This is a genomic window from Mariprofundus sp. NF (assembly GCF_013387455.1).
Lineage (GTDB): Bacteria > Pseudomonadota > Zetaproteobacteria > Mariprofundales > Mariprofundaceae > Mariprofundus.
Genome location: NZ_VWNC01000008.1, coordinates 1 through 57,671, shown reverse-complemented (window position 1 = coordinate 57,671; position 57,671 = coordinate 1). Strand labels below are relative to the sequence as shown.

The 57,671-nt window shown below is 51.3% G+C and carries 54 protein-coding genes and 1 tRNA gene; 17 read left to right on the top strand and 38 right to left on the bottom strand.

The features are described 5' to 3' along the window. Nucleotides 1-21 precede the first annotated feature (21 nt). The 5 genes from F3F96_RS11035 to F3F96_RS11015 form a co-directional block, all read right to left on the bottom strand. Nucleotides 22-732, bottom strand: a complete 711-nt coding sequence (locus tag F3F96_RS11035) for an ion channel (protein WP_176963331.1) — start codon at nucleotides 730-732, stop codon at nucleotides 22-24. Nucleotides 733-739: 7 nt separating this feature from the next. Continuing rightward, nucleotides 740-1,261, bottom strand: coding sequence for a YqhA family protein (locus tag F3F96_RS11030; protein WP_176963330.1), 522 nt, complete (start codon nucleotides 1,259-1,261; stop codon nucleotides 740-742). Nucleotides 1,262-1,346: 85 nt separating this feature from the next. Continuing rightward, on the bottom strand, nucleotides 1,347-1,964 hold the full coding sequence (locus F3F96_RS11025) for an L-threonylcarbamoyladenylate synthase (protein WP_176963329.1): 618 nt from the start codon (nucleotides 1,962-1,964) through the stop codon (nucleotides 1,347-1,349). 58 nt (nucleotides 1,965-2,022) lie between these two features. Next, the gene (locus tag F3F96_RS11020) at nucleotides 2,023-4,326 is read right to left on the bottom strand and encodes an AsmA family protein (protein ID WP_176963328.1); all 2,304 of its coding nucleotides are present in this window, start codon (nucleotides 4,324-4,326) and stop codon (nucleotides 2,023-2,025) included. A gap of 90 nt (nucleotides 4,327-4,416) precedes the next feature. After that, entirely contained in the window at nucleotides 4,417-5,109 is a 693-nt protein-coding gene (locus F3F96_RS11015; protein WP_370465541.1) for an HAD-IIIA family hydrolase, read from the bottom strand. A 122-nt stretch (nucleotides 5,110-5,231) separates the two neighbouring features. Here F3F96_RS11015 and F3F96_RS11010 point away from each other — a divergent pair. Together F3F96_RS11010 and F3F96_RS11005 are read left to right on the top strand one after the other, a co-directional pair. Further along, nucleotides 5,232-5,306: transfer RNA gene (locus F3F96_RS11010), tRNA-Met, on the top strand. Nucleotides 5,307-5,398: 92 nt separating this feature from the next. Beyond that, nucleotides 5,399-5,908, top strand: a complete 510-nt coding sequence (locus tag F3F96_RS11005; RefSeq protein WP_176963327.1) for a peptidylprolyl isomerase — start codon at nucleotides 5,399-5,401, stop codon at nucleotides 5,906-5,908. Nucleotides 5,909-6,007: 99 nt separating this feature from the next. Here F3F96_RS11005 and F3F96_RS11000 read toward each other — a convergent pair whose 3' ends face one another. From F3F96_RS11000 to hypA, 10 genes are all read right to left on the bottom strand, one after another. After that, complete coding sequence (locus tag F3F96_RS11000) at nucleotides 6,008-7,546, bottom strand: FTR1 family protein (protein WP_176963326.1); 1,539 nt, start codon at nucleotides 7,544-7,546, stop codon at nucleotides 6,008-6,010. A 13-nt stretch (nucleotides 7,547-7,559) separates the two neighbouring features. Continuing rightward, the gene (locus F3F96_RS10995) at nucleotides 7,560-7,922 is read right to left on the bottom strand and encodes a cupredoxin domain-containing protein (protein ID WP_206675332.1); all 363 of its coding nucleotides are present in this window, start codon (nucleotides 7,920-7,922) and stop codon (nucleotides 7,560-7,562) included. Nucleotides 7,923-8,047: 125 nt separating this feature from the next. Continuing rightward, nucleotides 8,048-8,422: a Fur family transcriptional regulator gene (locus F3F96_RS10990; protein ID WP_176963325.1), complete on the bottom strand. Its 375-nt coding sequence runs from the start codon at nucleotides 8,420-8,422 to the stop codon at nucleotides 8,048-8,050. A gap of 188 nt (nucleotides 8,423-8,610) precedes the next feature. Next, entirely contained in the window at nucleotides 8,611-9,210 is a 600-nt protein-coding gene (locus F3F96_RS10985; RefSeq protein ID WP_176963324.1) for a BON domain-containing protein, read from the bottom strand. Between the two features lie 110 nt (nucleotides 9,211-9,320). Further along, nucleotides 9,321-10,487, bottom strand: coding sequence for a carbamoyltransferase HypF (locus F3F96_RS10980; RefSeq protein ID WP_176963323.1), 1,167 nt, complete (start codon nucleotides 10,485-10,487; stop codon nucleotides 9,321-9,323). 2 nt (nucleotides 10,488-10,489) lie between these two features. Then, nucleotides 10,490-11,515: a hydrogenase expression/formation protein HypE gene (gene hypE / locus F3F96_RS10975; protein ID WP_176963322.1), complete on the bottom strand. Its 1,026-nt coding sequence runs from the start codon at nucleotides 11,513-11,515 to the stop codon at nucleotides 10,490-10,492. Continuing rightward, nucleotides 11,512-12,627: a hydrogenase formation protein HypD gene (gene hypD, locus F3F96_RS10970; RefSeq protein ID WP_176963321.1), complete on the bottom strand. Its 1,116-nt coding sequence runs from the start codon at nucleotides 12,625-12,627 to the stop codon at nucleotides 11,512-11,514. Before hypD ends, hypE begins: the two co-directional genes overlap by 4 nt. After that, nucleotides 12,624-12,851, bottom strand: coding sequence for a HypC/HybG/HupF family hydrogenase formation chaperone (locus F3F96_RS10965; RefSeq protein ID WP_176963320.1), 228 nt, complete (start codon nucleotides 12,849-12,851; stop codon nucleotides 12,624-12,626). Before F3F96_RS10965 ends, hypD begins: the two co-directional genes overlap by 4 nt. Continuing rightward, nucleotides 12,851-13,705, bottom strand: a complete 855-nt coding sequence (hypB, locus tag F3F96_RS10960; RefSeq protein WP_176963352.1) for a hydrogenase nickel incorporation protein HypB — start codon at nucleotides 13,703-13,705, stop codon at nucleotides 12,851-12,853. Before hypB ends, F3F96_RS10965 begins: the two co-directional genes overlap by 1 nt. Next, entirely contained in the window at nucleotides 13,705-14,046 is a 342-nt protein-coding gene (gene hypA, locus F3F96_RS10955; protein ID WP_176963319.1) for a hydrogenase maturation nickel metallochaperone HypA, read from the bottom strand. Before hypA ends, hypB begins: the two co-directional genes overlap by 1 nt. 175 nt (nucleotides 14,047-14,221) lie before the next feature. Between hypA and F3F96_RS10950 the strand changes: the two genes are divergently transcribed. Next, on the top strand, nucleotides 14,222-14,710 hold the full coding sequence (locus F3F96_RS10950; RefSeq protein WP_176963318.1) for a DUF2846 domain-containing protein: 489 nt from the start codon (nucleotides 14,222-14,224) through the stop codon (nucleotides 14,708-14,710). A 290-nt stretch (nucleotides 14,711-15,000) separates the two neighbouring features. Here the strand turns inward: F3F96_RS10950 and F3F96_RS10945 are convergent, their stop codons facing one another. From F3F96_RS10945 to F3F96_RS10910, 8 genes are all read right to left on the bottom strand, one after another. Beyond that, nucleotides 15,001-15,369: a cytochrome c family protein gene (locus F3F96_RS10945; protein WP_176963317.1), complete on the bottom strand. Its 369-nt coding sequence runs from the start codon at nucleotides 15,367-15,369 to the stop codon at nucleotides 15,001-15,003. Nucleotides 15,370-15,528: 159 nt separating this feature from the next. Beyond that, on the bottom strand, nucleotides 15,529-18,126 hold the full coding sequence (clpB, locus tag F3F96_RS10940) for an ATP-dependent chaperone ClpB (RefSeq protein ID WP_176963316.1): 2,598 nt from the start codon (nucleotides 18,124-18,126) through the stop codon (nucleotides 15,529-15,531). A gap of 76 nt (nucleotides 18,127-18,202) precedes the next feature. Then, nucleotides 18,203-20,854, bottom strand: a complete 2,652-nt coding sequence (locus tag F3F96_RS10935) for an ABC transporter substrate-binding protein (RefSeq protein WP_176963315.1) — start codon at nucleotides 20,852-20,854, stop codon at nucleotides 18,203-18,205. 69 nt (nucleotides 20,855-20,923) lie between these two features. Then, a complete protein-coding gene (locus F3F96_RS10930) occupies nucleotides 20,924-21,331 on the bottom strand; it encodes a hypothetical protein (RefSeq protein WP_176963314.1) in 408 nt (135 codons plus the stop codon). Continuing rightward, nucleotides 21,328-22,740 carry a sigma-54 dependent transcriptional regulator gene (locus F3F96_RS10925; protein WP_176963313.1) on the bottom strand — a complete coding sequence of 471 codons (1,413 nt, stop codon included), beginning with the start codon at nucleotides 22,738-22,740 and terminating at the stop codon, nucleotides 21,328-21,330. Before F3F96_RS10925 ends, F3F96_RS10930 begins: the two co-directional genes overlap by 4 nt. 36 nt (nucleotides 22,741-22,776) lie before the next feature. Beyond that, nucleotides 22,777-24,105: an ATP-binding protein gene (locus tag F3F96_RS10920; RefSeq protein WP_176963312.1), complete on the bottom strand. Its 1,329-nt coding sequence runs from the start codon at nucleotides 24,103-24,105 to the stop codon at nucleotides 22,777-22,779. A gap of 7 nt (nucleotides 24,106-24,112) precedes the next feature. Then, the gene (dapA, locus tag F3F96_RS10915; RefSeq protein ID WP_176963311.1) at nucleotides 24,113-25,012 is read right to left on the bottom strand and encodes a 4-hydroxy-tetrahydrodipicolinate synthase; all 900 of its coding nucleotides are present in this window, start codon (nucleotides 25,010-25,012) and stop codon (nucleotides 24,113-24,115) included. 223 nt (nucleotides 25,013-25,235) lie between these two features. After that, nucleotides 25,236-26,051, bottom strand: a complete 816-nt coding sequence (locus F3F96_RS10910; RefSeq protein ID WP_176963310.1) for a hypothetical protein — start codon at nucleotides 26,049-26,051, stop codon at nucleotides 25,236-25,238. A 181-nt stretch (nucleotides 26,052-26,232) separates the two neighbouring features. Between F3F96_RS10910 and efp the strand changes: the two genes are divergently transcribed. Then, complete coding sequence (efp, locus tag F3F96_RS10905; RefSeq protein ID WP_176963309.1) at nucleotides 26,233-26,793, top strand: elongation factor P; 561 nt, start codon at nucleotides 26,233-26,235, stop codon at nucleotides 26,791-26,793. A 52-nt stretch (nucleotides 26,794-26,845) separates the two neighbouring features. Here efp and F3F96_RS10900 read toward each other — a convergent pair whose 3' ends face one another. After that, entirely contained in the window at nucleotides 26,846-27,313 is a 468-nt protein-coding gene (locus F3F96_RS10900) for a MarR family winged helix-turn-helix transcriptional regulator (protein ID WP_176963308.1), read from the bottom strand. A gap of 113 nt (nucleotides 27,314-27,426) precedes the next feature. Here F3F96_RS10900 and F3F96_RS10895 point away from each other — a divergent pair, with 113 nt between their 5' ends. Further along, on the top strand, nucleotides 27,427-28,914 hold the full coding sequence (locus F3F96_RS10895; protein WP_176963307.1) for a TolC family protein: 1,488 nt from the start codon (nucleotides 27,427-27,429) through the stop codon (nucleotides 28,912-28,914). A gap of 3 nt (nucleotides 28,915-28,917) precedes the next feature. Continuing rightward, a complete protein-coding gene (locus tag F3F96_RS10890) occupies nucleotides 28,918-32,013 on the top strand; it encodes an efflux RND transporter permease subunit (protein ID WP_176963306.1) in 3,096 nt (1,031 codons plus the stop codon). A gap of 421 nt (nucleotides 32,014-32,434) precedes the next feature. Here F3F96_RS10890 and F3F96_RS10885 read toward each other — a convergent pair whose 3' ends face one another. Then, a complete protein-coding gene (locus F3F96_RS10885) occupies nucleotides 32,435-33,823 on the bottom strand; it encodes a sodium:proton antiporter (protein WP_176963305.1) in 1,389 nt (462 codons plus the stop codon). A 145-nt stretch (nucleotides 33,824-33,968) separates the two neighbouring features. On the opposite strand from F3F96_RS10885, the gene F3F96_RS10880 reads away from it, so the two are divergent. Beyond that, a complete protein-coding gene (locus F3F96_RS10880; protein ID WP_255461343.1) occupies nucleotides 33,969-35,198 on the top strand; it encodes a 3-deoxy-D-manno-octulosonic acid transferase in 1,230 nt (409 codons plus the stop codon). Then, nucleotides 35,195-36,187 (top strand): tetraacyldisaccharide 4'-kinase, encoded by a 993-nt coding sequence (gene lpxK / locus F3F96_RS10875; protein WP_176963303.1) that lies wholly within the window; start codon nucleotides 35,195-35,197, stop codon nucleotides 36,185-36,187. Before F3F96_RS10880 ends, lpxK begins: the two co-directional genes overlap by 4 nt. Nucleotides 36,188-36,236: 49 nt before the next feature. Here the strand turns inward: lpxK and F3F96_RS10870 are convergent, their stop codons facing one another. After that, complete coding sequence (locus F3F96_RS10870; RefSeq protein WP_176963302.1) at nucleotides 36,237-38,141, bottom strand: SurA N-terminal domain-containing protein; 1,905 nt, start codon at nucleotides 38,139-38,141, stop codon at nucleotides 36,237-36,239. A 406-nt stretch (nucleotides 38,142-38,547) separates the two neighbouring features. Between F3F96_RS10870 and F3F96_RS10865 the strand changes: the two genes are divergently transcribed. Then, complete coding sequence (locus F3F96_RS10865; protein WP_176963301.1) at nucleotides 38,548-38,976, top strand: hypothetical protein; 429 nt, start codon at nucleotides 38,548-38,550, stop codon at nucleotides 38,974-38,976. Between the two features lie 287 nt (nucleotides 38,977-39,263). On the opposite strand, the gene groL is transcribed toward F3F96_RS10865, so the two are convergent. Together groL and groES are read right to left on the bottom strand one after the other, a co-directional pair. Then, on the bottom strand, nucleotides 39,264-40,904 hold the full coding sequence (gene groL / locus F3F96_RS10860; protein WP_176963300.1) for a chaperonin GroEL: 1,641 nt from the start codon (nucleotides 40,902-40,904) through the stop codon (nucleotides 39,264-39,266). A 93-nt stretch (nucleotides 40,905-40,997) separates the two neighbouring features. Next, nucleotides 40,998-41,294: a co-chaperone GroES gene (groES, locus tag F3F96_RS10855; RefSeq protein ID WP_176963299.1), complete on the bottom strand. Its 297-nt coding sequence runs from the start codon at nucleotides 41,292-41,294 to the stop codon at nucleotides 40,998-41,000. 272 nt (nucleotides 41,295-41,566) lie between these two features. On the opposite strand from groES, the gene F3F96_RS10850 reads away from it, so the two are divergent. Next, nucleotides 41,567-42,103, top strand: a complete 537-nt coding sequence (locus tag F3F96_RS10850) for a hypothetical protein (protein ID WP_176963298.1) — start codon at nucleotides 41,567-41,569, stop codon at nucleotides 42,101-42,103. A 12-nt stretch (nucleotides 42,104-42,115) separates the two neighbouring features. On the opposite strand, the gene dbpA is transcribed toward F3F96_RS10850, so the two are convergent. The 4 genes from dbpA to F3F96_RS10830 all read right to left on the bottom strand — a co-directional run bounded on the left by dbpA (nucleotide 42,116) and on the right by F3F96_RS10830 (nucleotide 45,596). Then, nucleotides 42,116-43,510 (bottom strand): ATP-dependent RNA helicase DbpA, encoded by a 1,395-nt coding sequence (gene dbpA, locus F3F96_RS10845; RefSeq protein WP_176963297.1) that lies wholly within the window; start codon nucleotides 43,508-43,510, stop codon nucleotides 42,116-42,118. A 129-nt stretch (nucleotides 43,511-43,639) separates the two neighbouring features. Next, nucleotides 43,640-44,170 carry a DUF1456 family protein gene (locus F3F96_RS10840; RefSeq protein WP_176963296.1) on the bottom strand — a complete coding sequence of 177 codons (531 nt, stop codon included), beginning with the start codon at nucleotides 44,168-44,170 and terminating at the stop codon, nucleotides 43,640-43,642. Then, a complete protein-coding gene (locus F3F96_RS10835; protein ID WP_176963295.1) occupies nucleotides 44,167-44,874 on the bottom strand; it encodes a hypothetical protein in 708 nt (235 codons plus the stop codon). The genes F3F96_RS10840 and F3F96_RS10835 overlap by 4 nt, the downstream gene beginning before the upstream one ends. 521 nt (nucleotides 44,875-45,395) lie before the next feature. Beyond that, nucleotides 45,396-45,596 (bottom strand): hypothetical protein, encoded by a 201-nt coding sequence (locus tag F3F96_RS10830; RefSeq protein WP_176963294.1) that lies wholly within the window; start codon nucleotides 45,594-45,596, stop codon nucleotides 45,396-45,398. 130 nt (nucleotides 45,597-45,726) lie between these two features. Here F3F96_RS10830 and F3F96_RS10825 point away from each other — a divergent pair, with 130 nt between their 5' ends. Next, on the top strand, nucleotides 45,727-46,350 hold the full coding sequence (locus tag F3F96_RS10825; RefSeq protein ID WP_176963293.1) for a cytochrome b/b6 domain-containing protein: 624 nt from the start codon (nucleotides 45,727-45,729) through the stop codon (nucleotides 46,348-46,350). Here the strand turns inward: F3F96_RS10825 and F3F96_RS10820 are convergent. Then, entirely contained in the window at nucleotides 46,343-46,846 is a 504-nt protein-coding gene (locus F3F96_RS10820; RefSeq protein WP_176963292.1) for an O-acetyl-ADP-ribose deacetylase, read from the bottom strand. The two genes, F3F96_RS10825 and F3F96_RS10820, sit on opposite strands and share 8 nt — an antisense overlap. 119 nt (nucleotides 46,847-46,965) lie before the next feature. On the opposite strand from F3F96_RS10820, the gene F3F96_RS10815 reads away from it, so the two are divergent. Genes F3F96_RS10815 through F3F96_RS10805 form a run of 3 tightly spaced genes read left to right on the top strand, consistent with a single transcriptional unit; the run spans nucleotide 46,966 to nucleotide 48,114 of the window. Continuing rightward, the gene (locus tag F3F96_RS10815; RefSeq protein WP_176963291.1) at nucleotides 46,966-47,721 is read left to right on the top strand and encodes a creatininase family protein; all 756 of its coding nucleotides are present in this window, start codon (nucleotides 46,966-46,968) and stop codon (nucleotides 47,719-47,721) included. After that, a complete protein-coding gene (locus F3F96_RS10810; RefSeq protein ID WP_176963290.1) occupies nucleotides 47,705-47,929 on the top strand; it encodes a hypothetical protein in 225 nt (74 codons plus the stop codon). Before F3F96_RS10815 ends, F3F96_RS10810 begins: the two co-directional genes overlap by 17 nt. Next, nucleotides 47,926-48,114 (top strand): hypothetical protein, encoded by a 189-nt coding sequence (locus tag F3F96_RS10805; protein WP_176963289.1) that lies wholly within the window; start codon nucleotides 47,926-47,928, stop codon nucleotides 48,112-48,114. Before F3F96_RS10810 ends, F3F96_RS10805 begins: the two co-directional genes overlap by 4 nt. An 8-nt stretch (nucleotides 48,115-48,122) precedes the next feature. On the opposite strand, the gene F3F96_RS10800 is transcribed toward F3F96_RS10805, so the two are convergent. Further along, nucleotides 48,123-48,395: a hypothetical protein gene (locus F3F96_RS10800; protein ID WP_176963288.1), complete on the bottom strand. Its 273-nt coding sequence runs from the start codon at nucleotides 48,393-48,395 to the stop codon at nucleotides 48,123-48,125. A gap of 8 nt (nucleotides 48,396-48,403) precedes the next feature. Beyond that, a complete protein-coding gene (thiI, locus tag F3F96_RS10795; protein WP_176963287.1) occupies nucleotides 48,404-49,594 on the bottom strand; it encodes a tRNA uracil 4-sulfurtransferase ThiI in 1,191 nt (396 codons plus the stop codon). A 78-nt stretch (nucleotides 49,595-49,672) separates the two neighbouring features. On the opposite strand from thiI, the gene F3F96_RS10790 reads away from it, so the two are divergent. Next, on the top strand, nucleotides 49,673-52,444 hold the full coding sequence (locus tag F3F96_RS10790) for an MHYT domain-containing protein (protein ID WP_176963286.1): 2,772 nt from the start codon (nucleotides 49,673-49,675) through the stop codon (nucleotides 52,442-52,444). A gap of 12 nt (nucleotides 52,445-52,456) precedes the next feature. On the opposite strand, the gene F3F96_RS10785 is transcribed toward F3F96_RS10790, so the two are convergent. Then, complete coding sequence (locus F3F96_RS10785; protein ID WP_176963351.1) at nucleotides 52,457-54,367, bottom strand: ATP-binding cassette domain-containing protein; 1,911 nt, start codon at nucleotides 54,365-54,367, stop codon at nucleotides 52,457-52,459. A 100-nt stretch (nucleotides 54,368-54,467) separates the two neighbouring features. Continuing rightward, nucleotides 54,468-54,977, bottom strand: a complete 510-nt coding sequence (locus F3F96_RS10780) for a Spy/CpxP family protein refolding chaperone (RefSeq protein WP_176963285.1) — start codon at nucleotides 54,975-54,977, stop codon at nucleotides 54,468-54,470. A gap of 161 nt (nucleotides 54,978-55,138) precedes the next feature. Between F3F96_RS10780 and F3F96_RS10775 the strand changes: the two genes are divergently transcribed. Together F3F96_RS10775 and F3F96_RS10770 are read left to right on the top strand one after the other, a co-directional pair. Beyond that, nucleotides 55,139-55,825, top strand: a complete 687-nt coding sequence (locus F3F96_RS10775) for a response regulator transcription factor (RefSeq protein WP_176963284.1) — start codon at nucleotides 55,139-55,141, stop codon at nucleotides 55,823-55,825. A 10-nt stretch (nucleotides 55,826-55,835) separates the two neighbouring features. Beyond that, nucleotides 55,836-57,194 (top strand): ATP-binding protein, encoded by a 1,359-nt coding sequence (locus tag F3F96_RS10770; RefSeq protein ID WP_176963283.1) that lies wholly within the window; start codon nucleotides 55,836-55,838, stop codon nucleotides 57,192-57,194. Between the two features lie 6 nt (nucleotides 57,195-57,200). Here the strand turns inward: F3F96_RS10770 and F3F96_RS10765 are convergent, their stop codons facing one another. After that, nucleotides 57,201-57,386 carry a hypothetical protein gene (locus F3F96_RS10765; protein ID WP_176963282.1) on the bottom strand — a complete coding sequence of 62 codons (186 nt, stop codon included), beginning with the start codon at nucleotides 57,384-57,386 and terminating at the stop codon, nucleotides 57,201-57,203. Between the last annotated feature and the right edge of the window lie 285 nt (nucleotides 57,387-57,671).

Below are 57,671 nucleotides of genomic sequence, written 5' to 3'. Positions count from 1 at the left end.
ACAAAACTGAGAAGATGCTATTTACTGACCCTTATTATCTGAAGAACCGGACTCAGCTATTTCATCTACTTTCACCGCGACTTTTTCTGCTGCAGTTACTGCAGCGATTTTCTTGCCGTAGTTCTCCAGGAATACAGTCAGATTGGCCACCACAAGCGAATAGACAATCACGCCAAAGATCATCGTCATCACTGCGACTACACGACCAGCCGGGGTCTGCGGCACGATGTCACCATAACCAACGGTGGTCAGTGTTACAAAAGCCCACCAGAGGCCATCCTGAAACTCCCCGAACTGCGCATTACTACCATGCTCAAGGGAGAAGGTGACCGTACCAAAGATAAACACGAGACCAAACAGCGTCGCCATTGCAGCAGGAAGACTATCGCCTGAGAGCACCAGCAGACGCAGCAAGCGATCCTTGTTGGAGCGAATAAGCACACCGAGCCTGAGGGCGGGAAGCAGATGCACAACACGCAGTGCCATCAGCATACGCAGGATTGGGGATGAGAGAAGCACCACCAGCACCAGATCAAACCAGTTGGCTTTCATCCAGGCTTTACGACTCTCAGCAATCCACCAGCGGCCAAAAAACATCACCACAAAAACGACGAGTACAGCCATAATGCTCCACTCCGGAAGATCCTTAATAAATGAAGTAGCGACGGCCGCGATGGTCGTCATAAACAGGCTTACATCGAGGATGCGCTGGAAAAGGAGCCTGTTTGTCACGGCAAACCTACTTAGGTTCCGCCTTGTGGCCCGCTTTGTGACCGAAATAGAGCGCCAGAGAAACAAGGAAAATGCCGCCACCCATATAGAGAATATTCAGAGGGTCATCAAATTTCACATGCAAAACATTCTTGAAGAATGCCACGACAAGAATCATCAGAATCACTTTACCCAAGCGATCTTTCAGATCATCAAGACTCTCGATCTTCAGAAGTTTACCTGCCGCCTGGTTATCACGGGCACAATCGATCTTATCAATATGCAGTTCATACACACCAAGTCCAAAGATCAGCAGTACCATAGCTAGAAGGAAATCATCCACAGCGGTAATCACATGGCTCACTACCTGAGTATGGAAATCGGGGACGTCGTGACCAAGAAAATAAACATCAATAAATTCAAGAAGAAGCTTACCCATATCAATGGCTGAAAGGGTAAACAGCAGTGTCATACCGATAATACATGACCAGACCGCCAGCAGCGTCATATAGCGTGAACCCCACAGAATGTTTTCAAAAAATGATTTCATAACTTCCCTCTCTAATCTTTATTGCGTCAATCTAGTTTATTATTTAAAAATCACCAGCAGGATCGATGCCAAAATCACAATTCTGTCAAATGGGCCACTCCCCTGCCCCCTGCCTGCGCAATTCCGGCTCACCTTCACAGAGGTCAATCACCGTTGTCGGCATCATGCCACCCCAGCCAGCATCCATCACCGCACACGATAGATGTTTCAGCCTCGGCACAAACTCATCCGGATCATATTCAGGTTCTGACTCTCCCGGCAACTGCAAGGTTGTAGCCAGCAGCACTTCACCCATCTCATCCAGCAGCATCTGGCAAACCTGATTATCAGGAATACGGATGCCGACATCGCGTCGTTTACCGAAAATGCGCTTGGGTAGTGATGAGCTGGCAGGAAGAATAAAGGTATAGGCACCGGGCAGGCAACGCTTGAGAATGCGGTGGGCATAATTATCCATACGAACACAGGTTGCTGCTTGCGACAGGTCTTCACAAACTACAGACCACATATGCGAGCTATCCAGCTGTCTGAACTTGGTGATATCAGCTATCGCTCTGGTCGACTGAGGCAGGCATAACAGCACATAGGTGCTGTCGGTTGGCACCGCAATAAACAATCCCTGGCGCAGCAAATCAGCAGCGCGCCGAATCTGGCGAATCTGAGGACGCTCCGGATGTAACCGGAGGTGTTCAAACAGATGCATGTTCCCTCTCCCTTCAGCCACCGTCAGGTGGCGATCTCCCACTCAGTAATAATCTACTTTAAAAACCGAGTGCACCACCCAGCCCTTTGAGCAACTTCTTCTCACGCGATTCAGGTGCTGCCGGCTGCTCCGCAGTCTGATCTGCAGGAGCTGTACCTGCAGCTTTATCACCACCGAGAATCTTACCCAGCGCTCCGCCCACCTTACCTTTTTTCAACAGCGCCGGAGCATTGTCGATAAGGGTGGAGGCACTAATCTCCGGTTTCACACTCGGGGCAGCAAATGGGCCGCTGATATGCAGTGGAACGGTCAGACCTCGACGAACCGGTGATGCATCCCCCTGCCCTTTCAGTGTGCCCACTACGCGCGGTTTAACATGGTAATCCAGCAGCTTCTGCACCAGATCAACTGTGCCACTTCCGGTTACACGCAGTAGTGGTGAAGCCATAAACAGATCCCGGTTATCAGCCACACCATTTTTCACAGTGAAACTTCCCGAGAGCTGTGAGAAATCGGTCTCTTGGGGGCCGGTTGCCGCCATCGGATTGGTGAATTTGCGGATGGCACCGGCCATATCAAAACCTTTGATCTTACCATTGCGCATCAGCACATTGCCGCGACCGTTGAGCGTTTTGACACCTGCCTCTGTCAATCCTGTCGCTTTCATATTGGTATCCATCGACAGACTACCTTCAAGCATATCCATATCAGCCAGTGCTTTAAGCAGTGGCCCGACTTTTACATCTGTAATATGAACCGACTCCTTCCAGCTGGCAGGATAAGTGGCCGCATTCAGGCTCGCCTTTTCAGTTACTGTGCCACCGGAGAGATTAAACCGCAGCGGGTTGAGATTAAAAAGACCGTTGGAACCGCTGATGTTTACATTGAAGTTCTTCATCTCCATACCACGCAGATAGAGCGTGTCTGCCTGCATCTTGGCCGTCACACGCCACGGTGTAAGAAAACGCAGATCCGGCTCTACGGGCGGCTTCTCGGCAGCAGCTGCCCCAGAGCCACTGGAAGCTGGCTGGCTGGAAGCTGGTTTTGACTCCTGCTTGGGCTGCGGTAGCCACGGATCCATATGCAGATCACGCGTGGCAATGCGCAAACGGATATCGGGAACGGCATAAACCACCGCGCCTGAGATCTGAACAAGCTCCTGATCCAGCATCAACTGCATATCGCGGATTTCAACCTGTTTACTGTCACCGGCGAGAAGCGTGCTGAATTTCACCTCTTTCCAGGGCGATGGGTGGCCGGCATAGAGTGTGTTCAGATCAGGCGCGAATGCCGCTAACCAGCTGCGCTCAAGCGGATGGCCGTCCAGACGCAGTTGAAATGAAGGTGTCGTAGTCAGTTGTTTCACACTGCCTTTGGCCTCCAGGATATCCTTGCCGTTAATGGCAAGCGCGGCGCGGCGCACCTCAAGACGATCGGCTTTGGCCATATCAACCTTCCAACCGAGTTTGACATTGATCAGTGAATTGAGAACCAGTTCACCCTCACCCAGACGCAGGCCATCAGGACGCTGTTCAATATTGGCGGAAAAACCGACCGAAGCGTTATCAATCGAACCCAGCTCTGCAGGCCAGCCAGTGATCAATGATTTAAATGCTTTCAACTCCACTTTGCCAGCCGTAACCTGACCCTGCACCGGCAGATTAACCGGATCAATCGTGCTCAGATCACCCAATGGCCCGACAGTGGCATCCATGGCAAATGCATTACCGGAGAGTTTGCCTGAGAGTTTTACGGCAACTGGACGTTCCAACTGCACATCGGTCAGCGCCACATTCAATTCGGAGAGCACAACCGGCGCAGCTTTGCCATCCACCCAGGTCAGCTCGCCACCGGTGAGTATTAATGATTCAGCCTGCAGAGCAGCCAGTGCTGCAGATGGTTCCGATGATGGTTCCGATGATGGTGCGGCTGCAGCTTCGCTTTCAGATTCAGTAGCGCCAGATGCGATGAGATCGCCCCAGTTACTCTGGCCATCGGCATGACGCTCCAGATAGATCTTAGGTGTTGCCACTTCGAAATCTTTGATCTCGATATTTTTGCTCAGCAGTGGCAGCAGCGCCAGTTTCACATTCAGCTTCTGCACACTGACAAAATCCCGTTTGGCAAAACCTTCACGGTTGGCAAGATGCACATCATCCAGTTCGACACCAATCCATGGGAAGAGTGATGCACTCACCTTACCGATAGTCAGCTTGCGTCCGGTTGCATCCTCAACGCTCTGCTCAATCTGCGTTTTATAACTATTCACATCGATAAAGAATGGGACAACAAGCAGCGTAACAATCAGCAACCCTACAACGATAAGCGAATAACGGACGGTTTTGGCAATGGCTGAGGTCATAAGTAAACTCCTTTGATCAAACGCGCTGTCGGACGGCTGCAGCGCATACTAACATGGATTGAAAGAGCTATGGTGGGTATTTTCACCAGCTCATGCAAGAGGCGGAAAGTGATCCAGCAGGGTGATAAACTCATCCACTACAAGCTCGGCTCCAGCTGCAAGCAGTTCATCGCTATCGCCGACACCAAAGGATACACCGATGCAGGGTACCCCCGCCGCCACCGCCATCTGTACATCAAACAGCGCATCACCAACCACAACGGTTCTCTCCACGCCCACACCCATCTCTGCCATACACTCATTGACCATCGCCGGATGAGGCTTGGAGTGGGTGCAATCGGCCGTACGCAGCACATAGAACTGATCAGCCAGTGCAAAGGTATCAAGCACCCGATGCAGCCCCGGCAGAGATTTGCCGGTCACTACACCCAGCCAGTAACCACGCCTGCGCAGCTCGCTCAGCACTTCACGCACATTGGGATAGAGAGTGATATGCTGCTCGGCAGTGCGATAACACTCCCGGTACGCCTGTGTAATCGCCTCAAACAGCTCACTCTGCTGCTCAGGCTCAGGCAGAAGCCTGCGCACCGCCTCATGTAATGAGAGTCCGATCACGGCATTGACCGTATCTGCATCAGGTTGCTGCAGACCATTGTTGAGAAAGGCCTGCTGCATCGCCTCGACAATAGCACCGTGCGAATCGGTCAGAGTGCCGTCGCAATCAAATAGAATCAGTGAAGATTGGGAGTTAATGGTGGTTATCCTTGCCCGCGTTTTATGCACAGCTATGGGCGCTAATCTGTCGCGATTTTATAGCCCGCAAGCAGCCGGTCAACCACACACAGCCAACATGTTTTTAGATGGTTGACAGCGCAAGTTCGGCCCCTATAGTTCGGCCTCCCTAACGCGGGGTGGAGCAGTGGTAGCTCGTCGGGCTCATAACCCGAAGGTCGTCGGTTCAAATCCGGCCCCCGCAACCAAATCTCAAAGAGGGCTCGCAGTTCATCACTGCGGGCCCTTTTTACATTCAGACCTCTTATGAAGTCCTTCGAGCCAAAAACAGGAGATAAACATGCAGATCACTAACCATAAGGTTGTTTCATTCCACTACACCCTGACCAATGATCAGGGCACCATCCTCGACACATCAGCTGGTGGCGAGCCGATGCCTTATCTGCATGGCGAAGAGAATATTGTTCCGGGGCTGGAGCTGGCACTGGAGGGTAAGAGCGTTGGCGATAAGCTGAAAGTCTCACTCGATGCTGCCGATGCATACGGTGAATTTGATCCGACCATGGTTGAGATTGTATCAGCTGATCTGTTTGATGGCGTTGACAACATCGAGGTAGGCATGGAGTTCCAGGCCGAGATCCCTGATGGCGAAGGCGTTCAGATCGTACGTATTTCAGACGTTGATGGTGACAATATTACTGTCGATGGCAATCACCCTCTGGCTGGCCAGAACCTCCATTTCGATGTTGAGATCACTGATATTCGTGATGCCACGGCTGAAGAGCTGGAGCACGGCCACATCCATGGTGATGATGAAGAGTGCTGCGGTGAAGGCGACTGCTGCAGCTGATTTCTCAGCACATTTTAACGATCAAAAAGGGCTCGTAGTTTTTCACTGCGGGCCCTTTTGTCTGACTGGCACATAGAGTGATATCGCTACTGTCGTAACTTATAGCTCATAGCCCAGTACAAACTTCAACATGCCTTTGTCACTGGCAGTGGTGAGTCCGAACAGGTAACCGATCTCATAACTCAGACCAGCAGGAAGTTTACCAAACACTACCGGTCCAATCTGATGCGTCTGGCGGGAGAGTGGACTGCTGTTACCCACTTCACCGATGGCGCCATAGATCTCGACACCCGGCTCAAGAGCCCGGTTCCAGCGCCATTTGCTACGCCATGCGTAACCGGCAGTCGTGTTATTAACGGCATTGGCACCCAGCTCTTTTTTCAAAACCAGATTGGCTGTATGGATCAGTCTGCCACTCTCTTTTTCAAGCAGCAGTTTGAACTCAATCACATCGGGTTTGTTCAGTGAGCTTTGTGGTATGAGATATTCGATATACAGACCTGCATCCAGCCAGCGCTCGCCCTGTTCAAAAAGCTGATAGATGTTTTCCAGCTTCAACCCCTGATAAGCAAAGCTCTGCCCCGGCCTCTTTCTGAAATCACCCACCACGGCCGTCATCCAGCGATCAGTGACGCCATACTCCAGTTCAAACTGATCTCTGGCACTGCCATCTTTGGTCGGGTCACTGTCAAAGCTGAAGTCGAGAATATATTCAAACTCCAATTCTCCCTGCTCAACAATCGGGGAGTAAACTTTTTTGGCATAGCTATCTTGTGGCAATGCGGTCACGGATAACGCACAGAGCATCAGCACTGCCGCAACAATCGCTCCGTTTTTGGGCCTTGCCTGCAGATAGATCACCAACCAGGTCAGTGACAGCACCGATATAAATGTAAGCACCTGCATACCGCTGGGGCGATCATCATAACCCATCAATGCCTGTAGCAGTTGACCGGTGACACTCTGTTCAGCAATCAGCCCTGAGCTGTTCCAGATCATCTGACCCAGCGCAGGTACTGCATCGATGGTGACCAGATATGCCATACCCTGCGAAGCCATTCCGGCAGCCAGCAGCACAATCAGCGTTGTGATGACTGAGAAAACATGGCGCATTGGAATTTTCACCAGCGAGCGATAGAGCAGCAGCGCCACAGCCAGACCAAGCAGCAGACCTGCCACGGCACCGGTTAACATGCCGCTTAGATCAGCCGCACCACTGGCAGCCACACCATGCAGAAAGAGCACCACCTCTGAACCCTCGCGGGCCACAGCCAGAGCGACCACGATTGCCAGCAGCACGACTGAAACACCTTCTCCTTTGATCTCTGAGCAGCGCTGGCGAATACGATCAGAGATCTCTTTGCCCTGCCTGCGCATCCAGATTGCACTCCAGACCATAAGCATCGAGGCCGATAGCAGTATCGCAGCATTAAGCAGCTCCTGCCCCATACCGGCCATGGAGCTGGCAATCAGTTCGGCAAACAGTGCCACGATCACAGCGATGATCAGACCACCGGTAACACCAGCATAGATCCAGCGGGATGAGGATGGGATGCCACGGGAAGCAGCCATGGCAATGCTGATCACCAGAATCGCCTCAAGTGCTTCACGAAATACAATGATAAGTGTTGATAACATAAATGCGCCCCCCCTACTTCACGACAATGAGGCCCTGGGCGGTCTCTTCATTAAATTCACCAAAAAACGGGTAGGAACCGGCTGCCAGCGCTGGCAGAAAAATCACCGCAGTCGATCTGCCGGCGATGATCTTTTCGCGATTAAGTTCATAACTTTCAAACTCTTCAGGTGTGGCATCGTTGTTGATCACATGCAGGCGATGTTTCTCTCCTGCCACCATCTCAATGGTAGCAGGTTCAAAGCGGTGATTCTCAATCACCACCCGGTATTCGGCTGCCCATGCCATGTTGGCTGTAGTGCTGGCCATCAGGGCCACAGCAACACCAGCCAGCAAGGCCGCTTTTCTGATCATTAGTATCTCTGATAAAAACTTCATATCGTTCTCCTATTTCGCGAACGATAATCGTTATCATTTTATATGTAAATAGTAATGATAGTCATTATCAATATACTGCCAGGGTAAAAGCTGCGTTATCTGAATAGAAAAATGTGGGCGGTGTTTTAGCTACAGTTATTGCAGGTACCGAAAATTACCAACTGGTGACCGGTAATGGTAAAACTATTCTCTTCAGCAACCCTATCCTGCTGTTGCTCGATATCATCGTTGAAGAATTCCTGAATCTTGCCACAGCCTGTGCAGACAAGATGATCATGATGCGCTTTGCTGGCCCGCTCATAACGTTTGCGATCAGCCATCTGAAATGCACTGATCAGCCCCTGTGACTCCAGCGCAGCCAGGCCACGATAAACCGTTGCGATGCCCATGCTTGAACCACGCTCAATAAGCGCCCGCGCCAACTCCTCCGCATCCCAGTGATGGTTGGAGTCATTGATAAGATCAAGAATGACCTGACGGTGTTGGGTGAGTTTAGCCATAGAACAAGATGATAATGACTACCATTACTAACACAACATATTTGATTCCCGAATGACCACTACGAGCCAAACCCGCCGGTCTGTAAGAGGAGCGCAACAATTATGTACTATCCTTGGAACTTCCATCGATAACGCGCTACGCTACTGTCTTCCGGCTTGGTGAACTCGTTACACCTGACAAAGCGGCGCTATTTTGATCTAACTTTGACCCTGCTGGTCACCTTTGAGACACCTTTAATACCTTTTACAATCTTGGTCGCTTTGCTGCGTTCGGTTTTGGAGAGGGCCCGGCCAAACAGGAAGACATGACCGCCGACAGAGCGCCAGCGGAAGTTGGTGACATTCACACTCTTGCCCTCCAACAGCAGGGCATTAATCTTTTTCTCAATGACGGTATCATCTACATAACCTGCGACAGCACCTTTATCTTTATCGGTTTTCTTGTGCACAATCACTTCGTTGTAGACCTTTTTAACGCCCTTGATTGATTGCGCGATACTACCAGCCTGCTGCTTCTGCTTACTGGTTTCAACCACGCCTGTAAGCATGACATCCTGTTCATAGACATCGGTGGAGACTGAAACAACGTCTGTACCCATCTTGTCGGTGATCGTTGAAACAATGGAGGCTTTGATTTTGGCGTCCTTGCCGATATCCGATGAACTGCGATCTTCGGCCACCGCTTCCACAGCATCTTTGATATAGCCAAACGGATTGATATCAAAAGCCTGCACAGGCGTTACGTGGCATAAAAGAGCGAATAGAAGAGGATAAAATATTTTCTGCATGTCAGGTCTCCAGAGAAGTCATAAATCGCATCATAACAGCCTGAACCTCCCGGTAAAATGGGGAAAGCTCGGCAATGATGGGAAAAATAAGATCAACACCCGGCAGAGTCTCACACAGATTCAATGCTGCGCACTGCCGCAATCACCGCCTGCCCCAGAGCAATGCCACCATCATGTGCTGGAACCTGCCTGTGCTGTAAGACGTTAAAACCATGCGATTCCAGCATGATGGGCAAATGGGTAGAGATAAGCCGATTCTGAAACACACCACCGGAGAGTGCGATGCTATCAAACTCATGCTGCTCTCTTAGCTCCAGTGCCACCTGGGTCAGGGCATGGATCAGCGTGTGATGAAAACGTGAGGCAATATGGGCCACTGCAACCCCGGCCTGAAGGTCAGAGAGAATCTCCAGCCACATGGGCTGCCAGTTCAGAACACTGCATGAACTCTGCTCAAAATGGATAGAATAGGGTTCACTAACATCGTTAAAACAGCCTGTAGCGAGCTTTTCCAGATTGATGGCTGCCTCTGCCTCAAACGCCACCCTTTCGCGGTTCAGACCAAGTGCAGCGGCGACCGCATCAAACAGGCGACCACAGGATGAAGCCAGTGGTGCATTCACTCCTTTTGCCACCATGCTCTGCAGTGTCCCCACAGGCTTGGATTGCAGGAACTGTACAATATCAACATCAGAAAATTGATCAGATACCCGGCCCCAGAGTGGCAACAGATGCGCCATGGTATTGCGCCACGGCTCATGGATAGCCGCTGCCCCACCAATCATGGCAACCGGTTGAAAGCAGGCTAATCTCTGAAATCCGTGATAATCGGCCAGCAGAATCTCGCCACCCCAGATGCTGCCATCATCGCCAAAACCGAGGCCATCCAACGCAAAACCGAGAACAGGTTTTGTGTTCAGTGGCAGCGCATTGTCGGCCATCACGGCTGCGATATGGGCATAGTGATGCTGAACGGCAATGAGTTTGATTTCATGTTGGAGAGCCAGCTTCTCACCCCACTGTGATGAGAGATAATCCGGGTGCCTGTCGATGACAAGTTGCACAGGTAGAGATGATTTAAACTGACTCTCGACCTGCCCGATGAAATGGCGGTAGATATCTTCCTGTTCCAGATCACCGATTGCCTCTGTGAGCTGGGCTCTGCCGCCACTAAGCAGGCAGACAGTGCTCTTTAACTCTCCACCGAGCGCCAGCGTTCTGGTCGCATCTTCAAAACCATCGGGCAGATCGATTTGTATGGTGAATGGAGCGGTCATCGTCAACAGATGCGTGGTAACTGTTCACCAGCTAACCAGTCGACAACGCGCTGGCCACCAAAGGCAGTTTTCATGGTGACCAGATGACGTGCATCGCTAATCACTTCACCAATAATGGCCGCATCTCTGCCAAGCGGATGCTGCTGCATCAGACTCAGCAGTTCTGCAGCAGATTGAGCCGGGCAGATGCAAACCAGCTTACCTTCATTGGCGATATACAGCGGATCAAGCCCCAGCAGTTCACAGGCACCTCGCACTTCGGCACGCACAGGGATATCGATCTCTCTGATCTGCATACCGACAGCCGACTGTCTGCTAAGCTCATTAAGTGTGGTAGCCAGCCCACCGCGGGTGGGGTCACGCAGACAGTGGATATCAGGAACCGCTGCAACCATTGCCGCCACCAGTCCGTGCAGTGCTGCTGAATCTGATTGAATCGTAGTAGCGAACTCCAACCCCTCACGGCTGGAGAGAATAGCTGTGCCATGATCACCGATATAACCACTGATGATGATCAGATCACCGGCCTCTGCCCTGTCACCTGAGACTTGAACGTTATCAGGAAGAACACCAAAGCCTGTGGTGCTGATAAACACCCCGTCACCTTTGCCACGCTCCACCACTTTGGTGTCGCCTGTAATCACGGGCACCCCTGCATCTCGGCTGGCTGCTGCCATAGAGATAACGATCCTCTCCAGATCAGCCAGAGCAAAACCCTCTTCAAGAATAAAGCTGGCGGAGAGATAGAGTGGTTTGGCGCCGCTCATGGCCACATCATTGACTGTGCCGTGCACGGAGAGTGAACCGATATCACCACCGGGAAAAAACAGAGGGGAAACCACATGCGCATCGGTACTCATCACCATACGTCCGGCAGGTAGTTCAAACACGGCACTATCGTTACCCTGCCTTAACAGTTCATTATCCAGATGACGAATAAACAGCTCATCAATCAGCGTTGCAGAGACCCTGCCCCCACTACCGTGTGCCATCTCGACTACACCGTGTTTGATATCCAGTCTGCTCATGCGCCCGCCTCATCCCGAAAACGGCCATAACTGTAGTGCGCCGCACAGGCGCCTTCAGATGAGACCATGCACGCCCCCTTCGGCTCTTCCGGGGTACAGGCAGTAGCAAACAGCTTGCACTCATCCGGATCATTCAAGCCTCTAAGCACTGCCGGACAGATACAGCCTTTGATATCCGCAGTTGCAATCTCTGCCATGCCGAATCGTTTCTCGGCATCAAAATCTGCATATTTGGCTCTGATCTGAATGGCACTATCTGGCAGTAAACCCAGCCCTCGCCACTCAAACAGTGGCCGCGCCTCAAACACGTCACGCATCAAAGTCTGTGCTTTCAGATTGCCGGTTTGACTCACCGCTCGGCTGTACTGATTCTCCACCTCAAAGCGCTCCTCATTGATCTGACGAACCAGCATTAGTGTCGATTGAATCACATCCAGCGGTTCAAAACCTGCAATCACGATGGGGATCTGATGATGACTGCAGCACGCTGCATAAGCAGAGCTGCCGATAATGGTACTGACATGTGAGGGGCCAAGAATACCGTTGATATGCGCCTCGCCACTGGCCAGCAGATGCTCCATCGCCGGTGGTGTCTGCACATGGTTACAGTAGACACTGAAATTACTCAGCCCTTCTGCCTCAGCGATTTGAATAGCCACTGCCGTGGGCGGCGTTGTAGTCTCAAAACCGATGGCAAAAAAGACCACCTGCTGCTCAGGACTGTCGCGCGCAATCGCCAGTACATCACTAACGGAGTAGACCATGCGAATATCGGCACCACGCGCTTTGGCTTTGTGCAGAGAGTCCCGTTTGCCTGCTGGCACCCGCATCAGATCGGCATAGGTGCAGAGAATAATATCCTCAGACTCGACCAGTTGAATGGCAGCCTCAATACGCCCTGCGGGCAAAACACAGACCGGGCAACCCGGCCCATGCACAAATTTAAGATTTGATGGCATCAATTCATGCACACCAAAGCGGAAAATCGCATGTGTATGCCCGCCACAAAACTCCATCAAACGGTAGTCACGATCCGGCTCTACCTGCCGGTGAATCAACTCTGCGACCCTGCGTGCCTTCTCTCCATCACGAAATTCATCGACGTATTTCATGGTTCCATAGCCTTGAGCTCATCAAACAGCAGCAGCGTCTTCTCCGCCTCATCCGGATCGATGCGCTCCAGTGCATAACCGACATGCACCAGTACATAATCACCAACAGCGACTTCATCAAGCAGACGAGTGGATATCTCTTTGCGAATACCATCGAGATTGACGATAGCAGAAGAGGCCGAGTCATCCAGCGACTCAACCCTGGCCGGGACAGCGAGACACATTAGCGCTCCTTAGCCGGTGAACATACTCCGATCTGCGCAATGGCAAGATTGGCTCTGATCCAGCCTAACCAGTCATCCATCCCCTCACCTGTAGTAGCTGAGAGTTGAATAATCTTGATGCCGGGATTGATGCGGCGCGCATAGTCACAACAGGCCTCCACATCAAAATCGACATAGGGAAGCAGGTCAGTTTTATTCAGGATCATCAAGCTTGCAGCGTGAAACATATCGGGATATTTCAGTGGTTTATCAGCACCTTCTGTCACCGAAAGAATCACCACCTTGGCCGCTTCACCAAGATCAAATGCCGAAGGACAGACCAGATTGCCAACATTTTCGATGAACAGCGCACTACCACGCTGCAACTTCAGATCACCGATAGCGTGTCCAACCATGTGGGCATCCAGATGACACCCCTTGCCTGTATTGATCTGCACAGCTTTCGCACCAGATTCGCGGATACGATCTGCATCGAGTGCTGTCTGCTGATCACCCTCAATCACGGCAACAGGAGTCTGATCAAGCATAGCCCTGACAGTTGCAGTCAGCAGTGTTGTTTTTCCCGACCCCGGACTTGAAACAAGGTTCAGAGCCAGGATGCCATGTTCACTGAAAAAGCGACGGTTGGCATCGGCGTACTGATTGTTTTTACCAAGAATATCCTGCTCAATCTGAACCATGCGCGACTGGCTCAAACCCGGCGCATGCGCATGTGCAGCCCCCTGCCCATAATCATGGTTATGATCACCATGGTCATCTGCATGGGAGTGGCTGTGCCCCTCTTCATGATGATGGTGGTGTTCGTGACCTTCAATGGTGGTTTCGCCTTCACCACAACCGCATACCGTACACATCACACCACCTCCAACTCTTTAATTCGCATCTCTTCACCACCAGAAATCTGCAACTTGTAATCGCCACAGTATGGGCAGGCATCATAACGCTGTTTAATCTCTACATCTTTTAAGCAGATCTGGCACCAGACTCTGGCAGGCAGCTCAAGCAACTCAAGTTTGGCGCCATCAGCCAGCGTGCCTTTCATCACCACATCAAAACTGAAACGCATCGCTTCAGGCTCCACACAGGAGAACCTGCCCAGCTCCAGCCATACCGTTTTTACCTGAGAAAAGTTCTGCTGTGAGGCGCTATCTTCAATAACCTTCAACAAACTCTCACAAAGAGAGATCTCATGCATAGCCGTTCACCTCAAATGATGCTGTTCCAAGATTATAATCCTACAGGCATAGCAGAGACAACCTCCCTTTTCAGGAGAGACACCTACAGCAGCTCTGTTTCGCTTTCGGGCTGTTCAAATAACGCTGCCAAACAGCGCACTTGAACTAATCTCAAGTGAGAGGATATTACGTCATATGAATCGTCTTGATCTAATCACAAAACTGTTTGCCGCAACGCTTATCCTGTTGACTGCAAGCTGTGTATCGTTGGGCTCAAAATTTCAACCCGTTGAGATCACTGATCAAAGCAAGGCAGTGGTTATCTTTTATCGGCCTGCTGACCTCTGCAACATCACCGACCCATTCTATATCAGTGCCAATAAAAAAACGGTCGCAGCCCTTGGTAATGATGCTTACACCTCGCTTACCGCTGATCCCGGCAACTACACAGTTACAATCACCAATATTGTGACCCGCTTTACCAACTATAATCAGGGCAGCGAGCAGTTCGATTTTGAAGCGGGAAAAATCTATTACATCAAGTACCACCGCATCTGCAAACTATTTGCTCCGGACATCAATTTTGTTGATGCAATCGAAGAGAAAATAGCTCACAAAGAGCTGCTGAAAATGGGCTATACCAAACCGATGCTCGAGAGTCTCTCCAATCCGAATCGATATTGAGATTGATCAAATAGCAGGCAGAGACTGCTCAGAGTTTCAGCACATTTCTCACTCATAACTGCATACTGCTGCTGTTCTAACCAATAAACCTATTGGCACACAATATGCTCATATAAAAAGCAGAAAGAAGTGCTTCTCCCCAAGATTCCCCTTGAAGCACGGATCGGGCGCCTTTCACTCCCCTCTCCCCTCCGAAAGGTGTCCGGTCTTTTTTTACCCTCAAGCATCCCCGGACACAAAAAAAAGCGGCCCATGTTGCCATGGACCGCTTTGATCAGGTGTAAACCTTCTTACAGAGTGTGAAGCTCAGCAACAGCAGCCTTAGCTTTGTCACCACATACTTTCTGGTTAGGCATCTTAGACTTGCCGTGTGCAGCTTTAGCAATACTCTTAGACTCACATACCCATGCTTCCAGAGCTGCGTCATCCCATACAGCGCCAGCATCTTTCTGAGCTGACAGGTAAGAACCGTACTTGAAGCCATCAACGCCGCCCTGAGTACGACCAGCAATGGTCTTCAGACCTGGGCCAACTTTTTTGGCGTCAGAATCCAGGTGATGACAAGCTTTACACTTGCCCAGTGCGCTAGCATCAGCAGTTGCTGCCATGCCGCCCATTACGAATGCAGCTGCGGCTGCGATCATTAGTGCTTTTTTCATGATAAAATCCTCCTCTCGAATTTGGAGATGACTTGCTACGCACGCCGCCTCATGGTGTCAACCCTAAGCTTGGCCAAAAACAGGGGCAGTAGAAAAGAATCCCCCCCATGGGGGAACTCGCCACCTCAGCTCTCCTGATCGCTACGATGAGGGAACCGCTTAGCTACTTTTAAAGCGCAATTCACCATCAATAACATCAATGGTGATCGTGCCTGCGGGCATCACCTCTCCGGCAATCAACATTCTGGCTACCGGTGTCTCCAGCTGCTGCTGGATAAATCGTTTCAGCGGTCTGGCACCATAAACCGGATCATAACCCTCAACTGCCAGCCACGCTCTGGCTCCTGCGGTGACATCAAGTCCAATCTGCTGCTCATGCAGTCGCTGCTGTAACTCATTGAGAAATAGCGACACCACTTCAGTAATCACCGACTCACTCAACGGCTGGAAGAGTACGGTATCATCCACCCTGTTGAGGAATTCCGGCCGGAAATGGCTGCGCAAGGCGGCCATCACCTGCGTGCGTGCAGCCTCATCAATCACGCCATGACTATCGATGCCATCCAGCAGATATTGGGAACCGATATTACTGGTCATGATGATAATGGTATTCTGGAAATTGACTGTCCTACCATGGCTATCGGTCAGGCGACCATCATCAAGCAGCTGCAGCAGTATATTAAATACATCCGGATGCGCCTTCTCCACCTCATCAAGCAGCAGCACACAGTAAGGCTTGCGTCGCACAGCTTCAGTCAGCTGCCCCCCCTCCTCAAAACCGACATAACCCGGAGGTGCACCGACCAGACGGGAAACGGTATGGCGCTCCATATATTCGGACATATCGATGCGCACCATATTATCCTCAGAGTCAAACAGCGACCGGGCCAGGGTTCTGGCCAGCTCGGTTTTACCTACACCGGTAGGACCAAGAAACAGGAATGAACCGATGGGACGATGCTGATCACGGATGCCAGCGCGTGCGCGCAGCACAGCATCAGCCACAGCTTTTACCGCCTCATCCTGTCCGATCACCCGCTCATGCAGTACTGACTCAAGCTTGAGCAGCTTATCCCGCTCACCCTCCAGCAACCGCGTTAATGGAATGCCTGTCCAGCGCGCCACCACCTGGGCAATCTCCTCTTCGCTCACCTCTTCGCGCAACAGGCCACTGGACTCATGGTTGCTGGCCTCAAGCGCCGCCAGCTCTTTCTCCAACTCAGGAAGTGTGCCATAACGCAGTGAAGCGACCTTCTCCAGCTCATACTTGCGCTCGGCTGCTTCGATCTCAAAACGTGTCTGTTCAATCTTTTCGCGCAACAACTGCACCTGACTGATTGCCCCCTTCTCCTTCTCCCACTGCGAACGCATCACATCCCGCCGCTCCTGAAGATCTGCCAGCTCTTTGCGCAACACCTTCAGTCGCTCGCCACTGGCCGCATCCTTCTCCTTCTTCAGCGCTGTCTCCTCAATCTCCAGACGCATAGCCCTGCGGCTGATCTCATCCAGCTCTGCCGGCATCGAATCCATCTCTGTGCGAATCGAAGCGCACGCCTCATCCACAAGATCAATTGCCTTATCAGGCAAAAAACGATCTGAGATATAACGATCAGAGAGTGTTGCTGCCGCCACCAGTGAAGCATCTGTAATACGGACACCGTGATGCAGCTCAAAACGTTCGCGCAAACCGCGCAGAATCGAGATGGTATCCTCGACATTGGGTGCATCGACAATGATCGGCTGAAAACGGCGTTCCAGCGCCGCATCCTTCTCAATATAGCGACGATACTCATCCAGTGTGGTGGCACCGATACAGTGCAGTTCACCACGTGCCAGCATCGGTTTGAGCATATTACCGGCATCACTGCTGCCTTCAGTTTTACCTGCTCCGACAATGGTATGCAGCTCATCAATAAACAGCAGGGTGCGCCCATCCGACTCTTTGATCTCTTTGAGTACCGCTTTCAGTCGCTCCTCAAATTCGCCTCTGTATTTGGCACCGGCCATCAATGCGGCCATATCCAGTGAGAAGAGCTTGCGATCCTTCAACCCCTCAGGCACATCGCCGGAGACGATGCGTTGTGCCAGACCTTCGGCAATAGCTGTCTTGCCCACACCGGGCTCACCGATCAGTACCGGATTATTCTTGGTTTTGCGTGACAGAATTCTGACAACTGAACGAATTTCACTATCCCGACCGATGACCGGATCGAGCTTTCCGTTTCTGGCCATCTCCACCAGATCAACACCATATTTGTTCAGCGCATCATACTGCGACTCAGGCGAATCGCTGGTGACACGCTGATGACCACGCACCTTCTCAAGCGCCTGCATGAAGAGATCACGAGTGATGCCAAATTCCTTGAAGGCTTTGCCTGCATCGCTTTTCTCCTGCTCATCGATAAAACCAAGTAGCAGATGTTCAACAGAGATGTACTCATCCTGAAGTTTCTTTGCCTCATCTTCGGCCTGGATGAAAAGCTGCTGCAGTCGCTGCGTGACATAGAGGGTATTGGCCTGGGCAGGGCCGAGCGCCACTTTGGGACGTTTTGAAAGTGACGTTTCGATCTTTGCTTTGATCAGATCGATGGCAACACCACATTGATCAATCAACCTGGGCGCTAAACCATTTTTTTGAGCCAACAGCTCAGCCAGAAGATGTTCACCATCCACCTCCTGATGCGACAGGCGTGTCGCCAGCGACTGCGCTGATGCAACAGCTTCACTTACCTTCTGAGTTAATCGGTTCATATCCATGAAAAAGCTCCTACACTACAATCCAATAATGATTGATTAATATCTCTATAGGGCTTTATAGTGGCAAATCCAAGGGTTAGAGATCACTTCCATTAACACCGGCCTCACTCACCGCCTGCAGCAGAGCCTTGCGGCTGTAGGGCTTGCGCACAAAACCTGCCAGGCCATGAACAAACAGACGTTCCGCCGCTTCTCCTTCTGAAAAACCACTACTGAGGACAATCGGGATATCCGGATATCTGGCATGCATCAGATGGAAGGCCTGCTCCCCATCCAGTTTGGGCATGGTAAGATCAAGCACAACCAGTGCTATTTCATCACAATGTTTGTCCAGCAGGGTCAAGGCCATTTCGCCATCATCTGCCGTGATCACCTGCATCCCTTCCCGCTCCAGAATACGACTGGCGACATCCCGCACCGCCTGCTCATCATCGACCAGCAGCACGGTTCCACGCAGAGCCACCGGCAGTTCATATTGGCCGGTCTGCTCCTCGACAGACTCAACTGCTTCACCTTTGAGTGCCGGGAAATAGATTTTAAAACAGGAACCACGCCCCGGCTCGCTGTAGAGGGAGAGTGCGCCTGCATGACTGCGGACAATACCGAGCAGTGCCGCCAGACCAAGACCACTACCCATCTCTTTGGTGGTAAAGAAGGGATCGAAAATGCGCTGCTGTGTCTCTCTGTCCATGCCGCAGCCCGTATCACACGCCTCGACAAAGATATATTCACCTTCAACAAGCTCATCTTTGAGATACATGCGTGAGAAATCACGCTGATTCAGGTGCACGCTACCTGTAGAGAGTGTGACGTTTCCCGGTTTCCCCTGCATCGCCTCAGCAGCATTGGTCATCAGATTCATCAGCATCTGAGTCAGCTGGTTTTTATCACCATGCAGATTTGCCAGCCCATCCTGCAATTTCAGCTCCAGCTCAACACGTTTACCGATCACTGTGCCGAGAAGCTCTGACACATCGCTAATCAGAAGATTAAGATTCTGCTCCCCCATCGCAAAGCGACCCTGCCCTGAATAGGCGAGCATCTGATGAACAAGTTCAGCACCCTTCTTGGATGCCTTGAAAACCTGCTTGAGATAATAGCGTATTTCGCCTTCATCGGGCGCATCCAGCAGTGCCAGTTCAGCATTACCCATCACACCGACCAGAAGATTATTAAAGTCATGGGCAATGCCTCCGGCCAGCACACCGACACTCTCCATCTTCTGTGCCTGCTGCAGCTGGCTGGTCAGCTCCTCTCTCTCCTGCTCTGCCTGTTTGCGGGCATTGATATCACGAAGGTTGCCCTCCACGCCGATAACATTACGGTTTTCATCATAACAGTAGTGCGAGTTGGATTCTGTCCAGAAGCGGGAGCCATCCCGATGCCTCAAACAAAGTTCATACTGTTCAATTTTTCCATCTCCATCGGCTAATGCCTGCAGATGTTTTTCACGTCCCTCTTTCTCATAATAGAGATCACTGGTTCGCATACCGATCAAATCGCTGCGTTTATATCCCAGATGACGTTCAACCGAGGCTGAGACCCAGAGCAGCACCCCATCCAGATTGACGCGATAATAGGTATCCTGCATCTGGTCGAGCATCTCCCTGTACTCGCTGGAGAGCTTCTCCAGTTCATTCGTACGCTTTTCGATGCCATGACGCAGCTGCCTGTTAAAGGCGTAGAGAATCAGAATCAATATCAGCAAAACGGCAATGCCGATCCAGAAACGATAGGGGTAGACATGATTCTTCATCACATGCGAGATCGTCGGTTGCGGCTGGTAGAGAAAGTGATCCCAATTCAGCTCACCAATCGGATAACCCAGGGCTTGAAACTCTTCGGCAATACGATGCCAGCGTCTGGGATTTGAGAGACCAATCGGGATAATTTCGACATTCATCAAATCGGCAATGATCTCAGCCTCAAACCTCAGGAAGTCGTGCGACTTCTGCTGCGAGTCATATTTTTCCTTGATCAGCTCAATCACTTCATCGACATGATTCAGTGCATAGTGCCACCCCTTGATCGTGGCGCGATGCAGTGCATCGGCTCGTTTGGGGTTCTCCTCTATCTCCTTCTCTGTGGTCAGCAGCGTATCGCCATAGATATCCAGGCCGAACTCCTGAGGTCTGAACATGCGATATGGCATACCCTTCTGCTCAAACAGAAATGCCTCATTGCTGCTATAACCGGGCCATGCATCGCTCTTACCGTTAAACAGATCCTCAGCCACACCTGCCGACTGACGAACAAAATCACCGCTGTTGATATTAAACTTCTTCAGCAGTGCAAAAGCCTCAACCTCGCGCCGTCCATCCTGCATCATAACAATACGCTTGCCGCGCAACTCAGCCGGAGAACTGATCTCAGGACGAGTGTAGATCACCTGTGCTGTATGTTGAAAAATAGAGGCGAGAACAACGATCGGAGCCCCTTCGGCCCGATCCAGGAGGGCACTGGCGTTACCCACTGCATATTGTGCATGCCCCTCCAGCAGCTCCCTGACCGGATTTTTTCCCGGGCCACCCTCAACGAGTTCAACCCTCAACCCTTCATCAGCATAATATCCCTTCTCAATAGCCATATAATAACCGGCAAACTGGAACTGATGCTTCCATTTCAGCTGCAATCCGACGCTATCAAGATCACCCTCATGCGCAGAGATCGGGGCGACCCAGCCGAGTGAGATCAACAAAAGTGCAATAAGTGTAAAAGCCTGCCTCATAGCAAACAGATTAAGGGTTCAGGATGCGAACAGCAAACAGCAATATGACAGTGGAAGCTCAGGGCATGCTTAATGATTAGAGAGTTCGACCACAAACACCGCAACTTTGGCAACCGTTGCCGGATTGGAGTTGGCAATCTCAACAATCAGATCATCCGCCCCTTCCGGATTGTTAAAGCGCGTCTGAAATTCATGACTACCGACTTTGTAGCTGCGCCGCTGTTGCATGGTCTTCTCGATATCACCATGTACCCTTACAACGCGGAAGGTGAGCGGCCCGACGGTATCGGAAACCATTGTCACCTCATAAAGGCCGGGGCGATTGGGCATGTCGAAAAATTCGCGGGACTTCTGAAAGGGTGGAACATTGGCATCGCGGTAATAGAGGTAGTCTGTTTCAGTGGCAAAAGTGACGCCAACCTGTGCGAAGAGAGGCAGGCCAAGAGAGAGAGCCAGCAAGATCAACAGCTTTCTCATAAACCCTCCTGCACCTCAATATCATATTTATCACAAAGATAGCGCATTTTATCCTTGGCGCGGTCACCGAATCCAAGCCAGCGACCGGCTCTGGCTTTGATGTGATGGTTGCGTTCTAAGGCTGCCTCAACAAGCTGCCGTTCAAACTCTGCCACCGCCTTCTCTGCACGGATGCCACTATCGGGCAACTGCTGAAGCCAGAGCTGCAGGGGATCGATATCATCAGATACAAACTGCGGGCCGGCCAGTGACGGAATGGCTGCGACCACCTCATCAGAGGCGAGAACAACAGCGCGTTCAATCACATTCTCCAACTCTCTGACATTGCCCGGCCAGCTATAGCGCGACAGCTGTTCAAGCACATCCTCTGAAAAACCATCCATACGTTTGCCACACATCGCAGCCTTACGCAGCAGAATCGCATCAGCCAGTTCAGGAAGATCATCGATATGATCGCGTAGTGGCGGCACTGCAATTTCAACCACATGAATACGATAATAGAGATCATCGCGAAACAGCCCTTCAGCCACGTTGCGCTCAAGGTCTTCACGGGTAGAGCAGATCAGACGCACATCCGAATAGAGAATCGCCTCACCACCAAGGCGCGAAAACTCGCCCGACTCCAGAACCCGCAACAGCTTGGCCTGAACCGGCAGAGGCAAGCCTGCAACCTCATCGAGAAACAGCGTGCCACCACTGGCGCGCTCAAACCATCCCAGCTTGCGTTTTCCCGCTCCGGAAAAGGCACCCATTTCATAGCCAAACAGCTCACTTTCCAGCATTTCCGCACTCATCGAAGCACAGTTGATAGCAATAAAGGGCTGCTCCGCCCGGTTGCTGGCTGCATGCAGTTTTCGCGCAATCAGCTCTTTTCCTGTTCCTGTTTCGCCACAGATCAATACTGTGGATGGAGCTCGGGCCACCTGCTCAATCAACCGTCTGAGCTGCTGCATCACTTCAGATTCACCAAGCAGATCGGTGTTAACCTGACTCTGCAAGGCGCGCTCCATCTCCTGCTCACGCATCGCCTTCCAGCTGATCTCCATGCTGCGATCAATGGTGCTCTTTACCTCATCCGGATCAAACGGTTTGCCAAAAAAATCCAGTGCTCCCAGCTCCTGAGCCCGTAGTGCAAAAGCACGCTCATCATGACCGGTGATGACTACGACCGGTGTATCAGGACTCTCCTCTCTCAGACGCGTCAGATAACCCATGCCAATCTCAGGATTATCCGGTTCCGGTGGCAGTGCCAGATCAAGCACCACCAGATCAACCCGGTTCCCGGATAACATCTGATCTGCACCCTCCAGATCACCCGCCTCAAGAATCTGATACGACTCTTTCAGCAACAGCTTCAAATTCAGCCGATTGATATCGTTATCATCAACGACAAGTACCGTTTGTTTCATAACAGATGCTCCTTTATCAGCGCATTGAATCTCATATTAACCATGCTTATCCTGCCATAGGGGCAGCTGCACGATGAAGGTGGAACCTTTGCCCACTCCCTCACTTTGTGCCGTAATCATTCCGCCATGGGCAGTGACAATCCGGCGTGAGAGGTAGAGGCCAACACCCAAGCCATTACTCTTGCTGGTGGCAAACAGTCTGAAAAGTCGGTTTTTCAGGAACTCAGGCGTCATGCCGCAGCCCTGATCACTGATCCGCACTTCAGCCATCTCTTCATTGGCGCTGTTTTTCACAAGACGGGTCTCTATATGAATCCGACCCTGACGCTGCATTGACTGCACGCCGTTATCATAGAGGTTCTCAAACACGCCCTGCAGCTGGTCGTTGTCGCCTGCGACGGCAGGCAGCAGCTGGTAGTTATCTGTTATGGTGATCGATTCAGGCCAGAGGCGATCCCGCACACTGCGTTGCAGCAGCGCGACAAGATCGATCGGTGTTATGGTGAGATCAACGGGCGCATTGGGATCATTCATACGCTGCATCAGCGTCTGCATTCTGCCGGTCACCTTTTTAATCGCCGTCAGCATGCGCGCCACATCCTCCTCATCGAGCTTGCCGGAGCCCAGATGGTGAGCAAGAAACGAGAGATCGTGCAGACGATTTTTCAGATCGTGGGAGTGCAGCTGTTTGGTGACACGCGAGAGTGAGTCAAGCCTTGCTGCCTCAGCCTGCTGATGGGTCAGGCGGGCATGCTCCAGACTCATGGCTGCAAACTTGGCCAGTGACTCAAGACTGGCTCTCTCCTCACTATCCATTGGCCAGCTATCCAGACGGGGTCCCAGCCAGAGGTAGGCCTCACCGGTAGCATCAGGCAGTTCAAGGCAGAGATCATAGGTTTCATGCCGGCCATCATGGGCTTGCTCATCAATCATCGGCGCATTGGCAGGAAAAGCGTACCACTCGCCGTCGGGTCTGTTACGCTCATCCAATGCCACATAACGGCGATGGCTCACATTATAGATCCGCTCCAGCAGTGCCGATTCAATATCCTGAAGCGGCAACTGGGCAAGGTCTCCGGCGCCCAGCTGACGAATGGCTGCCAGCATATCAAGTTGATGACGGAAAAAGAGTCGATCCAGCGCTCGCTGCATCGACTGCACCAGCGGTGCAAAACCGAAAGCCGCAGCAATCGCCGCGATCACCATTGCCCAGACCGAGACAGGCAGGCCGGTGACCAGATAGACAGCCGATTCGGCCAGCATCAGCACCAGCACGAAGACAGCTATCGCCGCCAGTGTGGCGCCGAAATAGGCGAATGAGTGCACCAGCCGCCTGAAGCTGAAAATCAGGCGCAAACGTGACATCGAGGCCTCAGCTTTCAGCAAGCTCCAACCGTTGGCCTTCAAATTCAAAGTTAGCCATAGCCTGGCGCAGTGATTGCAGTGATTCACCGGCAAGCGGCAACAGCGGCAGACGCAGCTCACTGCCTATCCAGCCCAGTGCAGCACATGCAGCTTTTACAGGAATCGGGTTGGCTTCAACAAACAGTACACTGTTGAGTTCGCGCATCGCAAACTGTGCTTTACGAGCCCGTTGCAGATCACCATCAGCCATCGCCCCGGTCAAAGCCAGCATCGCCTGCGGTGCTATATTGGCGACCACAGAGATCACACCGTGACCACCCATGGCCATAAATGGCATCGTCGTAGCATCATCACCGGAGTAGAACTCGATACGGTCACCACAGGCTGCCATGGTGTGGGCCAGCTGTTCCATATTTGCCGTGGCATCTTTGATACCAACGATATTGGCAACATGTGAAAGCCTGCCAACCGTTTCAGGTAGAATATTGGAGTTGGTGCGTCCAGGTACATTGTAAACCAGCTGAGGAAGATGAACCGCATCAGCAACTGCCTTGTAGTGGCAGTAGATGCCTTCCTGGGTTGGTTTGTTGTAGTAGGGGGAGATCAACAGCGCAGCATCAGCACCAATAGATTTGGCTGCAGCCGTAAGCTCAACCGATTCTGCGGTATTATTACTTCCGGTTCCGGCAATTACCGGCACTCGCCCGGCCACCTGCTCCACCGCCATGCGGATCACCTGCTTGTGTTCATCAAAAGAGAGTGTTGCCGCTTCACCGGTCGTACCGGCAGGAATGACACCGTTTACGCCAGCCTCGACCTGCCTCTCCAGATGCTCACGAAAAGCCTCTTCATCAATCTTTCCGTTTGCGAATGGTGTGACCAGTGCGGTCATCGTACCATGGAACATGCCTGCCTCCGAAATATGACACCCGAATAAAACACTTTGTATCTGTTGGTGATGTCATCTCTAACTGGCTGAACTATAACCGCATCATCTGTTCGAGAAAGGAGATATATTCTCCCCATCCCTTAAAGTTCATATCAAGCGCAGATAATTATATACATTATCAGCAATGAATATGGTGCGATTTAGATACACCCACACGCCTACTTTTATATATTTGTGAGATTCAGGAGCGCTTATCCAGCCCCTGGTACTCCTCCACCTCAACATAGACACTGGCTGGATAGACCGGCCCGATATCGACAATCACCCAGGCATCACCGCGCAGGCCGAGTTCGACATCGAAGACATCACCCTCTTCGATCATCTCAAGAATCACCTGCGGTAGCGCTACAGGACCAATGCGCTCCTGCATATTATCAAAATCGAAGATAATCGAATCGCTGTTTACAGCAACCACCCGGCCATGCCCCTCAACAAAACGTGAGAAACGTTTACTGCGCAGGCGTGGCGAAACGCCGCCACCGGAGCGGACAAAGTGGAATAATACACGTGAAAGCCGCGCTACCCGGATTGCATCCGGCGTCACCTCGGCCAGAATCTCAATCAGGTTCAAGTACTGATCATGTTTAAACCAACCGCGTTCGTGACTAAACGAGATCCACGCCTGCAGGGAATCCGAGTAAGCCTGAATAAGCTCTGCATTGCTGGTCTCCCGCACCGAAAACCAACCGAGAAAATCGCGCAGATGCTCCGGGTCCAGCGCATCCATGGGCAGCTGACCGAGATCACTTGAGGGCTCTACGTCACCCTCGAGAAGATCGGCCATATGCTGCTCTAACCCCTCCTCCCACTCGGCAAAATCGGACTCATCATTCATTTCTGCATCCTGAAACAGATCGGAGTAGTGAATCAGATACTGCGCCAACATCTCCATACACTGCTCCTGAGTCGAATGTACAGCAGAGCCGGTTGTGAAACTGGCAGCAGTATTCTGAATAAAATCATCCATCGACTCCTGGAGTGTGTGAGAGCGACTCATACAAGCACCTGAAGGGCATGCGTTTGGCGGATAAACATGGTTACTCCCTGAGATAAGCGATCACGAGCGAAGGCGAATTGTTGCCCGAAATGGTACAAATAGCTATTGTCCCGGGCCATTTGAGAAAAGAGTTTCACACTGGCTGATCCCTATGCCGCCGATGAAAAGCGAGGAACAACCCATGCAAATCAATGTAACCAGCGTACGTGTTGGCAATATTCTTGAGGTCGACAACGGTCTCTGGCGCGTCATGAAGACCAATCATGTCACACCGGGTAAAGGCGTAGCCTGCATGCAGCTGGAGATGCGCAATATCGAAACCGGCAACAAAACCAACAAACGTTTCAACTCTACCGAACGCGTTGAACGTGTTGTTCTTAGCCAGCGCGATATGCAGTACCTCTATGCTGATGCCGATGACTACCACTTCATGGATATGGAGACCTATGAGCAGATCACCTTAAGTGAGGAGATGCTGGAAAATGCCCTTCCCTACCTGCTGCCTGAGATGATGGTCCAGGTTGAGTTTCATGATGAGCGTCCGTTGAATGTGAAAATGCCTCAGACTGTAATCCTCGAGGTGGTGGAGTGTGACGCGGCCATTAAAGGTCAGACAGCTACCAGCTCTTATAAACCTGGACGTCTGGAGACAGGTGCCGCGATTATGGTCCCCCCTTATCTGGAATCAGGTACGCGTGTAAAGGTTAATACCGATAACGGAGAATTCGTCGAACGCGCCTGATTAACTGATTGTACACGATAAAAAACGCGGCCCAGAGATGAGTCGCGTTTTTTTATTTCGGGGATACGCCTTTTACATTTTTCAGCATGCGGCCAAGTACATCGCGGGTAAGAAGAAACTCCTCTTCACTGATATCACTATAGGCTTGCTTGAGAATCTCCATCAGCTTCGGCCGCAGCTTCTCGGCCGCCTCTACCCCCTGCTCGGTGAGGCTGGCCCGCACAACGCGACGATCCACCTCATCGGTGGCACGTACCACCAGCGCTTTTTTAGCCAGGCTGTTAAGCAGGCGGGTGATCACCGCCTTATCCTTGGCCAGTGTATCGGCCAGCTGCTTCTGGGTAAGGCCCAGCTTATCTTCACACTGGTGAATCATCATCACCACACCCAACTCATCGGCAGTAATCGGATAACCACTGGCAGCGCACTGTTCGGCCAGCATCTGGCGAAAAGCGTACATCAGATGGTGCACCAGATAACCCAGTCCATCTTCAAAGCGTTTTGGCATAGCAACAGTCATGCATGAACCTTAACCACAAAGGTTGATGATGCCAATAGTTGACATCATCAATATTTTACCAATCATTCATCTTATCTGTTTAATATGCGGTTTTTCATAAACAAGGGAGTCCCATGCGTCCATCGTTCAACCATATCATTGTGACCAGCCTGCTGTTGACCGCAATAGCCACGCCCACTGCTGCAGAGGAGATGGATCTTAAAGCAGCCATTGAAGCCGTTATTGAAAAACATCCGGAACTTCAGATAAGCCATCTGGACCAACGCATCGCCCAAACCGACAGTCGTCGCATTGAAGGCATGCTCGATCCAGTGGTCACAGCCCGCATCGGCGCCAGCGAAGAGACCACACCTACCACCAGCAGTTTTCAGCCTTCTGAAACAAGGCTTGGGCAGATCTCCGGCACGATCAGCAAACCACTGTCCAGCGGTGGCACACTCGGCGCCAATTTCAACTACAATCGCACCAGTCAGGCCTATGCCCCCTCGCCACTGGCGGCTCAGCTCTCAAGTTTTAATCCCGCCTATCGCAACCAGATTAATATCAACTACCGTCATCCACTGCTCAAAGGCAACGATCGCCCCGATTACGAACAGTCACTGATCGCCACTCAGGCAGGTGTCCGTGTCGCTGATATGCAGCAACTGATTACAGCCCGCACGCTGGCGCTTCAAGCCACCAATGCATGGTTCCAGCTTAGTTCGGATGATATCAATATCCGCATTGCTGAACAGGCGGTAAAACGGGCAAAAGCGCTGCTCAGTTATCAGCACACACGTGAAAAGTTCGGACTGATTGAGACAGCTGACCGTCTGCAGGCAGAAGCGCTGCTGGCGGCTCGCAAAACCGCCCTGCAGCGCGCCCATGGTCAGCGTGCAGCCAGCCTGAGCAATCTCAACAGGATGATGCTTCGTGCCCCCGATAGTGAAATATCCATCCAGATTGATTCGATCAGTGACGTTGCGACCCCCACCATGGCTGAGTCAGTTGCATTGGCAGAAGAGAAACGGGCTGAACTGAAGCTACTACAGGCTCAGATGGATGCGGCAGAGGCTCAGCTCACGATGGCTCGCGATGGTGATAAACTGCAACTTGATCTGGTCGCAGAACTGGGAACCCGCGCACTTAACAGCACGGCTGCCGGTGCTGCTGCCGGTGGTTTCACCATCAACGATCACTACGCCTCCCTCTCTGTTGAACTGAGTGAAGTTGTCGGCCGCAACAGTGCACGTGCTGCACTGGAGAAGGCGGTACTGCAACAGCAACGTGTTGCTGCTCAAAGGGTAAACACGCTGGAGCAGATCAGAAGTGACATATCGACAGCCATTACCTCACTGCGCTCAGGCAGACCTACCCTGCTGGCCGCCCGCAGACAGGCAGAGGCGGAGAAACGCAAATTCAGAGCCGAGATGAAACGTTATCGTGAAGGGCGCTCTGATACTGCCACGATCGTACAATTTGAAGGGGAACTGCGCAGCGCAGAGCTTAATGCCGACCTGCAGGCGCTTATTCTGCAGCTGGCAAACAAACAGCTCTTGTGGGCACAAGGAACACTTCTTGAATCACTGCATATCGATATCGCCAGCAGCAATGGACAATAAACCATGAAAAGTATCATCGCCTATTTCGTTAAACGCGGAGTAGTGGTCAATCTCATCTCCACGATCCTGCTGCTGGGAGGCATCTACGCTGCGACACAGATGCAGCGCGAGGCATTTCCGAGCATCAACTTTGATGTGATTGCTGTATCAGGTGCCTATCCGGGAGCCGCTCCGCGTGAAGTGGAACGACTTATGGTGGCTCCGATTGAGCAGGAGTTAAAAGGCATTGATGGAATCAATGTTATCCGCTCTACCGCCTACTCCGGCACCATGCAGATCACCATTGAGGTTGATCCCAATTTTGAGGACCGGGCAAGACTGGTATCTGACATTCAACAGGCTATTAATCGTGCTGATCTGCCTATCGACCTACCTGCCGATCCGATGATTATGGAGGTGAAGTCAGAGCAGACGCCGGTGCTCACCTTCTCGATTTTCGGTGATTTCAAACCACTGGCATTGAAAAAACTCAGTGGCAAAATTGAAGATGATGTGCGTGATGTTGATGGTGTTGCCAATGTCTTTGTGCAGGGTGATCGCAAGGAGGAGATTCGCATCGTTCCTGATCCTGAGAAGATGCGTAATAGCCGGATCTCTATCAACGATATTATGGCTCTGGTCAAAGGGTGGAATATCAATGCGCCCGGTGGGCGTCTGAAAGCCACTGATGGCCAGAGTATTATCCGTATTACAGGTGAGTTCGTCTCTGCTGAAGATGCAGGCAATCTGGTACTTCGAGCCAATGAACGAGGCCAGGCCCTCTATCTGAAAGATGTTGCCGAAGTCACCGAGACACTACAGCGACCTTACCGTTATGTAGCTGCCAAAGGTGACCCCGCCATCACCATGATCGTCATCAAAAAAGGTGATGCCGATATCATCACACTTGTCGATAAAGTGCGCAGCTACCTCGACAAGATTCCGGAAAAATATGGCGAAGAGGTTCATGTCAGCGTCTACAATGACTTCTCCACGATCACACGACTCAGGCTCGGCGTATTAACCAGTAACGGCACCATCGGCCTTGTACTGGTTCTGGCAATGCTCATGCTCTTTTTGCGCCCCGCTGTTGCACTTACCACAGCATGGGGACTGCCAATCATCTTCTTTGCCGGCATCGGCGTACTCTATTTTATGGGCATCACCCTCAATCTTCTGGTGATGTTCGGATTTATCATGGTGCTTGGCCTGATGGTGGATGATGCGATCATCATTGGTGAAAACACCACCTACCATATGGAGCGTGGCCTCTCACCCGAACAGGCAGCCATTGAAGGCACCTATGAGCTGATCGGGCCTGTTACAGCAACGGTGTTAACCACCATCGTAGCCTTTATGCCGCTTCTGTTTATGGATGGTATTATTGGCAAATTTATTGCCAATATCCCTCTGGTGGTTGTCATCCTGCTCGCCTTCTCATGGTTTGAAGCGATTTTCATCCTTCCCAATCACATCCGCGATGTAGCCAACCCGAACAAACATCCAAAAGAGCGGACCCTGTTTATCTGGATCACCAAGATCTACACCTGGATGCTGCAAAAAGCCGTGAAGCTGCGTTATCTGACCATCCTGCTGACTATTGCAGGTCTGCTTGGCAGCTTCGCTCTGGCCAGTACCATGAAATTTCAGCTCTTCCCATCCGGTGCTGAGACTACATTCTATCTTCGCGTGGCTGCGCCTACAGGTACAACCCTGGAGGAGATGCGTGATGAGCTAATTAAGCTGGATGTGGAGGTGCGCAAGCGTATTGATCCGGCCCTGCTTGAAACCACCACCATGATTGCCGGTGAGAATAGTGCTGATCAGCGGGAAGCGCTGAAACAGATTGGTGATCGCTTCGGCTTTGAACGTATTATTCTGATTCCGTTTACCGAGCGAGATGTCAAAGCCTACGACGTGATGAGTGTACTGGAGAAAGAGATACCACCACTGTTTCCGAAGATGGATATCAGTTTTGCCATGCAGAAACCCGGGCCACCCGTTGGCCGTGCCCTGCAGGTTGAGCTGACCGGTGGCGATGAGGCCACCATGACCGGTGTCGCCCAGCGGTTGATTACCATGCTGGAATCGATCAACGGTGTTTATGCTGTGGAGAGTGATCTGGAGCCGGGTGACCCTGAGATTCGCATTGTCATGGATCGTAAACTGGCAGCTTATGCGGGTGTCAATCTTGCAACAGCTGGCACCCATATCCGTGCAGCATTTGATGGTCTGAGAATCTCAACCATCAAACGCGGTAAAGAGGAGATTGATGTCACCATCCGCTATCCGGTAGAGGCACAGAGGGATATTAAAACCCTGATGAAACTGGAGATTCCCAACCAGCGTGGGGGCCTGATTCCGCTACATCGTATTGCCCATCTGGAGAGCAGACCCGGCACCAGCAGTATCCGTCACAAAGATGCACGACGTGTTATCAACGTCTCTGCTGAGGTGGATCAGAAAAACATGACCTCCAAAGAGCTCAATAGCATTGTCAGCCAGCGTAAAGCTGAATGGATGGGTGACGATGCATCTAGCGTGAAAGTGAACCTTGGTGGCGAAGAGGAGAAAACCCAGGAGTCTGTGCGCGGACTCATCTTCAGTTTTATTTTCGCGCTAATGGGAATCTTTGCCATTCTGGCGGTGCAGTTTAACCGTATTGGTTATCCAATCCTTGTCATGCTGGCGATTCCGTTTGGTGTTATCGGCATTGTCATCGGCTTCTTCGCCCATGGTGCGCCCCTCTCATTCATGGCCATGATGGGTTTTGTTGCCCTCACCGGCGTAGTGGTCAACTCCTCGCTGGTGATGGCGGTATTTATTCAACGCCAGATTCTTGATGGTGTGCCATGGCGGGAAGCGATCGTTGAGAGCGGCAAACGACGTCTGCGCGCGGTACTACTAACTGCTATCACCACTGTTGTGGGCCTATTACCCACTGCCTACGGCTGGGGCGGCCACGATCCATTTGTTGCACCCATGGCGCTGGCACTCTCCTGGGGTCTGATGTTCTCCACAGTGATCACACTCTTCTCCGTACCTGCTGCACTGGGCATTGCTCTGGATATCAAGCAGAAAACAGAGCGACTACTGGGCAGAGAGGTGACTGTAAAATAGTGTCACGGTTCGAACGGATCATGATTCACCGTGAATACCCGACTTTTTTACTTGTGTATTCTAAATGTTTTTTAATGCCATGTTCACCGCCCTCTCATTGCAATCATGCATAGTTCGGGCTGTCTGGTGTCACCCTCCCCTCCCTCCCCGGCATCAGGCACCCTCTATTAGAAAAGGCTCCGCATCAGCGGAGCCTTTTTTCGTTGGCTGAGCACGACAATTTTGCTCTCAACAGAGAAAACAGAGCTTGTCACATGAATGACGCATTTTGGCCTTATAATTGCTTAGTCTCATTCAGCCAATTGGCCAGAGATAGATCCGGCCCATCCATCTTTCCCCACTTCCCCACAATGGGTCGGATCTAAAAAGGCCCTGCTTACGCAGGGCCTTTTTTCTTTTACAAAACTAAATAGAGAGAGCCTTAATGATGCCCGCCCTCCTCTTCCAGCTCCTTGGCAAAGATGGCGCTGTTTTTGCCAATAATGGCGAGAAGAATAAATGAGTAGATGAAGGTGGAGAGCATGATCACACCGATCACAATCGCTGTGAACATCTCCATATGTTCAAAGCTAGAGGGGATCATCATCAGCATAACGATAGAGAGACCACCCTTGATACCGGCAAAGGTGAGTACACCCCACCAGCGGAAATTCACATTGGTCATCTTATCGGTGCGATTGGTAATAAAAGCGAACTTGGCCATCATCGCTGCACGAATCACGGTTGTAGCCAGGAACATCACCACAATTTCAGTTTTATATTTTAGCAGCAGCTCCATATCGATCATCTCTGCCATAGCTATAAACAGCATGGTATTGGCAACAATGGCCAGCAACTGCACATCCTCTTTGGTGCGCATATGGCGATCACGCTCCTCTACTGTCGCCTTGATGGTCTGAATGGCAGTCTGAATCAGTGAACGTGAAGTTTTCTCTGATGCAGATTCGCGCTCCAGCTCCGCCTCCTCTTTCTCCAGTCGCATATCATCATAGGCGATCGCCTTGGATAGGAAGTGGTGCACTGTCACGGTTGAGAAAATACAGGCCAGAATGCCGGAGAGATGCATATGTGAGTGACCACCAAAGAGGTTCAGAAGCACATAGAAATGCTCCGAGATCTCAAATGCTCCGTAACCGGTCAGAATCAGGATCAGCAGTTCAGCAATTCGATTATCGGTTGTCTTCATCGCCATCAGACCGATATAACCGATCAGCACACCCAGCACAGCCGATCCACCAACCACCACCAGAGAGGTTTGGGCTACATATCCGGCTGTGATCTCGCCACCATCGAGTGCATAGAGACCGATAAACACGAACACGATCAGGGCTGTTGCATCGTTAAACAGGCTTTCACCCTCACAGAGGATTTTGAGTTTGTGTGGCAGTTCGAATTTGGAGAAGATACTAACCACGGAGACAGGGTCGGTAGCCAGCACCATAGCAAATAGCATGATAATAGCAGCGGTGGAGAGGTTGTACTGACCAAACAGTGAATCACCAATCAACAGCGCGGTCAGCACCGAGAAAGAGACAGCTACTACAGCCAGATAGAAGAGACTCAGACCATGCTCTTTGAGATCATCCACCTTCAACTCCAGTGAATCACCAATCAACAGAATTGGAAGTAACAGGATCACCAGCGCTGCAAAATGTTCGGCATCGCCAGTGAGCATAAACAGGTCGCCGAAAATAAGATGGAAAACAAAACTAAGCCCGATCAATCCAACCGGAGAGGGTATTTTCACCTTGTCCTCAAGCTGTAGCGCCAGATAGAGAATAGCGGCTATCGACAGTACGGTAATAATCATATTCGGGTCCCTCCGTCATGAGTGTAAATATTGATTGAGCAAAAACTAGGCCATTTCCATCTCATTTACCCGCAGCAGTTTTAAATTCACGCAATAACCGTAACAAAAGCGTGCTTAAGGCCTATGTTCCTGTTCGAATACGCCTATGCGTGTTTCGTCAGAACCGTCCTCTTCAGAGCTAGCTGCCATCAAATGGAAGCAACACCTGATGCTACAACCTCCTGCAACTGCTTCAGGCTGCATCTGGGTGCATGCCTGCTCGGTTGGCGAAGTAGGTTCAGTCATGCCGCTGATCCGGGTTCTGCTTGATAGAGGGCACGATATTCATCTGACTGTAGTGACTGCAACCGGTTTTGCTCATGCTCACCGACTGCTTGGCAATCACATCTCCATCTCCTATCTGCCATGGGACCTGCCAACCCTGTTCAGCCGTTTTCTACGCACATTGAAACCTGCGCTGCTACTACTGGCTGAAACCGAGTTCTGGCCCGGTATGTTGCGAGCCTGTCACCGACAGAAGGTGCCGGTTATCGGTATCAATACACGTATCTCTGACCGTTCATTCCCCCGCTACCGTGCCAGCCGTTTTTTCTGGAGGCCGGTCTTAAAGCCTGTATCACTGTTTCTGGCTCAGAGTGAGATCGATGCAGAGCGACTGATAGCGATGGGTGTAAATCGTGAAAAGGTTCGCGTCGCGGGCAATCTTAAATACGCCATCACTGCACCTGAAGTCGATGCGGTCCAACTGCGCCAGCAGCTCGATGCCGGTGGCAACCGCCCTATCCTGCTGGTGGCCAGCACGCATGAGAAAGAGGATGAGAAGATCCTCGATATGTGGCCTGCCTGGCACGCCTGCTGTCCGGAACTATTAACAGTCATTGTGCCACGCCATCCCCAGCGTTTTGATCAGGTGGCTGAAAAAATACGAGAACGCGGCTTAAAGCTGAATCGCTGGTCTGCATTAGAGAATGAAAACTCTGATGCCTCTCGTCCTGATGTTATCCTGATTGATGCAATGGGGCTGCTAGGCAAACTCTATACAGTCGCTGATGCCGTGATCATTGCCGGAAGCCTGACCAATATCGGTGGCCATAACCCGCTGGAGGCAGCGATTTGCGGCCGCGGTGTGGTTACCGGACCCTACATACAGAATTTCCGTGATATTATGGATGTCATGAAAGCTGAACATGCAGCCATAGTTGCAGCAGATGACAACGAGCTGGAGAAGATCGTATCCCGACTACTCTCCCGTCCCAATGAGTTGCAGCAGCTCAATGGCAGTGCCGCACTCTTTATCCGCGATAAAAGCGAGGTACTGGCGCGTATCATGGCTGAGATAGAGCCATCACTGGCCGGACTAGAGAAGTCCTCTTGATCAGTCTGCACAGCCGTATTGAGCGTATCTGGTGGAGCAGGAGCAAACCACCGCTGCTGCTGCGTCTTTTTGAACCCGCCTACCGGGCCATCAATAGCATCAATCTCAATCGCCGCGCTGCGCAACAGACAGCGCCACCACTGCCACTGATATCAATCGGTAACATCACGGCCGGTGGCAGCGGTAAAACACCCTTTGCCATCTGGCTTGCCCACGCCCTGAAAGCCGAAGGTTATGCTCCGGTGCTGCTCTGTCGCGGTGATGGTGGCAGCAACTCCATGCCGACACTGGTTGATGCAGATGCTGATCCCGCAGTGGTTGGTGATGAAGCACGCCTGCTTGCTGATGTCTCAGGCTGCCCGGTCATCGCTTCAAGAGATCGTATCGCTGGCGCTCATATGGCCGAAGAGCTCGGTGATATCATTATTCTTGATGATGGCTTCCAGTACCGCCATCTGGCGCGCAGCTGTGACATTGTACTCATACCCTCTGAAGGGGTGGGAAACGGCCACCTGATCCCTGCTGGGCCCCTTCGTGAACCTGTTGATGCATTGGCCCGTGCCGATATTGTCATTCGCACCGGTAATGAAGCAGAGCAGGCCTTCTGCACGCCGATAGCCGTGGGTCGTGAATGGCGCTGGCAGAGCGCATCAGCAGGCCTTATCGATATCATGAACAGTGGGACTGAAGCACCTACCTCTCTCTATGCCGCCACAGCTATTGCCCGACCACAGCGCTTTTTCGACTCTCTTCGTACAAGTGGATTTGAACTGACCGGCTCAAGATCATTTCCCGATCACCACCGTTTCACTCAGTCCGAGGTTGATGAGCTCACGCAGCAGCCTGATGTCGCGGTCACGGCTAAAGATGCGGTCAAACTGGCCTCGCTATGGCCCAAAGAGAAGCCGCTCTGGTTACTTAAACTGCAAGGTAGTGGTGAACCCGGTCTGGTTGAAGCGATCATCCAACAACTGAATAAAGAGCCATAAAAAAACCGCCACAAGGGCGGTTTTTTTATAAGCTGATTTGTATCAGACTTTAGAAGCGTTCGAGAACCTTCTCATCCACGACAATCTCATAACGGTCACGAACCGATGCCATCCAGCGCGAGAAGCGTGCCTGCCCCTTGGCCTTTCTCAGCGAGGTAGTGACAGACTCTTTCTGCGCCTCGAACTCTTTCTCTTCAGGTGCAATCACCCTGTCAACGCGAACAACTGCAATACCTTGCGGCACGCTCAGGCTGCGATCTACCCAACCACCGGCCGGTGCACGGAAAGCCTGGGTCAGAAGATCACGGGTCAACCAGCTGGCCTGATCACCTACGCCATTACTGCGAATCGGTTTGGAGATGAATTTAGCCTGACCATATTTCTGAGCCAGCTTGTCCAGAGATTCACTACTGCTACGAATCTCATCAGCGAGCTTCACTGCCAGTTTGCGCGCTTCATCGCGACGGGCATCTTCCAGAGCACTGGCTGCCACCTTGGCGAACTCGATAACTTCAGGGTCAATGCGATCCAGCACTTCAAAGGCAATATAACGCCCTTTACCAGCATCCATAATCTCAACCGCCTGCCCCGGACTGGTAGCAAATACTTTACTGCGCACTTCTGCATCGAAGAGCAGTGGCTGAGCAATCGCCTCATCCAGACTTACCGGCTCAATATCCACTACCTTCAGGTTCATCGATTCAGCAGCAGCCTTGAGTGTACCCTCCATGCCCAGCGCATCATCAAGATCCTGTGAAATCTTATAGGTCTCATCAGCGGCACGCTGCTCTACAAGCTCAATACGCAGCCCCTCTTTGACCGAATCAAATGTTGTCACCTTAGCCGCACGCACATCATCCAGCTGAATCAGATGGAAACCGAATTCAGTTTCAACGATATCGCTGACATCACCCTTATCCATTGAGAAGACAACCTGATCAAAGGAGGCGGTCATCACACCCTGTTTAAACCAGCCCAGAGAACCACCCTTACTGGCAGATGTGTCATCAGAGAGATCTGCAGCTACAGTAGCAAACGGCTCACCCGCTTTGATGCGGGCCTGTGCCTTCTCGATCTTTGCACGCATTGAGAGGCGCAGCTCCTGAGAAGCATCACCGCTCACCTTGGCGAGAATATGCGATGCCTTACGACTCTCCTCTTCTGTGTAATCAGCCTTACGCTCTTCATAAATCTTACGCAGTTCAGCGTCATCTATAACCATATCAGCCGCAACCTCAGCAGGACTGATCTCCACAGCCGTAAGCTTGATGCGAACCGGCGACATATAACTATCTTTATGCGACTCGTACCAGGCTTTGGCAGCAGCCTCATCCACTTTTGCAGCTTTCATCTGAGTGTTGGGATCAACGATAATAGCAGAGAGCACACGCTGCTCATATTCACTGTTAAAGGCATCGCGAATCTCCTGCTCGCTAACCTGAACAGAGTCAGAAATCGCTTTCTGTACCGTATCAACCATGATGTTGATACGCATCTCCTGCTCAAACTCCTGTGCAGAGCCAAAGCCCATATTACGGGTCAGAATCTGGTAGCGTTGCGGGTCGAAGCGACCGGCAGCCTGAAAAGTCGGGTCGGACTGAACTGTAGCCAGCACCACAGCTTCAGGAGCATTGATGCCCAGCTGATTTGCCGTATCGATCATGATGTAGCGATTAACCATAGTCTGCACAGTGGTCTCTTTCAGATTCAGAGAGTTCATCAGATCCTTGGAGAACTGCGCACCGAGCATACGACGGTAGCTATCGAGCTGACGATTGTAGGCCGTGTAAAACTCATTCTGACCAATCGGTTTCTCATTGATGGTCGCTACAGGCGGATTCTGATCACCGGTGAAGTAGTCACCAACACCCCAGAGTACAAATGAGAGTGCGATACCGCCAAGTATAACTTTCGCGATCCAGCCTTGCGCATGATTACGCATCGATTCAAGCATGATAAACCCCGGTAAAAAAGTTAGGAGAACAGCAACCAACCAAGGTCATCGTTCCCCTGTAAAAATAAGGATTCGGGACGCTACCGAAGCAAGCTAGTTAGAGCAACGGGGTTGCTCTAAATTGTGCGATAGTCCAAATCAACCAGAGCAATGGGTAAAACTCACCTGCCCCCATCCCTAATGCATGTGATGTAGCCTTAGTTTAACGGACACCTTTCACTCTCATCTTGCGGCCTCCTAATAGAGGGGCTAAGCTAGAAATAGGCGTAAAAAAAGCGCGTGAAAGAAACACCCACCTTCATGACGCACATTATCCTGTTTTTTTATTTGACGATTACGCTGCAAAAGCAAGGGATTGATTGGTAGCTATAAACTCTGCAGTCCCTCGCAAATCAAGGAGAGTAACATGTGGAACAGCCATAAAAAACTACTCGCTGTGATTGCAATAGCAGCATTCTATCTGGTACCGACCTATGCACAGGCAGGAACTACCAAATATCTCTTAAAACAAGGCTATTTCATCGACATGCAAGGTCCTAATGGAGGCTATGTGCTTGTTTATGGTAATAATAATTGTGTCAAAAACAAATTCCCTTGGGGAACAAAGGTTGTGCAGCAGCCCGATAAAACGCTGAAAATCGTTAACAACTCGGGAGGTGTGATGGCCCACGTGGACAAACCGATCTCTATCCACACAAATCCCCCATCTTTAACCTGCGTAAAGGAGCTTCCTCCTGATATAAGGCTGGATGGTAAACTGCCTGAATCTGGTGCCGGGCATCAATCTGGAGGAGCCGAAGTTGAAGGGATGAGGGGGCGCGACATTGGTCAATAAATAACCGATATTGACCAGTAGACAACCAACAGACATGGCATCTAAGAAATGCGGCATGAACAATAAAGATCAGATCTTACCATGACATGTTTATTGGAATTATCTGACCGCGAGGCTTCTTATAATCACTTCCGGTCATTGGCTCATTAGCCAATGTGTAGGCTCGTTCTGTCAATATCTACCGTCTCGAAAAAAGGACTACAAAAAAGGGCGGCCCTTTCGGAACCGCCCTTCTTATTTCATCAGTGATGAAACGACTGATATAAAACCAACTCAGATGAGTGGTTTTACATACCCATGCCGCCCATACCACCCATGCCGCCCATGTCTGGTGCGCCACCGGCTGCAGCTGGTGCAGGGATATCTGCAATCATCGCTTCAGTGGTAATCAGCAGACCAGCAATAGATGCTGCATACTGCAGAGCTGAACGGGTTACCTTAGTCGGGTCAATAACACCCATCTTCACCAGATCGCCGTACTCTTCTGTCTGTGCGTTATAGCCGAAGTGGCCAGTACCGTTGGCGACTTCGTTCACTACAACAGAAGCTTCACCGCCACCGTTGGTTACGATCTGACGCAGAGGCTCTTCAAGGGCCCTGCGAATGATCTTCACACCGGTATCTTCGTCGTGGTTGATGCCAGATACATCATCCAGAGCCTTACGAGCACGCAGCAGCGCTACGCCACCACCGGCAACAATACCCTCTTCAACAGCAGCACGGGTTGCGTGCAGTGCATCATCAACGCGGTCTTTCTTCTCTTTCATCGCAACTTCGGTAGCAGCACCGACTTTGATCACAGCAACACCGCCAGCCAGTTTGGCCAGACGCTCCTGCATCTTCTCTTTGTCGTAATCAGAAGTGGAGTCTTCAACCTGTTTGCGGATCAGTGTAACACGAGCTTCGATTGCACTCTTGTCACCTGAACCGTCGACGATGGTTGTTGCATCCTTAGTAATCTTCACATTGGCTGCAGTACCCAGATCTTCCAGAGTAACATTTTCCAGTTTCAGACCGAGATCTTCAGAGATCACTTTACCACCGCTCAGGATAGCCATGTCTTCCATCATCGCCTTACGACGATCGCCGAAGCCAGGTGCCTTCACAGCAGCAACGTTTACTACGCCACGAACCTTGTTCACAACCAGAGTTGCCAGAGCTTCACCTTCGATATCTTCAGCGATAATCAGCAGAGGTTTACCGGTACGTGCAACCGCTTCCAGAACTGGCAGCAGCTCGCGCATGTTAGAGATCTTCTTCTCGAACAGCAGGATGTATGGGTGATCCAGAGTCGCTTCCATGCGCTCGGTATCGGTTACGAAGTAAGGCGAGAGGTAACCACGGTCAAACTGCATGCCTTCAACAACGTCCAGCTCTGTCTCCAGGCCTTTCGCTTCTTCAACAGTGATCACGCCCTCTTTACCAACCTTGTCCATTGCATCTGCAATGATCTTGCCGATTTCAGAATCGCCATTGGCAGAGATGGTGCCAACCTGAGAGATCTCTTCCTGATTCTGAACTTCGTTGGAAAGCTTAGCCAGCTCAGCAACAACAGCAGTAACCGCTTTATCGATACCGCGTTTCAGATCCATCGGGTTCATGCCAGCTGCAACAGCCTTAACGCCCTCTTTTGCAATCGACTGAGCCAGTACAGTTGCAGTGGTGGTGCCGTCACCTGCGATATCCGCAGTTTTGGAAGCCACCTCTTTCACCATCTGTGCGCCCATGTTCTCGAACTTATCTTCCAGCTCGATCTCTTTGGCAACAGAAACGCCATCTTTAGTGATGGTTGGTGCGCCCCATGCTTTATCCAGGACTACGTTACGGCCTTTGGGGCCGAGTGTTACTTTTACTGCGTCAGCGAGTTTGTTTACACCGATCATCATCTGAGCGCGTGCGTCTTCACCGAATTGAATGTCTTTAGCCATTCTTCAATCTCCTAATAATCTAAATATCTTTAAAATATGCGATTCGCCAACCACAGTGGCTGGCCAACCCAAAACTATTTCGACTGAACCTTATTAAGACTCAATCACACCCAGGATGTCGTCTTCACGCATCATCAGGAATGCTTCGCCGTCGAGCTTGATCTCGGTACCTGCATAGGTAGAGAAGATGACTGTGTCGCCCTCTTTCACATCCAGCGGACGTACTTCACCGTTCTCAAGGCTTTTGCCTCTACCAGTGGCAATCACTTTGCCCTGCACTGGTTTCTCTTTAGCGGAATCAGGAATAATGATGCCACCTGCGGATTTTTCTTCCTCGTCCAGACGACGGACGATTACGCGATCATGTAAAGGGCGAACCTTTGTTGTCATCGTTGTTTCTCCTTCAATAATTAATATTGGAAACTGGTATAAAAGAATCGGCAATAGCCGACTCAACTCCCTTTATGGGGGCAGACTGAAATCGTTTCAACCCCCCAAGTGCATTTTTCTGGCACTCTCCAAAAGGGAGTGCCAATAGTGGGAAGAAGGCCTCCTCTGTCAACGTCTGTTTAATAGAGTAAAAGATGACTCGGCTTGATCAGTTGACGGCGGCTCTCTGCGGCCCTACAAATCACCTATGTCAAAAGAGAACCCTGTTTCGCATGTTTGAAATTGCACTGATTGCACTCATCTGCCTCTTCAGCATCTCCATTCTGTGGTACACACTCAAGACAGGCATCCCACCCATGCCAAGTTCAGGGAGAGTCTGCCGCGTTATACTGGAGGCAAGCGAAAAAGCTGCAGAGGGCCCGATCATTGATCTTGGTTCCGGCTGGGGAGGTCTACTGTTTGCATTGGCAAGAAAATATCCCGACCGCCCGGTGATTGGTTATGAGCTTTCATGGTTGCCGTGGATCTACTCTCAGGCCTATAGCGTTATCTTCCGACTGAAAAATGTACGCATCTACCGGCAGAACTTTTTAACTACGCAGCTGCCTGATGCCACCCTGCTCATCTGCTACCTTCACCCCAAAGGCATGCAGGCATTGCAGAAAAAACTCTCATCTGATGGGCAAAAACTTAATACCCTGCTGATCAGCAACACCTTTGCTCTGCCAGAAAACCAGCCAGTAGAGACTCTCCGAATCGATGACCTCTACCGCACACCGATCTATATTTACAGGTTATCCAATCCTTAAACTTGAGAGCGATCAGCCGGGCCAGTCAAACATCAGACGAACACGGAAGGTTCGCCCCTTTAATTTACCTTCGCTTAATTTATTGAGCGCAACCTTCACAACATCACGACTGACAGCCACATAGGCCCAGTTATCAAGAATATGGATCTTACCGACCTGTTTGCCTGTGATGCCACCTTCACCGGTCAAAGCACCGAGAATATCACCGGGACGCAGCTTCTGTTTTTTTCCGCCACCAATCTGCAGCGTGGCCATGGCCGGTTTCGCCGGTTTGTTATCCAGCACACTCAGCGGCGGCAGCGCCTCACTGCTGATGGGCCGTTTGATGTAATCACTAAGCATGGTCAGCTTGTAGTCACTGCCATTATGCAGGGTGAAGGAGACCCCACTGCTGCCTGCCCTGCCTGTGCGGCCAATCCTGTGCACATAGGTTTCAGGTTCATGGGGAAGCTGAAAATTGATCACAGCATCCAGCGCATCGATATCCAGCCCCCGTGCTGCCACATCGGTAGCGACAAGAATGGCGGTGCTACGGTTGGCAAAACGCACCATGGTCTGGTCACGGTCCCGCTGCTCAAGATCACCGTTAAGGGCTAAAGCACTAAAACCATGGGAGACCAGCTCATCAGCGATATCCTGAGTCTCCCGTTTGGTATTGCAGAAGATCACGCAGGATTCAGGCCTGTGCTCCAGCAGTAGCAGGCGCAGTGCAGTCATGGAGTCCTTAAAATCACCGGTCTGATAAAAGTGTTGTGAAATCGTGCTGCTATCGTGTGTGGACTCCACCTGCACCATCACCGGCTTGATCATGATTCGATTAGAGATGGCTTTGATCTTATCCGGGAAGGTAGCACTGAACAGCAGTGTCTGGCGCTGCTTGGGAATCTGGGCCACGATGGCATCGACCGAGGCCTGAAAACCCATCTCCAGCATGCGATCAGCTTCATCAAGTACCAGCGCTGTCACCCGATCCAGCTTCAGCGTACCGCGCCCGAGATGATCTTCGATGCGGCCGGGGGTGCCAACAATAATATGAGCCCCATACTCCAGTGAACCGATCTGAGGGCCGAACGGCATGCCACCGCAGAGGGTGAGCACTTTGATGTTCGCAACCGTGCGTGCCAGCCTGCGAATCTCTTTAGAGACCTGATCGGCCAGCTCGCGTGTAGGGCACAGTACCAGCGACTGCACATGCAGCCGTTTCACATCCAGCCTGTTCAGAAGCCCAAGGCCGAATGCAGCAGTTTTACCCGAGCCGGTTTTGCCCTGCCCGATCACATCCCTGCCCGCCAAAATATGTGGCAGACTCTCTGCCTGAATCGGCGTCATTTGATCATAACCAAGAGAAGAGAGGTTCTGCAGCAGATCGGCTTGCATGTTTAGTGTTGAAAAAGGTGCGTTGCTCAATGGATTATCCTGTATGGTTCAATGTCGGGTATAAAAAATAAATCAACCCAGCCGCGTACTATAGCTGCTGTGGCTCATGATTGAGAGTTAATTCATGTTAACCGTTGATAGGATGCGATGATGCAACCTCTATTTTGACCAGCTAAAGTTCTCTATGGCTGGTTTTTCCGCTGCTTTTTCAGCCGTTTTTTTCGGCGTTTTGTCGGGTCGGTATTTCAGCTGCACGCCCTTGATGAAATTGCGCAAGATCTGATCTTTGCAGACTCGAAAATGTCTGTTGTCCGGCTTGCGAAACAGCGCACTCAGCTCTGGTTTGGTAATGGGGAAACCCGCCAGCGCCAACAGCTCCAGAACACCTTCATCTTTCAGATTCAGCGCGATCCTTAGTTTTCTGAAGATAATATTATTATTCAGCCGCAGATCCGGCTTGGGCTGCAGCCCCTCTTTTTTACCGCGCCTGTCATTAATCAAACCATCGAGAAATAGCGCCAGTTCACTCTCACTGCACTCGACAAAAGCGGGATCATCATCCTTCTTTAACCAGGCACTGATCTGCTCACGCGAAACCTTCAGATCGGCCTGCCCAAACAGGGCCATCATCTTTGAATCGTCAAAGTCGAAGGCGTAGCGGATTCGGCGCAGGATATCGTTATTGGTCATCGGTAATACTCCTCAATGCTCTGCATGGAGCGGCCGTAATGGTAGTTGATCTGCTCCAGTGTGTAACGATGCTCAGTTGCTACAGGGCAGGACAGGCGGGAGAGGCACTGCTTTTTGCAGCTGGACTCTTCCTGCAGGCGATAATCGACACAGCGCTGCAAGGAGAACTTGCTGTCGGCCAAAGCATCCGCTGGACAAGCTGTTATACACGCCTTGTCGCTACAGCTAAGGCATGGCGAACCGAGCGCTACGTTTATAGTCGGATTAAGATCCGTGTCTGCTAATACTGCCACCCTATAGGCGAACCATGAACCCCATGTCTGATTGATACCGATGCGAAACGGGGAGGCATGATGCCATCCAGCCAGCCCTCCCAGCGCCTGCAGCGGCACAATGCGCTGTGAAGCCGGATAGATAATCTCATATGCTGCTTCAGGGTGAGTTTCAGCCAGCCACTGCGCTACCCGATCAACCGAAAAGCAATCGATTGGATCAGTTGCACCCCTGAATTCAGAAGCTTGAACCGACTCCCACATCTCTCTGCCACCGTGGCCGATAAGAATCAGCTGACTGTAATTGGTATAACCGGCCACCTGCTCGGCAAGCGTCGCCTGCATCGCTTCCGGAAGCTCGCAAAGGTTAAACACCGCCTGCATGTTCAAACCATTGGCATTCAGCAGATCAAAGTTCGCGGCAATTTCCATGAAGCCAAACTAGTCAGACAACCTGAATAATTAAAGCAAACTCAAAAAGTCATGTCGCCCGTCCATGGGCTCCACCCTTCGGTCGGCTGTGTAGCCGTGGTTCTATTATTAACTCTATCGCGCGGTGGGACAGCACCGCTTGCTCCTGTAAAATGATGCTGAAATCGAAGTTTTCTTAACTGTTTTTAGAAAAGTGCGATATACTAGGAGTAAGAGGTGTATATGATGTCACCCATCCATGGGCTCCACCCTTCGGGCGGCTATGCAGCCGTCTCCTTTTACTGTCGTGTAAAATGATGTTTAAACATCCCGGACCATTGGCACCACTCTGCATGACTGCAGCATTCTTAGGCCCACCGGCCTGGGCAGCATGGTTTCTGATTGCGGCTTGCCTGATTGTCAGCTTTGTGATTTTCAAGCTGATAGGCCTACCCCACTGATCACTCAATTCATATCAGAGCTGTAGAAGTCAGACCGTTTACTACTTTAACAAAATGAAACAGAGGCGATGAGCCCGGTGATCAGAGTGTGGCTGCACCATAAATGGAGAGAAGAAGGACACTGGCAGCACCCAGGATAAGAATACCGAGCACTATCTTTTTGGCGATGCGATACCATGCGAATTCAGTAAGTTTTCTGCCTGTCTTATCCTGCCAGTTGGTTGCAACAACCACAGCGACAAGAATTCCAAATACGAGAAAGAGTCCAATTGCATTATTCATGGCCGCACTCTAAGCAAAAACTTATAAAAGTGGAAAGCCCGGTTGAATAATTAAAAAACAGTGAGAAACAGTTCATCCCCGCTTAAGTGTTGCCAAACTATCGTTCGCGCTTATTTCAGGGGGTATTCACATGCAGCAAACAATCAAGGTATGGGATATTCTTGTGCGCCTGTTTCACTGGTCGCTGGTACTCTTTTTTATCCTCGCCTATCTCACCGGGGAAGGTGATCTGGAGACCATGCATGCCCTGATCGGATATGCCATTGCAGCCCTGATTGGCTTCCGCCTTGTCTGGGGGATCATCGGCACAAAATATGCCCGCTTCTCCAACTTCATATGCCGCCCCTCCGAGGTCAAAGCCTATCTTAAAAGCCTGATGAGCCGACACCCCAAACACTATATCGGCCATAACCCGGCTGGCGGTCTCATGGTGATCATCATGCTGGTAGCACTATCCCTGATCACCTGGACTGGACTGGAGACCTACGCCGCTGAGGGCAAAGGTCCACTGGCCAATATATCGCTTGAGGTGAGCAGCGCCCATGCCGATGACCACCACGGCAGCTGGAACGGTGGTCGCGGCGGAGGAGAGTTCTGGGAAGAGGTGCACGAGTTCACTGTCAACCTGATGCTGATGCTGATCTTTGTGCATATTGCCGGTGTTATTATCTCCAGCCTGCTGCACGGCGAAAACCTGCCACGTGCCATGCTTACCGGCCGCAAGAAGGTTAAGGAAGATGAGGCACTCAGGTAAGTATATCCCTGTAAATCGCCGCCATCTCACTATCGAAGCAGGCCAGAACAATCTCTTTTGGTTCATCATGATTTTTCTGGAAGTTGAGAATCTCCCGAACTGCCACTCTGGCAGCTTTCTGAGCTGGATAACCAAATGCCCCGGTAGCGATGGCAGGAAAAGCGATCGACTCCATTCCCTTACTAACGGCCAGCTCCAGTGCACTCTGATAACAGCTTGCCAGCAGCTCCGGCTCACCGTAAATCCCGCCCTGCCAGACTGGCCCAACAGTATGGATCACCCATTTGGCCGGCAGATTATAACCTCGGGTTAACTTCACATCGCCGGTAATACAGCCACCTATTTTCCTGCAAGCATCCAGCAATTCAGGGCCTGCCATTCGGTGAATTGCACCATCTACTCCACCGCCTCCAAGCAGACTATTGTTGGCTGCGTTAACGATGGCATCCACTTGAAGTGTGGTAATGTCCTGCTTTACAATACGAATATCAGACATATCTCTCCCCTACACTGTACATCAATAGTCTAGACCATTTTCAGCCATTTGCGTAGTGGGCTCGAAAAAACTCCAGATTCAACTAGTTTATCGGCTCTACTTTTATTCTGGAGGAGACCATGCAACTTGCACTGAGCACATGGCAAGAGGTCGAGGCATATCTCGAACACGCTACCGGCATCATTATCCCTATCGGTTCGACCGAACAGCATGGCCCCAACGGCCTGATCGGCACCGATGCGATCTGTCCGACCCGCATTGCTGCAGGCATGGAAGAGAAGATGAATGTGCTGGTTGCCCCGACCATCAACTACGGCATGGCACAGCACCACATGGCCTTCGCCGGCACAGTAACTCTCAGGCCGTCCACACTGATTCATCTGGTTACCGATGTGATCACATCACTGCGGCAGCACGGTTTTAGCCACTTCTATTTCATCAATGGTCATGGCGGCAATATCCCGCCAGTCACCAGCGCTTTCTGTGAGGTTTATCATGCCGCAGGAAAAACTACCGGGCCCGCCCCGCGCTGCCGGCTGGCTAACTGGTGGCGCAATGATGCTATCACTGAGCTTGCAGCCAAACTCTACGGTGAGGCTGAAGGGCATCATGCCACGGTCAGTGAAGTTGCCTTAAGTTATTTCGCCCATCCGGAAGCGGTCAAAGATGTAGCCATGACGCCTGAAATAGCCCCTAATGGCGAGATCTACGATGCTGCCGATTACCGGCTTAAATTCCCTGACGGACGCATTGGTTCCAATCCTGCCCTGGCCACCGTTGCAGATGGTGAACGTTTCTACCAGCTTGCCGTCGAGGCATTAACTGCCGATTACAGAAAATTTGTTAGTGGAGACAATAATGAAATGGCTGGATGAAATCTCTTACCTTGTTCTGATCGGCATTGCCGTGCTTATGGCCCTGTTGCCATTTCAACCGGAACCGCATCTCACTGAAAAACTGAAGATGCTGGCTGATGGCACGCTCGCCAAACCTCTGGATATCTTCGATCTCTTCTGGCACCTGCTGCCCTGCATCCTGCTGATTGTGAAATTTGTACGTTCAAGGAAACAGAGCGACGCATGAGTGGTTGGGGCTGCCCGCACGAGGTTGAAGGTGAGTGTCAACGCGTGGCGGGTAAAAAGTGTGATCCCGGCATGAAGGGGTGCACCCTCTCCGGGCGTTTTAAATTCAGCAGCAGTGAGAAGAACATCTCACGCAGAGTGAGAGAGAATCCGGCTCCTTCTGAGGATCAAAAAAAGAGCAAATAGATTAGACCCTAATCAAGGGATTCCACTTCAGCCTTCTCCCGGCCCCTGATTCTGCCCCATAGGGTTTTCACCTTATCCTTAAAAACACGATAAAACGGGCGCCCCAACAGTAACAGACTGACGGCAAAGCTAACCTCGGCAGCAACCAGAAGCGCGGTAGCCGTCACTGTGATTGTAGTAGCATCGGCATCCAGCAGAAAGGGGATAAGCAGCATTAAGCCCCATAACAGCCATGAGGCCCAGAAGAGAAACAGCCCAACAGTGCGTTTGAGCCGACTCATCTTTTCACTCATGCAGGGTTAGAAGCCTTGTCGTCAACCTGCTCATGGCCGCCATCAAACCAGATTGTGCGGGTTGGGTACTCTAACCCTTCCAACGGTAGCAGGCTCTCAAGCTCAGCCACGCGATCACGACGACCATGCGTTTGCGGATGTTTGGCAATCAGGAATGAACAGATATCACAATACTCTTCGATGGAGATATCATAGGTGCCGATGCGGCGAGCCAGCGCAATAATCTCCTCCTTATCCGAGCCGATAAGCGGCGGCAGCAGCGGCAGATCAGAGGCATCATAGATGGCGTGAATATTGGCCAGCGTCTGACTGGCAACCTGACCCAGCGAATCGCCGGTCACCAGAGCCTGTGCCCTCTCCTGATGAGCGATTTTGGCCGCAGAGCGGATCATCTGACGTTTATAGATAATCATGCGATAGTCAGCCGGCACATTGGCAATGGCATGGCGCTGAAACTCTTCAAGATCGATCAGGTAGAGTTTTACCCTGCCCTGATAGATTGAGAGTTGCCGTGCCAGATCCCTGATTTTGATAAAATCGCGATTGATGGTGCTGTTATAGAGGTGAACAAGCACCACCTCCATACCGCGTTTGATCATCGTATAAGCCGCAACAGGTGAATCGATGCCGCCGGAGAAGAGCACCACACCACGCCCGGAGGAACCGACTGGCAGGCCACCAATACCGGCAATCTTACGGGTATAGATATAGGCCTCTTTCAACCCGATCTCAACACGCACGTCGATCTCAGGGTTATCAAGATTTACTGCCAGATTCAGCTGGTTCTTCAAAAAACCGCCGATCTCGAAATTCAGCTCCGGCGTTTTAATAGGAAAACGTTTATCGCTGCGTTTGGCGGTGACACGGAAGCGTCTTCCCTCCACATCAGGGCCGAAATTGGCAAGCACCGCCGCTTTGGCAGCCTCCTGCATCGCAGCAAGATCGAGATCACACGATTCGGCCACCGAGAAGTTTCGAATGCCTGGAATGAGCGCGAGCAGGTTGATCAGCTCATCAGAAACCGCTTCGACATCGGCTGTCATGCGTCCATGCTCACGGTGGATACCACCGGGTTTGATCACCGGCTGAATAACACGTTTGATATTCTTCGCCATGCGGCGCTCGAAAACGGCACGATTCTTGCCTTTGAGAGATAGTTCTCCGAGATGAAATAGTAATTTTGGCATGCCCGCAAGCCTACCCATAGATTCCCGAAGTTGCAGCGATTTGATAAGATACGCCTAAATCATATTCAAGGAGTGAGTGTGGAGATAATTACTGAGTACAACTGGCTTCTCGTAATCATCTCAGTCATGGCAGCTATCGGCTCCTCCTTTGTTGCCCTCTCTACCGTCCCCCGTATCTACTCTGCCAGTTCCGGACAACGATCTCTGGCATGGGTTGCAGCATTCGGCTTGAGTTTGGGCACCGGTATCTGGACCATGCATTTCATTGCCATTCTGGCGCTGCAGATGCCAATCCCTGTTCAGTTTGACATCACTCTTACAGCAATCTCACTACTACTTGCCATCATCGCCAGTGCCATTGCCATCGTCCCTCTCCGTTCAGGTGGTCACCTGAAAACATTTGCCCTTAAAACACTGTTTATTGGCACAATGATGGGGCTCAGTGTGGCTGGCATGCACTACACTGGCATGGCAGCACTGAGGATGAATGCGACTATGCATCACGACTCAACCATCGTGGCTCTCGCCATCGCTATCGCCATCATCGCCTCCACTGCTGCACTGCTGATCGCCAATCGCCTGCGTGATACGCGCATATTCAGCCAGATGCCCACCAAAACAGCAGCAGCCATCGTGATGGGTATTGCCGTATCAGCCATGCACTACACTGCCATGGAAGGCATGCGCTTCGTTGAACTGGCAATACCTCATCATTTTACCGAGGTTATTGACCCTCTGATCCTGGCCATATTCATTCTCATCATCGCCTTCCTGATTCAAGGTGGCATTATCATCATGGCACTGTTTGATGAGGCCTATACCATTTCAGAAGAATCGACACGGGCCATGAAACAGCGCGCTGATATCAACAAGTCTCTCTCTGAAATCTTATCCCTTGCGCTGGAAAACATGACACTTTCTGAAACCCTGCAAAAGGTTCTCGATGTTCTATTGGCCATTGAGTGGCTGGCTCTGGATAAAAAAGGCAGCATTTTCCTGGCGGACTCAAAAAGCTCATGCCTGAAAATGGTCGCAGAAAGAAACCTCGGCGATGATCTGAAACAACTCTGCGCCTCTGTTGAGTATGGCCGCTGCCTGTGTGGTTTGGCGGCAGAACGTAAGACGTTGATTTTCAAAAGTAACATCGATGCTGATCATGTCACCCGCCCTGATGACATGGAAGATCATGGTCACTACTGCGTTCCCATCCTCTCCCCTGCCGGGCTTCTGGGCGTGATTAATCTATATGTTCAACCTGATCACGTGAAAAACTCGGAAGAGACAACTTTTCTGACAGCAGTGGCTGATGCCATTGCAAACATTATTCAAAACAAACAGCTGGAATCTCAAGCTGATAAAATATTTAAAGCCATTGATCAGGCTGGTGAAGCTGTGGTCATTACCGACGTCAACGGTGTCATTGAGTACGTCAATCAGGCTTTCTGTAGCAATACAGGTTACAGTGAAGATGAGGCGATTGGCCAGAACCCCTCCATCCTCAACAGCGGCAATCAGGAGAAGGTCTTCTACGAAAAAATGTGGGCGACCATTCAATCCGGCGAGGTTTGGCAGGGTGAGATTATCGAGAAACGTAAAGATGACACCTTCTATCCCGCCATGCTGACCATCTCTCCGATTCGAAACAGCAGCGGTGAGATCACCCACTATGTCGGTATTCATGAAGACCTGAGCGAACATAAAACTCTGGAGGCGCAGTTCCGTCAGGCGCAGAAGATGGAAGCACTTGGTACGCTGGTCGGTGGCATCGCCCACGATTTCAACAACATGCTGGCTGGCATGGTCGGCAACCTGTTTATGGTCAAAAGAAAGATGAAGGGCATGCCCGAATTAACTGAGAAGATTGAGCGGGTTGAGAAGGTAAGTTTCCAGGCAGCAGAGATGATCAAACAGATGCTGATCTTTGCCCGCAACGAAGAGGTGGAGATGCATCAAATCTCATTTTCCGCCTTCATCAAAGAGGCATTCAGGCTGCACCAGATCGTTATCCCTGAAAACATCCAGATCAACAAAGAAATCACCGGGCATGATTTAATGATCAGGAGTAATCCGACCCAGCTTCAGCAGATGATCCTTAATCTCTTCGGCAATGCTGTGGATGCACTGAAACAGACGAAAGCACCCGCCATTATCCTGCATGTTGAACAGATCCATGCCGATCAAAACTTCTGCGTAAAACACAGGGATGCCAGGGTCGGAGAGTATGCACACATGATGATCTCTGATAACGGCCACGGTATCGAAAAGGAGCATCTTGAGCGCATATTTGACCCCTTCTTCACAACGAAAGAGGTCGGTAAAGGGACTGGCCTGGGCCTCTCTATGTCGATTACCATTGTCAAATCACATGATGGATTCATCGAGGTGGAGAGTGAACTCGGCATCGGAACCGCATTTCACATCTATATTCCGCTTGTAGCAGAGAAACAGATCAATGCTGAGAGTGAAACCTTAACAGATGCATCGGAGGGCCGGGGTGAACGCATTCTCGTGGTGGATGATGATGACACCCTTCGCTCCACCACTGCTGAAACCCTGGAAAGCCTTGGCTACAAAACCATAGTAGCGGAAAATGGCAGGCAGGCAGTAGAGCTCTACCATTCAAGCTCTACCGATCTTGTTCTTATGGATGTGGTCATGCCCGAGATGGGAGGGCCGGAAGCGGCACGCATTATTCTGGAGCATGATCCGAAGGCAAACATTGTCTTTGCCACCGGCTACGACAGAGCTGACTCACTGCAGGCTCTAAAGGGCATCGAAGAGATTCCGGTTCTCTCCAAGCCATTCCAGATCTCAGAGTTAAGTCGAACCATTCGGCTACTTCTGGATTAGAGCGGAATCAACCTAACCGGCCAGCTCCTCCTGTCTGGCTTCAAGCTCTTCCCAGAGCGCATAAGCAGCTTTAAGTGCACAATCCAGTTCATGCAGCCGTTTCTGATCTTTTTGAAACCCTTCGGCATCACTACTGAAATAGTCAGGCTCACAGAAACGGACTTCGATCTGACCCTTTTCATCTTCCATAGCTTCAATCTCAAGCGGCAAGCCATCAAGTTCACGCTGCTCCTTATACGAGAGCTTGGTCAGTTTTTTTACTGCTTTCGGTGTCGCCTGCAGCTGCACCCTGCTCCTCTCTTCTTCAGCCTGCTGCTGGACATTCTCAAGCTGTCGAGTTTTCCAGGCCTGATAGTCGGAGTAACCGCCCTCAATCGGGATAATCACACCATCACCTTCAAAGGCTAAAACACGTGAAGCAACCCGATCCATAAAAGCACGATCATGGGAAACCAGAATCACTGTGCCATCATAACGCGCCAGTGCCTGCTCCAACACACTCAGTGTACCGATATCAAGATCATTGGTCGGCTCATCCAGCACCAGCAGGTTGGCCGGCTCCAGCAGTAGTTTGGCCAGCATCAAACGGCCCCGCTCACCACCGGATAGTGCGGCCACGCGCGAATTCAACCGCTCTTTATCAAACAGGAAATCCTGCATATAGCTGACAATATGACGTGGTTCATGACCACCAATATGCACATAGTTGCCACCCAGCGGCAACAGCACATCCTTAATCTTTGTTTCAGGATTCAACTCGCGCATCTGGGTCAGGAATGCGGGAGCCAGACGGACGCCATGACGCACCTTGCCTGTGTCGGCATTCAACTCGCCGAGCATAATCTTGAGCAGCGTGGTTTTACCGATACCGTTGGGGCCGATCAGACCAACACGATCGCCTGCCATGATTTTATGGCTGAATTTTTCACAGATGCAGATATCACCAAAGCTGTGTGATACCTCAACCGCCTCCATCAACATCTTGCCGGGTTTAATGCCGGAGGATACGCGCAGATCAACATCACCGCCGCGCATGCGCCGGCTCGCCCGCTGCTTTCTCAAATCCTCAAGCGCCCGTGCCCGCCCCTCATTTCTTGTTCTGCGAGCCGGAATTCCCTGCCTGATCCAGCGCTCTTCACCAGCCAACAGCTTGTCGAACTTACGGTGGTTACTCTCCTCCTGCGACAGCAGTTCCGACTTTTTCTCCAGATATTCGGCATACGAGCAGGGGAAATGGGTCAGGTGACCGCGATCAAGCTCAATAATCTCTTCAGCTACAGCATCGAGGAAATAGCGATCATGGGTAATAAACAGAACCGAGCCTGGAAAGGTGGCGACAAAATCTTCCAGCCACTCAATTGATGCGATATCAAGATGGTTGGTCGGCTCATCCAGCAGCAGTACATCCGGCTCTGAGACCACAGCTCTGGCCAGTGCCACGCGGCGCAACCAGCCGCCGGAGAGTTCGCCGACATCGCGGTCAGGCTCCAGCTTCAGTTTCGAAATCGCAGTCTCAATACGGCTATGCAACTGCCATGCACCGGTTCGCTCCAGCTCACCTTGCAACTCGTCCACCCGGCGCAGCAGCGCATCGGAGCAGTCGCTCTCAAGCATTTTTAGCGTCTCATGATACTGCTCAAGTGTTCGGGCTACATCGCCAAGCCCCTCGGCGACAACATGGAAGACAGTGAAGCCAGCATCGAAATGGGGAGCCTGTGGCAGATAGGCCACGCGAGTACCCGAACGCAGCGTCACGTCACCGTGATCAGGTTCAACGATACCTGCCATAATCTTAAGCAGGGTCGATTTACCCTCTCCATTGCGACCGATCAAACCGGTGCGCACACCGCGTCCGATGCTCAGGCTGATATCATCGAGCAGCACCTGTGATCCGAAAGCTTTATCGAGATGGTTAAGGGTCATGATTGGCATGGCCGCATCATAACCCTGAACGCAGAAAAAAACGCCCTGCAAATGCAGGGCGTCTCTTTGCTGACCTGAGCCTTACTTTTTTACCGGTCAATTAACGATTACGGCACTCACCTTTGCCCCTTGGACCATCACCGGAACGCTTGCCTTTGCCCTTACGCTCCATCTTCATCTGAGTGGCTTTTTCACGCTGTTCAGGAGTCAGCATGGCATGCACCTCTGCACGCACTTCACTGCGGTGTACTACCATCTGTTTCACCAGTTCAGCTTTCTCATTGGCAAGTGTAGCCACCTTTTGGGCGTAATCTTTGGCTGATGGGTCAAGTTTATGCAGCGCATCACGATTCTTCTGCATCGCTTCATGAATGGCCTGACCTTCGCCGCGCCCCTGCTCATGAATCTGTTTGAACTGATCACGCTGAGCATCTGTCAGACTCAGTTTCTCAGCCATTCTCTCAGCACGCCGATCCATATTGCGTTCGCCATCCGGGCCACCGAATGCGTAGGCCATGTTGGCACCTGTAATAAATAGCGCTGATGCAACAACAAAGAACAGTGCTGTTTTCAGACCACTATCCTGTTTCAATACTTTCTGCTCGTTCATAATCAACTCCTTGCGTTAAAACTATGCGCTATCCGGCGCAGATCGAATTATGAACCTTTCTATGCAACGTTGGGTCGGGCTTACGCAAAGAGCATGCAAATCAATGTAAAGGAATCGTAAAAGCAGCTTCCCGATGCTCTTTTTTATGGCAATATGGCGATATGGCTATTCTGATGATCGATGACGATGTTGAGTTGTGCGAACTGATGCAGCGTTTCCTTGCCGGTGAAGGCTTTGAAGTCACCTGTGCCCACGATGGCAACAGCGGCCTTGAACAGGTCAGGGCAAACGATTTTGAGCTTCTGATTCTCGATATCATGATGCCGGGTAAAAACGGCATGGATGTGCTGCGTGAGTTGCGCGGTTTCAGCACCGTGCCGGTGATTATGCTCACCGGCCGGGGCGAGGAGATGGATCGCATTATCGGTCTGGAACTCGGCGCAGACGACTACCTGCCAAAGCCATGCAATCCGCGTGAACTTGCAGCCAGAATCCGGGCCATACTGCGCAGAACCGAGCAGCAACCCGAACCCAAGAGCAGTTCAACCCATCATTTTGGTAACATCGAATGGCAACCACAATCGCGTACTATTTCCGAGTCCGGCGTTGCACTGGATCTGACCGCCACCGAGTACAATATCCTCGTAGCCTTGATGGAGAAGGCTGGTGAAGTGGTCTCAAAACAGGATCTGAGCAAGATCGCCCTGAGTAAACATTATGGGCCATTCGACCGCACACTCGATGTTCATATCGGCCATCTGCGTAAAAAACTTACACCGTTGGCCAATGACGAACCACGCATCAAAACCGTACGTAGTGTCGGCTGGCTGTTTGTCCCCGTTGAATAGGAGCTAGAGCATGCGCCTGTTCTGGAAGGTATTCCTGTTGCTGGTGGCAACACTGATTTTAACCGCTGCCATCTCCGGCTGGCTAAGTCAGAAATGGCTTGCGGAAAACCAGCAGATCGAAAAGCAGCTGCAAACCATGGCGGCACTCGGTGAAACAGCAGCCGGTCTCTATCATGAGGGGGGCATGAATGCCTACCGGCAGTGGCATCGCCATGCTATGAGGGATCAGCGTATGCATGGTGGCCTGCTGGATAGCGAGGGAAATTCACTACACAGGCGCCCGCTACCACCTGAGTTGCGTGGACTTGTTGATCAAGTCACAACTCAGAACAGACGCATAACCCTGATTGATCCTCCCCGGCTGGCTGTAGCTATACCTCTGACCTACCAGTCACAACACTACTTCTGGGTGGCTGCCATGCGCCTGCCACCGCAAAGCATGCGACAGAGCAGTCGTCAGGCAGTACTCATGCGCATCACTATTGCCCTGATCGCTATCATTCTCATCAGCTGGCTGCTTACGCGCATGTTCACCCGGCCGATCCGCACGCTTCAACAAACCACCGAACAGCTTGGTGCAGGCTCGTTAAATGCGCGAACAGATCCATCCGTGGCCTCACGTAGGGATGAGTTGGGTGCGTTGGCAGGCAGTATTGATAAAATGGCCTCGCAGCTTGAGTCACTGCTCGGCAGCCACAAGCAGCTGCTACGCGATATCTCCCACGAACTGCGTTCACCACTGGCGCGACTGCAGGTGGGACTCGAGCTGGCAAGAAATGCCGCCGGAGACAGCGCACAAGAGGAGCTTAACCGCATTGAGAAAGAGGCCAACCTGCTCAATGAACTGATTGGCGAAGTATTAACGCTGGCCCGCATCGAACAGGGCGCGGTTGAAATACAACAGCAACCACTGCATCTGGATAAGATCATAGATGAGATCATTGCCGATGCGGCATTCGAAGCTCAGGCGCATAACAAATCCATATCTCTAACAGAGAAAGTGACCTGCCAGATCTCGGGCGACCGCTTATGGATGACACGTGCGCTGGATAATGTGATTCGCAATGCGATCAGACATACACCTGCCGAAAGTTGTGTTGAGGTCGCTCTAAAAAGATCTGAAGGCCTGATAAAGATTGAGATTCGCGATTTTGGTGATGGTGCGGATGATCTACTGCTGAGCAGGCTGTTTGAGCCGTTTGTACGTGGCTCAGAGGCGCGTGAGCGTCATGCCGGAGGCACAGGCCACGGACTGGGGCTGGCCATTGCCAAACATGCGGTTGAGCTGCACGGTGGCAATATCAGAGCAGCTAATCATAGAGAGGGTGGGCTTCTCGTAACGATTACCCTGCCCTGTTTGGATCATTGAGAAGATTCAGCCGTGGCCAATTGGCAGCCCTGCTGCTCTGTAGACATACGACCAGAAACAGGACTCGCGCACAAAGTAGTGTGTATGTTGATGGTAGCGAACCAGAAGTCCGCCAGAGTATGAGTGTACAATAAAGTTCAGATTGCCTGAGAATCGATCTGCGATTTTTTTAGCCCGGATGCCGTCCATCATGCACCTCCTGATTAGCCTGAATCTCAACAGGACTTATTTGCCCTGCTTCTTCCTATACTCATATCTATCGCATAATTTGTGCCACTGTTTACACACAACAAATACAGGGCTGGCAATCACCGCAAACCTGAATGGCGGACTTTTTTTCCTATAAAAAGGAGTTAAGTGACATTTCGTGTTGGTTTTTTCCTCCTTTTTTGTGCCAAATGTTCCGCCACTAAAACCTGTTTTCGTTTTTGTGTAAGTCCTCTATGCCGATGCACGAGTTCCTTGAGGCGGCTGTTC

What these genes read in the sequence shown, in the direction of transcription:
- F3F96_RS10775 (WP_176963284.1), top strand. Translation starts at nt 55,139, where the DNA reads ATGGCTATTCTGATGATCGATGACGATGTTGAGTTGTGCGAACTGATG.
- F3F96_RS10885 (WP_176963305.1), bottom strand. Translation starts at nt 33,823, where the DNA reads ATGATTATTACCGTACTGTCGATAGCCGCTATTCTCTATCTGGCGCTA.
- F3F96_RS10900 (WP_176963308.1), bottom strand. Translation starts at nt 27,313, where the DNA reads ATGACTGTTGCTATGCCAAAACGCTTTGAAGATGGACTGGGTTATCTG.
- F3F96_RS10850 (WP_176963298.1), top strand. Translation starts at nt 41,567, where the DNA reads ATGTTTGAAATTGCACTGATTGCACTCATCTGCCTCTTCAGCATCTCC.
- F3F96_RS10770 (WP_176963283.1), top strand. Translation starts at nt 55,836, where the DNA reads ATGCGCCTGTTCTGGAAGGTATTCCTGTTGCTGGTGGCAACACTGATT.
- F3F96_RS10995 (WP_206675332.1), bottom strand. Translation starts at nt 7,922, where the DNA reads ATGAAGTTTTTATCAGAGATACTAATGATCAGAAAAGCGGCCTTGCTG.
- F3F96_RS10835 (WP_176963295.1), bottom strand. Translation starts at nt 44,874, where the DNA reads ATGGAAATTGCCGCGAACTTTGATCTGCTGAATGCCAATGGTTTGAAC.
- F3F96_RS10910 (WP_176963310.1), bottom strand. Translation starts at nt 26,051, where the DNA reads ATGAGTCGCTCTCACACACTCCAGGAGTCGATGGATGATTTTATTCAG.
- F3F96_RS10895 (WP_176963307.1), top strand. Translation starts at nt 27,427, where the DNA reads ATGCGTCCATCGTTCAACCATATCATTGTGACCAGCCTGCTGTTGACC.
- F3F96_RS11005 (WP_176963327.1), top strand. Translation starts at nt 5,399, where the DNA reads ATGCAGATCACTAACCATAAGGTTGTTTCATTCCACTACACCCTGACC.
- F3F96_RS10815 (WP_176963291.1), top strand. Translation starts at nt 46,966, where the DNA reads ATGCAACTTGCACTGAGCACATGGCAAGAGGTCGAGGCATATCTCGAA.
- F3F96_RS10805 (WP_176963289.1), top strand. Translation starts at nt 47,926, where the DNA reads ATGAGTGGTTGGGGCTGCCCGCACGAGGTTGAAGGTGAGTGTCAACGC.
- clpB (WP_176963316.1), bottom strand. Translation starts at nt 18,126, where the DNA reads ATGGATATGAACCGATTAACTCAGAAGGTAAGTGAAGCTGTTGCATCA.
- F3F96_RS10840 (WP_176963296.1), bottom strand. Translation starts at nt 44,170, where the DNA reads ATGACCAATAACGATATCCTGCGCCGAATCCGCTACGCCTTCGACTTT.
- F3F96_RS10870 (WP_176963302.1), bottom strand. Translation starts at nt 38,141, where the DNA reads ATGCTTGAATCGATGCGTAATCATGCGCAAGGCTGGATCGCGAAAGTT.
- F3F96_RS10930 (WP_176963314.1), bottom strand. Translation starts at nt 21,331, where the DNA reads ATGAGAAAGCTGTTGATCTTGCTGGCTCTCTCTCTTGGCCTGCCTCTC.
- F3F96_RS10985 (WP_176963324.1), bottom strand. Translation starts at nt 9,210, where the DNA reads ATGCAGAAAATATTTTATCCTCTTCTATTCGCTCTTTTATGCCACGTA.
- hypE (WP_176963322.1), bottom strand. Translation starts at nt 11,515, where the DNA reads ATGAGCAGACTGGATATCAAACACGGTGTAGTCGAGATGGCACACGGT.
- F3F96_RS10980 (WP_176963323.1), bottom strand. Translation starts at nt 10,487, where the DNA reads ATGACCGCTCCATTCACCATACAAATCGATCTGCCCGATGGTTTTGAA.
- F3F96_RS10810 (WP_176963290.1), top strand. Translation starts at nt 47,705, where the DNA reads ATGAAATGGCTGGATGAAATCTCTTACCTTGTTCTGATCGGCATTGCC.
- F3F96_RS10820 (WP_176963292.1), bottom strand. Translation starts at nt 46,846, where the DNA reads ATGTCTGATATTCGTATTGTAAAGCAGGACATTACCACACTTCAAGTG.
- F3F96_RS10920 (WP_176963312.1), bottom strand. Translation starts at nt 24,105, where the DNA reads ATGTCACGTTTGCGCCTGATTTTCAGCTTCAGGCGGCTGGTGCACTCA.
- hypB (WP_176963352.1), bottom strand. Translation starts at nt 13,705, where the DNA reads ATGTGTACGGTATGCGGTTGTGGTGAAGGCGAAACCACCATTGAAGGT.
- F3F96_RS10830 (WP_176963294.1), bottom strand. Translation starts at nt 45,596, where the DNA reads ATGAATAATGCAATTGGACTCTTTCTCGTATTTGGAATTCTTGTCGCT.
- F3F96_RS10765 (WP_176963282.1), bottom strand. Translation starts at nt 57,386, where the DNA reads ATGATGGACGGCATCCGGGCTAAAAAAATCGCAGATCGATTCTCAGGC.
- hypA (WP_176963319.1), bottom strand. Translation starts at nt 14,046, where the DNA reads ATGCATGAGATCTCTCTTTGTGAGAGTTTGTTGAAGGTTATTGAAGAT.
- F3F96_RS11020 (WP_176963328.1), bottom strand. Translation starts at nt 4,326, where the DNA reads ATGACCTCAGCCATTGCCAAAACCGTCCGTTATTCGCTTATCGTTGTA.
- F3F96_RS10800 (WP_176963288.1), bottom strand. Translation starts at nt 48,395, where the DNA reads ATGAGTCGGCTCAAACGCACTGTTGGGCTGTTTCTCTTCTGGGCCTCA.
- dapA (WP_176963311.1), bottom strand. Translation starts at nt 25,012, where the DNA reads ATGTTCCATGGTACGATGACCGCACTGGTCACACCATTCGCAAACGGA.
- F3F96_RS10935 (WP_176963315.1), bottom strand. Translation starts at nt 20,854, where the DNA reads ATGAGGCAGGCTTTTACACTTATTGCACTTTTGTTGATCTCACTCGGC.
- F3F96_RS10945 (WP_176963317.1), bottom strand. Translation starts at nt 15,369, where the DNA reads ATGAAAAAAGCACTAATGATCGCAGCCGCAGCTGCATTCGTAATGGGC.
- thiI (WP_176963287.1), bottom strand. Translation starts at nt 49,594, where the DNA reads ATGCCAAAATTACTATTTCATCTCGGAGAACTATCTCTCAAAGGCAAG.
- F3F96_RS10865 (WP_176963301.1), top strand. Translation starts at nt 38,548, where the DNA reads ATGTGGAACAGCCATAAAAAACTACTCGCTGTGATTGCAATAGCAGCA.
- efp (WP_176963309.1), top strand. Translation starts at nt 26,233, where the DNA reads ATGCAAATCAATGTAACCAGCGTACGTGTTGGCAATATTCTTGAGGTC.
- F3F96_RS11025 (WP_176963329.1), bottom strand. Translation starts at nt 1,964, where the DNA reads ATGCATCTGTTTGAACACCTCCGGTTACATCCGGAGCGTCCTCAGATT.
- F3F96_RS10785 (WP_176963351.1), bottom strand. Translation starts at nt 54,367, where the DNA reads ATGACCCTTAACCATCTCGATAAAGCTTTCGGATCACAGGTGCTGCTC.
- F3F96_RS10965 (WP_176963320.1), bottom strand. Translation starts at nt 12,851, where the DNA reads ATGTGTCTCGCTGTCCCGGCCAGGGTTGAGTCGCTGGATGACTCGGCC.
- groES (WP_176963299.1), bottom strand. Translation starts at nt 41,294, where the DNA reads ATGACAACAAAGGTTCGCCCTTTACATGATCGCGTAATCGTCCGTCGT.
- F3F96_RS10825 (WP_176963293.1), top strand. Translation starts at nt 45,727, where the DNA reads ATGCAGCAAACAATCAAGGTATGGGATATTCTTGTGCGCCTGTTTCAC.
- F3F96_RS10950 (WP_176963318.1), top strand. Translation starts at nt 14,222, where the DNA reads ATGAATCGTCTTGATCTAATCACAAAACTGTTTGCCGCAACGCTTATC.
- F3F96_RS10925 (WP_176963313.1), bottom strand. Translation starts at nt 22,740, where the DNA reads ATGAAACAAACGGTACTTGTCGTTGATGATAACGATATCAATCGGCTG.
- F3F96_RS11000 (WP_176963326.1), bottom strand. Translation starts at nt 7,546, where the DNA reads ATGTTATCAACACTTATCATTGTATTTCGTGAAGCACTTGAGGCGATT.
- hypD (WP_176963321.1), bottom strand. Translation starts at nt 12,627, where the DNA reads ATGAAATACGTCGATGAATTTCGTGATGGAGAGAAGGCACGCAGGGTC.
- F3F96_RS10990 (WP_176963325.1), bottom strand. Translation starts at nt 8,422, where the DNA reads ATGGCTAAACTCACCCAACACCGTCAGGTCATTCTTGATCTTATCAAT.
- F3F96_RS10880 (WP_255461343.1), top strand. Translation starts at nt 33,969, where the DNA reads ATGCGTGTTTCGTCAGAACCGTCCTCTTCAGAGCTAGCTGCCATCAAA.
- F3F96_RS10890 (WP_176963306.1), top strand. Translation starts at nt 28,918, where the DNA reads ATGAAAAGTATCATCGCCTATTTCGTTAAACGCGGAGTAGTGGTCAAT.
- groL (WP_176963300.1), bottom strand. Translation starts at nt 40,904, where the DNA reads ATGGCTAAAGACATTCAATTCGGTGAAGACGCACGCGCTCAGATGATG.
- F3F96_RS10780 (WP_176963285.1), bottom strand. Translation starts at nt 54,977, where the DNA reads ATGAACGAGCAGAAAGTATTGAAACAGGATAGTGGTCTGAAAACAGCA.
- F3F96_RS11030 (WP_176963330.1), bottom strand. Translation starts at nt 1,261, where the DNA reads ATGAAATCATTTTTTGAAAACATTCTGTGGGGTTCACGCTATATGACG.